The organism is Streptococcus infantis (assembly GCF_047464715.1).
Taxonomy (GTDB): domain Bacteria; phylum Bacillota; class Bacilli; order Lactobacillales; family Streptococcaceae; genus Streptococcus; species Streptococcus infantis_S.
The window spans coordinates 1-57,671 of record NZ_JASHBJ010000006.1; the positions used below are offsets into that span (position 1 = coordinate 1).

53 protein-coding genes and 1 pseudogene (1 of these 54 running past the window's edge) are annotated in these 57,671 nt (G+C 41.4%); 6 read left to right on the plus strand and 48 right to left on the minus strand.

The window, feature by feature from the left end; all coding sequences use genetic code 11:
• The 4 genes from QM419_RS08080 to QM419_RS08095 form a co-directional block, all read right to left on the minus strand.
• Positions 1–1,277 (minus strand): Ig-like domain-containing protein (locus tag QM419_RS08080; protein ID WP_414278433.1); only part of this gene is annotated, 1,277 nt, incomplete at its 3' end.
• Between the two features lie 194 nt (positions 1,278–1,471).
• Positions 1,472–2,752 (minus strand): histidine--tRNA ligase, encoded by a 1,281-nt coding sequence (gene hisS / locus QM419_RS08085; protein WP_414272784.1) that lies wholly within the window; start codon positions 2,750–2,752, stop codon positions 1,472–1,474.
• Between the two features lie 80 nt (positions 2,753–2,832).
• On the minus strand, positions 2,833–4,080 hold the full coding sequence (locus QM419_RS08090; RefSeq protein ID WP_414278434.1) for a transporter: 1,248 nt from the start codon (positions 4,078–4,080) through the stop codon (positions 2,833–2,835).
• A gap of 184 nt (positions 4,081–4,264) precedes the next feature.
• Positions 4,265–5,116 (minus strand): Rgg/GadR/MutR family transcriptional regulator, encoded by an 852-nt coding sequence (locus QM419_RS08095; RefSeq protein WP_414278435.1) that lies wholly within the window; start codon positions 5,114–5,116, stop codon positions 4,265–4,267.
• 131 nt (positions 5,117–5,247) lie between these two features.
• Between QM419_RS08095 and QM419_RS08100 the strand changes: the two genes are divergently transcribed.
• Entirely contained in the window at positions 5,248–5,817 is a 570-nt protein-coding gene (locus QM419_RS08100) for an MptD family putative ECF transporter S component (RefSeq protein WP_414278436.1), read from the plus strand.
• A gap of 30 nt (positions 5,818–5,847) precedes the next feature.
• Here QM419_RS08100 and QM419_RS08105 read toward each other — a convergent pair whose 3' ends face one another.
• The 13 genes from QM419_RS08105 to QM419_RS08165 form a co-directional block, all read right to left on the minus strand.
• Positions 5,848–6,540, minus strand: coding sequence for a methionine ABC transporter permease (locus tag QM419_RS08105; protein ID WP_414278437.1), 693 nt, complete (start codon positions 6,538–6,540; stop codon positions 5,848–5,850).
• 1 nt (position 6,541) lies between these two features.
• The gene (locus tag QM419_RS08110) at positions 6,542–7,603 is read right to left on the minus strand and encodes a methionine ABC transporter ATP-binding protein (protein WP_223339651.1); all 1,062 of its coding nucleotides are present in this window, start codon (positions 7,601–7,603) and stop codon (positions 6,542–6,544) included.
• A complete protein-coding gene (locus tag QM419_RS08115) occupies positions 7,596–8,969 on the minus strand; it encodes a M20 family metallopeptidase (RefSeq protein ID WP_414278438.1) in 1,374 nt (457 codons plus the stop codon). The genes QM419_RS08110 and QM419_RS08115 overlap by 8 nt, the downstream gene beginning before the upstream one ends.
• A 122-nt stretch (positions 8,970–9,091) precedes the next feature.
• Positions 9,092–9,946 carry a MetQ/NlpA family ABC transporter substrate-binding protein gene (locus tag QM419_RS08120; RefSeq protein ID WP_016466399.1) on the minus strand — a complete coding sequence of 285 codons (855 nt, stop codon included), beginning with the start codon at positions 9,944–9,946 and terminating at the stop codon, positions 9,092–9,094.
• Between the two features lie 186 nt (positions 9,947–10,132).
• Positions 10,133–12,499 (minus strand): hypothetical protein, encoded by a 2,367-nt coding sequence (locus tag QM419_RS08125; protein ID WP_414278439.1) that lies wholly within the window; start codon positions 12,497–12,499, stop codon positions 10,133–10,135.
• Between the two features lie 137 nt (positions 12,500–12,636).
• On the minus strand, positions 12,637–13,479 hold the full coding sequence (locus QM419_RS08130) for an amino acid ABC transporter substrate-binding protein (RefSeq protein ID WP_414278440.1): 843 nt from the start codon (positions 13,477–13,479) through the stop codon (positions 12,637–12,639).
• A gap of 102 nt (positions 13,480–13,581) precedes the next feature.
• Entirely contained in the window at positions 13,582–13,905 is a 324-nt protein-coding gene (locus QM419_RS08135; protein ID WP_414278441.1) for an AzlD domain-containing protein, read from the minus strand.
• Positions 13,895–14,590 (minus strand): AzlC family ABC transporter permease, encoded by a 696-nt coding sequence (locus tag QM419_RS08140; RefSeq protein WP_414278442.1) that lies wholly within the window; start codon positions 14,588–14,590, stop codon positions 13,895–13,897. The genes QM419_RS08135 and QM419_RS08140 overlap by 11 nt, the downstream gene beginning before the upstream one ends.
• 140 nt (positions 14,591–14,730) lie before the next feature.
• A complete protein-coding gene (locus QM419_RS08145; protein WP_414278443.1) occupies positions 14,731–15,339 on the minus strand; it encodes a hypothetical protein in 609 nt (202 codons plus the stop codon).
• A gap of 66 nt (positions 15,340–15,405) precedes the next feature.
• Positions 15,406–16,416 (minus strand): tRNA (adenosine(37)-N6)-threonylcarbamoyltransferase complex transferase subunit TsaD, encoded by a 1,011-nt coding sequence (tsaD, locus tag QM419_RS08150; RefSeq protein ID WP_414278444.1) that lies wholly within the window; start codon positions 16,414–16,416, stop codon positions 15,406–15,408.
• Positions 16,406–16,843 (minus strand): ribosomal protein S18-alanine N-acetyltransferase, encoded by a 438-nt coding sequence (gene rimI, locus QM419_RS08155; RefSeq protein ID WP_414278445.1) that lies wholly within the window; start codon positions 16,841–16,843, stop codon positions 16,406–16,408. Before rimI ends, tsaD begins: the two co-directional genes overlap by 11 nt.
• Entirely contained in the window at positions 16,840–17,523 is a 684-nt protein-coding gene (tsaB, locus tag QM419_RS08160; protein ID WP_414259841.1) for a tRNA (adenosine(37)-N6)-threonylcarbamoyltransferase complex dimerization subunit type 1 TsaB, read from the minus strand. The genes rimI and tsaB overlap by 4 nt, the downstream gene beginning before the upstream one ends.
• 110 nt (positions 17,524–17,633) lie before the next feature.
• Complete coding sequence (locus tag QM419_RS08165; RefSeq protein WP_414259842.1) at positions 17,634–17,840, minus strand: hypothetical protein; 207 nt, start codon at positions 17,838–17,840, stop codon at positions 17,634–17,636.
• Between the two features lie 272 nt (positions 17,841–18,112).
• Here QM419_RS08165 and QM419_RS08170 point away from each other — a divergent pair, with 272 nt between their 5' ends.
• Positions 18,113–18,346 carry a DNA-dependent RNA polymerase subunit epsilon gene (locus QM419_RS08170; RefSeq protein WP_049496700.1) on the plus strand — a complete coding sequence of 78 codons (234 nt, stop codon included), beginning with the start codon at positions 18,113–18,115 and terminating at the stop codon, positions 18,344–18,346.
• 1 nt (position 18,347) lies between these two features.
• Positions 18,348–20,027: a ribonuclease J1 gene (gene rnjA, locus QM419_RS08175; RefSeq protein WP_004250408.1), complete on the plus strand. Its 1,680-nt coding sequence runs from the start codon at positions 18,348–18,350 to the stop codon at positions 20,025–20,027.
• Positions 20,028–20,071: 44 nt separating this feature from the next.
• Here rnjA and QM419_RS08180 read toward each other — a convergent pair whose 3' ends face one another.
• From QM419_RS08180 to QM419_RS08210, 7 genes are all read right to left on the minus strand, one after another.
• A complete protein-coding gene (locus tag QM419_RS08180) occupies positions 20,072–21,109 on the minus strand; it encodes an aldose epimerase family protein (protein ID WP_414278446.1) in 1,038 nt (345 codons plus the stop codon).
• A gap of 13 nt (positions 21,110–21,122) precedes the next feature.
• On the minus strand, positions 21,123–22,286 hold the full coding sequence (locus tag QM419_RS08185) for an SIS domain-containing protein (protein ID WP_414278447.1): 1,164 nt from the start codon (positions 22,284–22,286) through the stop codon (positions 21,123–21,125).
• Positions 22,287–22,385: 99 nt separating this feature from the next.
• The gene (locus QM419_RS08190; RefSeq protein WP_006149628.1) at positions 22,386–22,790 is read right to left on the minus strand and encodes a PTS sugar transporter subunit IIA; all 405 of its coding nucleotides are present in this window, start codon (positions 22,788–22,790) and stop codon (positions 22,386–22,388) included.
• Between the two features lie 3 nt (positions 22,791–22,793).
• Positions 22,794–23,615, minus strand: a complete 822-nt coding sequence (locus tag QM419_RS08195) for a PTS system mannose/fructose/sorbose family transporter subunit IID (protein ID WP_263394237.1) — start codon at positions 23,613–23,615, stop codon at positions 22,794–22,796.
• The gene (locus tag QM419_RS08200) at positions 23,602–24,507 is read right to left on the minus strand and encodes a PTS mannose/fructose/sorbose/N-acetylgalactosamine transporter subunit IIC (RefSeq protein WP_016466413.1); all 906 of its coding nucleotides are present in this window, start codon (positions 24,505–24,507) and stop codon (positions 23,602–23,604) included. The genes QM419_RS08195 and QM419_RS08200 overlap by 14 nt, the downstream gene beginning before the upstream one ends.
• 26 nt (positions 24,508–24,533) lie before the next feature.
• Positions 24,534–25,010 (minus strand): PTS sugar transporter subunit IIB, encoded by a 477-nt coding sequence (locus QM419_RS08205; protein ID WP_414278448.1) that lies wholly within the window; start codon positions 25,008–25,010, stop codon positions 24,534–24,536.
• Positions 25,007–26,794: a glycoside hydrolase family 35 protein gene (locus QM419_RS08210; protein ID WP_414278449.1), complete on the minus strand. Its 1,788-nt coding sequence runs from the start codon at positions 26,792–26,794 to the stop codon at positions 25,007–25,009. The genes QM419_RS08205 and QM419_RS08210 overlap by 4 nt, the downstream gene beginning before the upstream one ends.
• Positions 26,795–27,115: 321 nt before the next feature.
• Here QM419_RS08210 and QM419_RS08215 point away from each other — a divergent pair, with 321 nt between their 5' ends.
• Positions 27,116–27,832, plus strand: coding sequence for a GntR family transcriptional regulator (locus QM419_RS08215; protein WP_414259846.1), 717 nt, complete (start codon positions 27,116–27,118; stop codon positions 27,830–27,832).
• Between the two features lie 270 nt (positions 27,833–28,102).
• Positions 28,103–32,020: an LPXTG-anchored beta-N-acetylhexosaminidase StrH gene (strH, locus tag QM419_RS08220; protein WP_414278450.1), complete on the plus strand. Its 3,918-nt coding sequence runs from the start codon at positions 28,103–28,105 to the stop codon at positions 32,018–32,020.
• A 44-nt stretch (positions 32,021–32,064) separates the two neighbouring features.
• On the opposite strand, the gene purB is transcribed toward strH, so the two are convergent.
• The 18 genes and pseudogenes from purB to QM419_RS08310 form a co-directional block, all read right to left on the minus strand.
• Complete coding sequence (gene purB / locus QM419_RS08225; protein ID WP_414278451.1) at positions 32,065–33,363, minus strand: adenylosuccinate lyase; 1,299 nt, start codon at positions 33,361–33,363, stop codon at positions 32,065–32,067.
• A 207-nt stretch (positions 33,364–33,570) separates the two neighbouring features.
• Positions 33,571–34,182, minus strand: coding sequence for a DUF6037 family protein (locus QM419_RS08230; RefSeq protein WP_414278452.1), 612 nt, complete (start codon positions 34,180–34,182; stop codon positions 33,571–33,573).
• A 76-nt stretch (positions 34,183–34,258) separates the two neighbouring features.
• Complete coding sequence (locus QM419_RS08235; protein WP_414278453.1) at positions 34,259–34,399, minus strand: hypothetical protein; 141 nt, start codon at positions 34,397–34,399, stop codon at positions 34,259–34,261.
• Positions 34,392–35,429 carry a hypothetical protein gene (locus QM419_RS08240; protein ID WP_414278454.1) on the minus strand — a complete coding sequence of 346 codons (1,038 nt, stop codon included), beginning with the start codon at positions 35,427–35,429 and terminating at the stop codon, positions 34,392–34,394. The genes QM419_RS08235 and QM419_RS08240 overlap by 8 nt, the downstream gene beginning before the upstream one ends.
• A gap of 398 nt (positions 35,430–35,827) precedes the next feature.
• On the minus strand, positions 35,828–36,919 hold the full coding sequence (gene purK, locus QM419_RS08245; protein WP_414278455.1) for a 5-(carboxyamino)imidazole ribonucleotide synthase: 1,092 nt from the start codon (positions 36,917–36,919) through the stop codon (positions 35,828–35,830).
• A complete protein-coding gene (purE, locus tag QM419_RS08250; protein ID WP_414278456.1) occupies positions 36,906–37,397 on the minus strand; it encodes a 5-(carboxyamino)imidazole ribonucleotide mutase in 492 nt (163 codons plus the stop codon). The genes purK and purE overlap by 14 nt, the downstream gene beginning before the upstream one ends.
• 31 nt (positions 37,398–37,428) lie before the next feature.
• A pseudogene (locus tag QM419_RS08255) lies at positions 37,429–37,509 on the minus strand (phosphoribosylaminoimidazole carboxylase); the annotation flags it as partial.
• Between the two features lie 125 nt (positions 37,510–37,634).
• The gene (gene purD, locus QM419_RS08260; protein WP_414278457.1) at positions 37,635–38,897 is read right to left on the minus strand and encodes a phosphoribosylamine--glycine ligase; all 1,263 of its coding nucleotides are present in this window, start codon (positions 38,895–38,897) and stop codon (positions 37,635–37,637) included.
• 121 nt (positions 38,898–39,018) lie between these two features.
• Positions 39,019–40,566, minus strand: a complete 1,548-nt coding sequence (gene purH, locus QM419_RS08265) for a bifunctional phosphoribosylaminoimidazolecarboxamide formyltransferase/IMP cyclohydrolase (protein WP_414278458.1) — start codon at positions 40,564–40,566, stop codon at positions 39,019–39,021.
• A gap of 75 nt (positions 40,567–40,641) precedes the next feature.
• Positions 40,642–41,196: a phosphoribosylglycinamide formyltransferase gene (gene purN / locus QM419_RS08270; RefSeq protein WP_414278459.1), complete on the minus strand. Its 555-nt coding sequence runs from the start codon at positions 41,194–41,196 to the stop codon at positions 40,642–40,644.
• Positions 41,196–42,218 (minus strand): phosphoribosylformylglycinamidine cyclo-ligase, encoded by a 1,023-nt coding sequence (gene purM, locus QM419_RS08275; protein ID WP_045762506.1) that lies wholly within the window; start codon positions 42,216–42,218, stop codon positions 41,196–41,198. Before purM ends, purN begins: the two co-directional genes overlap by 1 nt.
• Before the next feature lie 36 nt (positions 42,219–42,254).
• Positions 42,255–43,697, minus strand: coding sequence for an amidophosphoribosyltransferase (gene purF / locus QM419_RS08280; RefSeq protein WP_045613307.1), 1,443 nt, complete (start codon positions 43,695–43,697; stop codon positions 42,255–42,257).
• A gap of 169 nt (positions 43,698–43,866) precedes the next feature.
• Positions 43,867–47,592 carry a phosphoribosylformylglycinamidine synthase gene (locus QM419_RS08285; RefSeq protein WP_414278460.1) on the minus strand — a complete coding sequence of 1,242 codons (3,726 nt, stop codon included), beginning with the start codon at positions 47,590–47,592 and terminating at the stop codon, positions 43,867–43,869.
• 55 nt (positions 47,593–47,647) lie between these two features.
• Positions 47,648–48,355 carry a phosphoribosylaminoimidazolesuccinocarboxamide synthase gene (purC, locus tag QM419_RS08290; RefSeq protein WP_414254189.1) on the minus strand — a complete coding sequence of 236 codons (708 nt, stop codon included), beginning with the start codon at positions 48,353–48,355 and terminating at the stop codon, positions 47,648–47,650.
• Positions 48,356–48,554: 199 nt separating this feature from the next.
• The gene (locus tag QM419_RS08295; protein ID WP_414275270.1) at positions 48,555–48,791 is read right to left on the minus strand and encodes an acyl carrier protein; all 237 of its coding nucleotides are present in this window, start codon (positions 48,789–48,791) and stop codon (positions 48,555–48,557) included.
• 10 nt (positions 48,792–48,801) lie between these two features.
• Positions 48,802–49,794, minus strand: coding sequence for a phosphate acyltransferase PlsX (plsX, locus tag QM419_RS08300; protein WP_414278461.1), 993 nt, complete (start codon positions 49,792–49,794; stop codon positions 48,802–48,804).
• Positions 49,791–50,561 carry a DNA repair protein RecO gene (gene recO / locus QM419_RS08305; RefSeq protein WP_414259862.1) on the minus strand — a complete coding sequence of 257 codons (771 nt, stop codon included), beginning with the start codon at positions 50,559–50,561 and terminating at the stop codon, positions 49,791–49,793. Before recO ends, plsX begins: the two co-directional genes overlap by 4 nt.
• Positions 50,558–51,727, minus strand: coding sequence for a pyridoxal phosphate-dependent aminotransferase (locus tag QM419_RS08310; RefSeq protein WP_414278462.1), 1,170 nt, complete (start codon positions 51,725–51,727; stop codon positions 50,558–50,560). The genes recO and QM419_RS08310 overlap by 4 nt, the downstream gene beginning before the upstream one ends.
• Before the next feature lie 154 nt (positions 51,728–51,881).
• Here QM419_RS08310 and QM419_RS08315 point away from each other — a divergent pair, with 154 nt between their 5' ends.
• The gene (locus QM419_RS08315) at positions 51,882–52,892 is read left to right on the plus strand and encodes a YeiH family protein (RefSeq protein WP_414278463.1); all 1,011 of its coding nucleotides are present in this window, start codon (positions 51,882–51,884) and stop codon (positions 52,890–52,892) included.
• Positions 52,893–53,026: 134 nt separating this feature from the next.
• Here the strand turns inward: QM419_RS08315 and QM419_RS08320 are convergent, their stop codons facing one another.
• From QM419_RS08320 to QM419_RS08345, 6 genes are all read right to left on the minus strand, one after another.
• Positions 53,027–53,464, minus strand: a complete 438-nt coding sequence (locus QM419_RS08320) for a CoA-binding protein (RefSeq protein ID WP_414254195.1) — start codon at positions 53,462–53,464, stop codon at positions 53,027–53,029.
• Positions 53,465–53,580: 116 nt separating this feature from the next.
• On the minus strand, positions 53,581–54,549 hold the full coding sequence (locus QM419_RS08325; RefSeq protein ID WP_373076121.1) for a ribose-phosphate diphosphokinase: 969 nt from the start codon (positions 54,547–54,549) through the stop codon (positions 53,581–53,583).
• Positions 54,550–54,764: 215 nt separating this feature from the next.
• A complete protein-coding gene (locus tag QM419_RS08330; protein ID WP_414259866.1) occupies positions 54,765–55,259 on the minus strand; it encodes a beta-class carbonic anhydrase in 495 nt (164 codons plus the stop codon).
• Between the two features lie 162 nt (positions 55,260–55,421).
• On the minus strand, positions 55,422–56,117 hold the full coding sequence (locus tag QM419_RS08335) for a TIGR00266 family protein (RefSeq protein ID WP_235083599.1): 696 nt from the start codon (positions 56,115–56,117) through the stop codon (positions 55,422–55,424).
• Between the two features lie 70 nt (positions 56,118–56,187).
• Positions 56,188–57,552, minus strand: a complete 1,365-nt coding sequence (gene radA / locus QM419_RS08340) for a DNA repair protein RadA (protein WP_414259875.1) — start codon at positions 57,550–57,552, stop codon at positions 56,188–56,190.
• A 40-nt stretch (positions 57,553–57,592) separates the two neighbouring features.
• On the minus strand, positions 57,593–57,671 hold the end of the coding sequence (locus QM419_RS08345; protein ID WP_414254198.1) for a hypothetical protein. The gene runs 413 nt beyond the window's last position; only the last 79 of its 492 coding nucleotides appear in the window; the start codon falls outside the window, past its right edge; it ends in the stop codon at positions 57,593–57,595.

Here is a 57,671-nt window from a genome sequence, read left to right on the forward strand (position 1 = left end):
GTAGTTGTAGAAGTTGTCGCTGGACCTTCTGTCGTTGTAGTTGTAGAAGTTGTCGCCGGTTCTTCTGTTGTTGTAGTTGTAGAAGTTGTCGCTGGACCTTCTGTCGTTGTAGTTGTAGAAGTTGTCGTTGGACCTTCTGTCGTTGTAGTTGTAGAAGTTGTCGTTGGTTCTTCTGTCGTTGTAGTTGTAGAAGTTGTCGTTGGTTCTTCTGTCGTTGTAGTTGTAGAAGTTGTCGTTGTGGTTGTTGTGGTCGTAGTTGTAGTTGTAGTAGTCTTATCTCCACTACCCTCACCTGAACCTGTTTCTAAACGGGTCAAGGCCTTAATTGGAGTACGCTTTTCGAAGTTGCTTGCTGTCCATTCCAAAACATTGGCAACTTGAGTATCTTTTGGAAGTTCCGAAGTCAACTCTGTTGTGTACTCAATGTACATCGCCCAATTCCAGTTGTCACCAAAGTTAATGGTGAATCCTGTGATTTTACCATCCGCATTTCGAGTGAATTCAGCTTTTTTGCTAAAGTTATCGATTGGTTCCAATTTAAGAAGTGCTGCTTCATTTGGAATTTTTTCTGGTTGAGTCGCATAACGAACTGCACGGAAAGAGCTTTCTACCAATACTTGTCCACTATCGCTAAAGTCATCCTTGATGACCATGTTGTTCAATTTATCCTGAACAGCGTTCAAAACAACACGCCACTTGATGCGGTTAGGATTTTCTGAATCTTGGTAACCATATTTCATTTCATAGTCACCAGCTTCACCGTCTGTTTTATTGTAATTGAGGGTATATTTTTCTGTCCCGAATTGGAAAGTATAGTTACCTGATTCTGGTAAGTTGGTTACGTTTGGACGAACAGAATATTTCAAAGACATTACCTTATCCTTGTAATTCTTAGAGAAATAATCTGTAAAAGTAATCGTTACTTTTTGAGTGCTTGGATCTGTCACAGCATTCCCAATTACTTCACCACTGCTATGGGTAATTGGAAATTCTAGCTTGGTGATCAAGCCCAATTCTTTAGGAAGGTCAAGTACCAGTACATCGCCTTCGTTAATTTGTTGAGTATCAGGGAAAGAAATGGTATTGGTTGCTTCCAAAACTTTACCTGTTCCGATTTGAGTGTCCGATGTCAATGGTTGACCATCAACAGTGATTGATGTTTTATTGGTATAGTCTGTAACATCAGCTGCAAATACTGTTGTCAGTACCGTCAAAGATAACACGATTATACCCAAAAATGCAAACACGCGCATCGTGTTCTTTTTAAAATAATTCATGGTTGACTCCTTTTGATTAATCAAATATATCATAGCATTTTTTGAATTCGTTTACAAGCTATTTATTATAATATTCCACTTTTCCTTCCAAAAATGTTCAGTTTTCCCAACTTTTTATATAAAAATAGTCTTCAATGGTCGGATTTTTTATTAAATAAAAACCAGGAATAAAACCCTGGTTCATTACTTTACTATTAAGAGCCTAATTTTTCAAAGACTTCTGAGAAATTTTTACTAATAGCTTCAAGAGAAACTTCTACTTCTTCTCGAGTTTGGTTGTTCTTGACCTGCACTTGACCGCTTTCGACTTCACTCTCTCCTAGAGTGATAAGTGTCTTAGCTCTAAAGATATCAGCCGACTTAAACTGAGCTTTGAGTTTGCGGTTAAGGTAATCTCGTTCTGCCTTGAAACCTTGTTGACGAAGAGCTTGTACCAACTCTAAAGCCTTGATATTTGCTCCTTCACCAAGGACAGCAATATAAACATCTAGGGCGTTTTCGATAGGTAGGGCCACACCTTGCTTTTCAAGAACTAAAAGGAGACGTTCTACACCAAGTCCAAACCCAAAACCAGCAGTCTCAGGACCACCAAAGTAAGCAATCAAGCCATCATAGCGACCACCTGCGCAGACTGTTAATTCATTACCCTCGATTTCAGTGATAAACTCAAAAATCGTGTGGTTGTAGTAGTCCAAACCACGCACCATGTTGGTATCGATGATATAGTCTACTCCAAGATTTTCCAGCATCTGACGCACAGCATCAAAGTGGGCTTGGCTTTCTTCGTCAAGGTAATCCAAGATAGATGGTGCATTCTCCACAGCTGCCTTGTCTTCTTTTTCCTTAGAGTCCAAGACACGAAGAGGATTTTCTTCCAAACGACGTTGACTATCCTTAGACAAGCTATCTTTCATAGGTGTCAAGTAGTCAATCAAGGCTTGACGGTAGGCTGCACGACTTTCAGGATTTCCAAGAGTATTTAGATGCAGTTTGACACCCTGAACACCGATTGCTTTCAAGAAGTGGGCTGCCATAGCGATCGTTTCCACATCAGTAGCTGGATTGCTAGAGCCAAAACACTCCACACCAATCTGGTGGAATTGACGCAAGCGACCTGCTTGTGGACGCTCATAGCGGAACATTGGACCCATGTAGTAGAACTTACTTGGCTTTTGCACTTCTGGTGCGAAGAGTTTATTTTCCACATAAGAACGAACGACTGGAGCAGTTCCTTCTGGACGGAGGGTAATATGACGGTCTCCCTTGTCGTAAAAATCGTACATTTCCTTGGTTACGATATCAGTTGTGTCTCCAACAGAACGACTGATGACTTCGTAGTGCTCAAAAATAGGGGTACGTACTTCTGCGTAGTTGTAGCGTTTGAAGATTTCACGCGCAAAGCCTTCAACGTACTGCCACTTGGCAGACTCAGCAGGTAAGATATCCTGCGTTCCTTTTGGTTTTTGTAATTTCATAGGGAATCCTCTTTCTAACTTAATAGTCCTATTTTACCATAAATGAAAGGATTGGGACAGTCTGAAAAGAAGACGAACACCTAAATTTCATTTTTGAGATTGAGACTTGTCAGAAGAATAGCTATCAGAGAAAGACCTACGAAAAGTATCCAAGTCAACTGTATATCCCATACCGCCACCAGTGAAAAACAGGCCGTCCCCACTGGTATAGATAGAGTAAACAACAAACCTAAAAAATTACTGGTACGAGAGAGAACCTCTGGAGCAAGATTTTTCATGAGCAAAGCACTAATTTTAGGGGAAATTTTACCAGAGATATACATGGTAAAAAAGACGAAAAGCATCCCAAGCAAGACTTGGTTTAACAAATTAGATAGACCAACTAGACTAGCTCCTAATGTAACCCACATCATCAATTTAGGCAAAGATTGCTTCCCAAAATAGTCATTTCCCGTAAGACTACTGATGATAACTGCTAATAAGGTAATCAATTGTAAGATAAACAATGCATCCTTGTAGGAAAAATTCAGTAAGGAATGATTTAAAAGGAAGATGTTATAGATACCACCTAAGGCACCACCCAAAGCATTGATAAGCAAGATAGCAAAGAGCATAAAACCAAAGTTTTTCTGTCCACTTTGAAGAAAAACAAGACGTAAATTTCGGTAAATTGTTAGGAACTGCTCTTTGATAGAAAGCTTCTCATTTTTCAGTGATTTACTGTCAACAAGTGGAGTTGATAAGCTTAATTCAGCCCTTCCTAAAAAGAGAATGAGAGCTGACACTAGGAAAAATATGGCATTGATTCCTGCTACGAGCGAAAAGTTCTGCGTCGATACCCCTAATAGCCAAACACCGAAAGCTTGGCCACCAATAGCAGAAATATAGGTAATAAACTGAGAAAAGGAATAGGCCTCCATCAGATCTGACTCTGCTACTTTTTCTTTAACGAGAGGCATTCGCAAGCCCCCAGCAAAATCACTGGCTACATCACTAATGACATTGATGAGGCAAAGGGTCGAAAAGGCAAAGAAACTAGCTTGCTGAACAACTAGGGCTACCAGAAAAAATAAAATTGCCTGAAATAAACCGACATAGGTCATCCATTTGACCTTGTCCCTCGTGTAATCAGCCCGAATTCCCACAAAAACCGTAAAAAGGGCCGGAAGCATAATCACAACATTCGCCACGGCAACGGCAACAGAAGCCTCTGGTAAAGTCGAGGCATAGACCACAAATACTAAATTAAAAATCGAAGCTCCAAAGGCATTGAAAAATCGTGATAAACTCAAGATTCGATAAGCTTGATTTCTTAGTAATAGTTTCATATAGATTCCTTTCTCACATACTACTTTTATGGTAGTTCTAGTATAGCATCAAGAATCCTTTGAGAAAATTTTTTTGAATATATGCAACAAACTAAACTCATAACGAAAACGATAGAACTTGCTAATACTAATAAGTATCTTCACAGTCCTATCGTTTCAATTTAATTTATCCAGTTGCAAATATTTAACACTCTATGGCGCTTCTATAATAATCTGCAGATTTGCTACAACCAATCATCTCGAAAATACGGACAGCATCCTCCATTTTTCTCTGCCCATCCTCCACTCTTCCTTGTTTACTATCAAGCAAACCTTCTGCCCATAGGTAGACTATTCGAAAATAGGTTTCATTTTCTTCAAAGAAGTTCTTTTCAATTTGTTTTTTGAAATAGAGGGCGTTGGTAAAATCATCAGCTTCAATACAGGTCATAAAGCCATTGAGGAGCAAGGTGTGCATCATGTTTCGATTTTTCCCAACTCCTTGCAAAAAATCTGACTTCCGCAACATTTCCCGAGTATACTTTGTCAAAAGCTGGACTGATAAAAGAGGAGAGCAGGAAGAAAAGAACGAAAGTTCATAGAGTCCCCAAATTTCAACAGAAAATAGATAATCATGTAGAACTCTTTCTTCCTCAGAGGTCAATGTAATCGTCTCATCAATAGCTTTCATATAGGATTTTATCAAAATAGCATTGAGAATATGTTCTTGTTTATCCTTTGAAAAAGGGATTTTTTGGTATTCTCTCTGATAGAGGGTATGCAAAGATGTTAAATCTTTTGGGTTTACAGCTTTAAACAGTTGATTTCTGAATTCAGAATTAGCATCGTGGTGAAAGTCTCTCGCTAAAAATAAGAGTTCTTCTACGTTAGCATGGATATTCTCTAAAGCAGCAAATAACTTTTGAGCAGATATTTCACTCTGACCATTTTCAAAACGCGACAATAAGGATGCTGAAAAGCGTCCACCTGTTGCTTTTCTCAAGGAAATTTTTCTTGATTCTCGTAGCTCTTTAAAAACTTTTCCTAAATTCTTCATCCTCTTACCACTCATCTTTTATTTTTTCCTATTTTACCACATTTCCTAATAAATACTAGTTCCAAACTAGCATTTACAATCTGCCACAGGCATGATACAATGAATACCATCAGATATACGAAGGAGAATTTATGAAAAAGAATATCTTGACGACCCTTGTAGCTGCCCTTGTTTACTTTCTCTGTATCGGAGTGGGAGTTTTACTAGGAAGCCTTGTCGACCACACTGGAAATATGTTTTACGCCCCTGCTTTTGCTGCCCTAGTGGGTGGTAGCGTCTATATGATCCTTTTAGCAAAAGTACCTCGTTTCGGAGCAATTACAACGATTGGGCTTGTGATTTCTCTCTTTTTCCTCGGGAGCAAGCATGGTGCTGGAGCCTTTCTCCCAGGAATTATCTGTGGTCTTGGAGCAGACGGCATCGCTCACCTAGGTCACTACAAAGACAAGGTCAAGAACCTTCTTTCCTTCCTAGTTTTTGCTTTTGGTACTACTGGTCCCATCCTACTCATGTGGTTGACCCCTCAAGCCTATATCGCAACTCTAGTCGCTCGTGGAAAATCTCAGGACTATATCGATCGCATCATGGTTGCACCGAATCCTGCTAATATCCTCCTCTTTATCACAAGTGTTCTCATCGGCGCTTTACTTGGTGCCCTGATTGGACAAGCACTTTGTAAGAAGTTGACACATAAAAGTTAGATAATAAAAAAGAGCTAGAAGGCTCTTTTTTTATTTATGACTTAATTTCTTGGTCAAGAAGTCTCCCAAGAATTGAATTGTAAAGATAATCAAGATAATGATGAGCGTCGCAAGGACTGTCACATCATGATTGAAACGGTTAAATCCATAAGCGATAGCTACGTTACCGATACCACCTGCTCCGACCGCTCCCGCCATAGCTGTTTCACCGACTAGTGAGATCAAGGTCACAGTTGTCACACGGATCAAGTCTGGTAGACCTTCTGATAGGTAAACCCCTACGATGTCCCAGAATGTAGCTCCACTGGCTTGAGCTGCCTCGATAACACCTCCGTCAAGCTCTGCCAATACCACCTGTACTTGACGGGCAAAAAAGGCAAAGACTGCAAAAGATAGGGGTACAATAGCCGCATTTGGTCCAATACTTGTTCCTACGATTAGATGAGAGAAGGGTGACAAGACAGCCAAGAGAATGATAAATGGCACCGCACGGAAGATAGAGGTAATCTTGTCCAAAATCCAGAAAACAACTTTATTTTCCAAGACACCACCTGGAGCTGTCAGGACAAGGAAAAGCCCTGCAACCAACCCTAAGAAACCTCCGATGATAAAGGAAAGAACCGTCATATAAAGGGTCAAGTAGATTGCTGTTCCCCAGCCAGCTTGACCAGACCAACCCATCTTGTAGACGTTTGGTAAATATGTTTGAATCAAGTCTGCCATCTCACTGTCCTCCCTTCAATACTTTTAGTTGCACACCAGCCTGACGGATAGCATCTTGAGCGCTTGCCAAGGCTTCTTTTTCCCCTGACAAGACAACCACAAGCTCACCCACAGGAGTGCCGTCAAGAATTTCAATGTTTCCATAGAGAATATTGGCTGTTACTTGGTAGTGCTTATACAATTCATTCAGAAGTGGTTCATCTGTAGAAGCGCCTGCATACTTGAGTTGTACCAAAATGCTATTTTCAGATAAGTGCTCCACGATTTCTTGTTTCTCAATCTTGACCATAGCTTCATCGATACCTGTCGCCGTTGAGATAAAGTCCTGGGTCAATGGTTGCTTAGGATCTGAGAAGATTTCAAGAACGCTACCCTCTTCAATCAGACGACCATCCTGCATCACTGCTACACGGTTAGCAATGTCTTTGACAATCTGCATCTCGTGTGTAATCAGGACAATGGTCAAACCTAGTTTACGGTTCAATTCTTGCAAGAGTGACAAGATTTGTTTCGTTGTCTTTGGATCAAGAGCTGAAGTTGACTCGTCTGAAATCAAGATTTTTGGATCATTGGCCAAGGCACGCGCAATAGCCACACGTTGTTTTTGACCTCCAGATAGTTGTGAAGGATAGTTTTCGGCACGATCTGCAAGACCAACCAAATCCAACAACTTAGCTACTTTAGCCTTCTTTTCTTCCTTGCTGAGCCCAGAGTGTTTGAGGGCAAAGGCTACGTTTTCCTCTGCTGTTTTCTGGCTCATTAGGTTAAAGTGTTGGAAAATCATCCCGATATCTTGACGTTTATGGCGTAATTGCTCAGCAGTTAAGGTAACCTTGCCATCAAAAATTACATCATTATCTACAGTAATTCGACCTGCAGATGGTTTTTGCAAGAGGTTAATAACACGAACTAGGGTTGATTTCCCTGCTCCAGAATATCCAACGATTCCGTAGATATCCCCTTCTTGGATGTGAATGGTCACATCCTTGACCGCTGTGATGGTTCTTTTCTTTTGGTGAAAAGTCACATCGATCTGATCTAATTTGATAATATCTCTACTCATAGCTTCTAATCAGCTCCTCTACTAATTCAATATGGGTGTAATAATCGGTGATTCGCACATTTTCATCTCCACCATGGTCTCGGCTATTAGCATTTCCTAGACCAAAGGCAACCATAGGTACTTCTAAGGCATCGAATACCGTATGCATAGGACCCGTCCCAGCCGTTGTTGGTAAGACAGATACGCCCTGTGGATAGAATTTCTTGGCCAGCTCAATAACATTGAGAATAGATGGTGCACTCATATCGCTTCGATAACTCATCTCACCCAAGGTATAGTACAATTCTACCTTATCAAAACCGTTTTTGTCTAGTTGTTTCCGGATTTTCTCCAAAACATCATGTGGTTCTAAGCCAGGAACCAAACGAACTTCTAGTTTAGCGCTAGCTTCTGCTGGCAGAATTGTTTTAACTCCTTGACCTTGATAGCCTGACTGAATTCCTTCGATATTGAGTGCTGGTTCAAAGAAGAACCGTTTGAGAAAGGCTGTACGTTCCTCTTGTAAAAGTGGTAATTCTAAACCATAAATCTGGCTAATTTCCTCTGGATTGCGTTGAGCATAGGTTTCAACCAAGGCTAACTCACGTTCATTAGGCTCCTGCACATCATCATACAAACCCTCCACCAAGATACGACCATCGGCATCACGAAGGCTAGTCAAGGCTTGAATGAGATACCAAGGGGCTGACTCCACAATACCGCCATAGCTAGAGTGAATATCCACATCGGCACTCTTAACCTTGGCATCAAAGGTTACAATCCCCTTGTTCCCACCAGAGATTTCTAACTGTTCCAAGGCATTCTTTGTCCCTTGTTCCCAGACCAATAAATCTGCACCACGAAGTTTGTCCGCATGTTTTTCTAAATATTTATCCAAGTCCATAGAGGCAGATTCCTCTGCCCCTTCCATGATGAAGCTGATATTGACTGGAAGATCATCGTGATCTTGCATGTATTTTCTCAGCGCACTGAGTCGAGCAGTGATATGCCCCTTGTCATCATCAACCCCGCGTCCATACATAATGCCATCACGCACAGAGAGTGTAAAAGGATCCTCTGTCCAAACTTGATCACCATCTGCTGGTACTGTGTCATAATGGTTGTAGAAAATGATAGTCTTGGCATCTGGACGTGAACTTTTGAAATTCGCCATGACAAAAGGTGCTGTATAGCTCTCGTCAATCTCGACCTCTGCACCTACGCGCTTGAAGATTTCGCCTAGATAACGAGCCACCTCTTTCAGGCCAACTTGTTGGGCAAAGACTGATTTTTTAGAAATCAAGGTCCGCAAAACTTCAAAGTAATGCTGCGCTACATGATCCTTTTCAAACTTTTCAATTTGTTCTTCTTGGCTAGGAAAAACCATTTTCTCTCTACCTTTCTACTAGGACTTGTACCTTTGGAATCAATACAAGTGGATGTTCCTTTTCTTTAGTCTCTATATAAAAGCAAGAGGTGGAAAAAATCTCTCCCACCTCCCTGTGTTTATTACCAAACTGGTTGATCCAAGCCGTCTGAAGTTTCTTCGATGACCTTTTTCACTTCGTCAGTGTGGTAAGCTGCGATAATTTTCTTGATTGCATCAGCTTTAGGTGATGATTCCCAATCTTTTTTCGCAACGATGATGTTGTACCATTGTTTTGAGTTTTCGTCAGCTTGCTCTTTAAAGAGTGCTTTCTTGTAGTCCAATTTTGCTTCTGTAACAAAAGTGTTGTTTACAACTGCTGCATCAACTGAAGTCAATGAACGAGCTGTTTGGCTAGCGTCCAACTCAGTGATTTTCAAGTTCTTTGGATTTTCTTTGATGTTTGCGATGGTAGCAAGTTCAGTTCCTGAAACATCCAATTTAATCAAACCTGCTGATTGAAGAAGGTAAAGGGCACGGCTTTCGTTAGTAGCATCGTTTGGAATTGCAATTTCACCGTTATTTGGGATTTCTTCCACTTTAGTATACTTGTTTTCTTCACCGTTTTTACCTGAGTAAAGGCGGATTGGTGAGATATAAGTATCTGCAATCGCTACAAGGTCTTTACCGTTTTCTTTGTTCCAGTTGTTCAAGAAGTTGTAGTGTTGGAAAGCGTTCAAGTCTACTTCACCATCAGCAGTTGCTTTGTTTGGTTGTGAGTAGTCTGTAAACTCTGTGAATTCCAATTTAATTCCGTCTTTTTCAACCAATTCTTGGACTTTATCCCAACGCGCTTCTTCTGAACCGCTACGGTTAACAGTTGCAATTTTAACTGTAGTTGTATTGTCCGCTTTCTTGTCTGAATTTCCGCAAGCTGCAAGTGTAAGGCCTGCTACTGTAGCGATCGCTGCTACGCTTAACCATTTTTTGATTTTCATGATTCTTTCTCCTTTAAAAATAATACCGTAATAGTATCTCATACTTTATTTGATTTAGCAAATTGTTATTAGATAGGCAGACATATAGTTTGAAACTATACCTATTAAGCTACCATTTGGCCTATCCTCACATCTATCATTCTACATAAAAAGCCATCTAGCTGATTACTAGATAGCTCTTAAAAATTATTTACCTTGTCTTCTGCGTCGTGTTGCAATACCAGCTAAACCGAGGCTCGCTAGTAAACCGTAAACTCCAAACAGAGTCGTTTGTCCATCTAAGCTTGAGTTTGTTCCTGTATTTGGCAATGCTTTAGTAGAAGATTTGTCAGCAAGTTTATTAGCTTTGACACTTTGAGGTTTATCAGCTGGTTGCGCAAGTGTACGAAGATCAAATTCTGGAAGTTGATCTTGAACTGGAGCATTTTTTGGTAGACCGATAATAATTCCGTCTTTTTCACCAACTCTTAGCATATTTTCAGCTTCAAGTACATCTAATAAAGCTTGTAGTTTCGCTTTAGCTTCCGCTAGGGCTGCTTGAGCCAATTTCAATTCAGCCTCTGCTTGATCACTAACTTTCTGTGCATTTGCTTTATCAGTTTCTGCTTGCTTCAAGGTTGTTTCCAAGTCTGATGCTTGACCTTTCAAGGCTTTTGCTTTATCGCGTTTTTCTTCTGCATTTTTAATAGCTGCAGCCAATTCTGCTACCTTGGCTTGCAAGGCTTTTAGATTTTGACTTGCTTTAGTTGCTTCTTGTGATTTCGTAGCAACTAATTCAGATTTCGCTTGTGCATCAGCAGTCAAGGTTGCCAAATCAGATTTCGCTTGTTCCAAGTCTTTTTTAACTTGTTCACGAGAACTTGATAAATTATTGGCTTGTTTATTTAATTTATTCAAAGCTACTAACAAGTCAGCTTTTTTATTTTCAGCAGCTACTTTTTTAACATCTTTATCAGCTTTTTCTGCTTGCAATGATGCAAGTTCAGCCTTAATGTCAGCAGATTTGTCAATAACTGTTTTTTCAACGTATACAAAGTGATGCTCAGGCAAGAACTTCATACGTTTGCCATAGAAGGTTGGATGCAATTTATCAACTTCATTAAAGGCATGGAAATTAGAACTGTATTCCTCCACAGTTTCAGGTGAATAGGCATTACTTGTATATGTATAATAAATGTTATTAGGATTTTTTCCTTCAATCGTTCCTTGGGCAACTCCTACTTTCCCTCCAACAGGTGTAAGAAGGGCTCTGCGGTGTCCGTAGTCGATTCCTTTTATGTTATTAAAGTCTGCGTACCAAGCTAAAAGGGATTCATAAGCAAACTGTTTATAACTCATAATCTTATCGTAATTATAAATCGTTTGACCATTTTTAACTTCCACAAAGTTTGGTCCACCATCGGATCCAGGAATTAGATATTTCATTCCAATATTTTCTACACGAACATCTTCTCCATCTGGGTGTGAGAACTTGGTATCATGGCTTAAAACTCCAGTGGTAGCCATTTCATTTGAACGTTCTTCTGCATGTTTGATGTAGGCTTCATCTAGAGCTAAATCTTGTGTAACACCATTAGCGCGACGGAGTTCATTTGCTACTTCAATGAAAGCTTCTGTCAATTTGCGATTATCCACAACAAACTTAAAGGTTGGTCTAGCTTTATATTTATGGTTGACTTCATCATATGGGTTTGCATTATAATCAGCCAGCGCCTTAGTGAAGCGTTTCATTTCGTCAGTTGCTTCCACTTCAACTTCACGAACACCTTGGAAGGCAACATTTTCCATCAAAGGATTACCTGAGGCGTCTTTAGGACGATATTGTTTGTTATAGTCATAACCATCCTCAGATGCTGGAGCTTTACGGCCTTGTTCTTCTGGATTCAAGACTTTTTTCAAAACTGTTGGTTTGTAATTGTCAAGTTCCTTTTGTTTATCTGCTATCTTATTCGCTACTTCACTTGCTGCCTTAGTTTGTTCTTGAATAGACTGATCGGCTTTTTTAACCTCGTTTTCTGCATTAAAGATTTGATTTTTAAGACTTTCATCAGTCATGCCATCGAGTTCAGCTTGTTTAGCTTTTACCTCTGCCGCTTTAGCATCACGCTTTTCATTGGCAGATTGGCTAGCTTCTTTAGCTGCAGTTTCTGCAGATTTAGATGCTGTTGCTGTAGATTCAGCATTTGCCAAAGCTTTGTCAGCTTCTGTTTTTTCAGCACTCTTCTCAGATGCTACTTTTGATTCCTCTTCGATGATAGCATCAGCATTTTTAGCAATATTAATAGCTTCTTTGGTGTCAGCAACCTTTTTATCAGCCTTGGCTAAGTCCTTTTTAGCCTCCGCTTCTTTTGAAGCTTTTTCATCTACAGACGCTTGAGCTTTCTTAACTTCTTTTTGCGCATCTGTAATCTGTTTTTCAGATGATGACTGTGCAACAGCTCTTTCCTTGCCATCTACTGGCTTTTCATTAGCTTGAACCTCATGATTCATTGCACCCGCTGCTAACAAAGCCGCAGCTAATGTAAATGAGGATAGAAACTTTTTATGTTTCATAACAATCTCCTTTAAATGTATTATTTAATATTATAAACCATTCCGACGGCCTTTGTCAAAGAATATGAGGTAGTCCAGCCGCTTTTTTGAATGTGCTTACATAAAAATACCCCTGTCACTAACAGAGGTAATTTTTACTATTTAATGTCAGCTTCTGCTGGAAGATATGAACCACCAAAGAATTGTTGAGATAATTTTTCAAGAGTTCCGTCTTTGTATAGTTCTTGGATGCGTTTGTCAACAAATGATTTCAACTCATCTTGACCTTTTGCAAGAAGTGGGTAAACGTAAGGTTGTTGGTCGCTTGGGAGTTCGATAACTTTCAAATTATCTAAACCTTGGTTTTTGATAACTGTTTCTACACCGATCTTGTCAAAAATCTTGTAGTCGAATTGTCCGTCGCTCAAACGTCCCATAATTTGTTGGAAGTCAGCTTTTGTATAGTTAAGGACAGTTGGGTTATCTGTGTGTTGTTTGTTGTATTCTTCCAATTGTTTAGCGGATGTTGTTCCTTGAACGACTTCAGTAGATTTTCCACCGATATCATCGAGAGATTTGATGCTGTTGTCATCTTTCTTAACTACAAGAACGTTAGGGTTTTTAGCAGTTGGTGCTGCATAAAGATATTTTTCTGCACGTTCTTTAGTGTAGCTGATGTTGTTAACCGCCATTTGGTATCGATCTGCGTCAAGACCTGCAAAGACACCTGACCATTCTGTCTTTTCAAACTTGACATCATATTTGTCAGAGTCTTTAAAGATAGCACGAACAACTTCGATTTCGTAACCAGTCAACTCACCATTTTCTTCATAATTAAATGGTTTTGGTGAAGCGTTGGTTGCAACGATAATTTCTTTCTTACCAGATGTTGCTTCACTAGTTGCAGCATCTTTCTTTTCACCACCTGAGCAAGCTGCTAATACACCTGCGGCAATAAGTCCTAGGGCAGCAAGTGATGAATATTTAACGATTTTTTTCATGATAATTCCTCCAAAATAAAATACAGTCTAATCTTAACAGAAAAAATGAGATTGCGCCATTATATGATTTCTATATTTGTGATAGGTTTTCTTTATGGCTGATTAAAAGACCAAACGTAGGACTGCTATCAAAAACACCCCAAAGAGAACTGTCCCCACCAGATTGCGGTAACGAAAGGCCACAAAGGCTGTTGGGAAAACTGCTAGAAAGTCTAACCACTTTATCTGTGGGAAGCTTCCAATTTTTCCTGTCACTACACTTGAAAGAATCAAGGCGAAGATAATAGAAACTGGGAGAAATTTCAAAAAGCGTTCGACAATGGGCGGCAACCCCTTGTACTTAGCAAGGATGAAAGGAATCATTCTCGGAATCCAAGTCACCAAGCCAGAAAAGACGATTGCCATTAAAATATACTTACCGACCATCCAAAATCACCCCCATGGTACAACCTAGCAAGGTCGCAAACAGGACAGCTAGCGACTGAGATACTACTGTCAAGAGTACAAAAAAGGAAACAGTAACAACTCCAAGAATGATGAAGAGATTGCGTAAGGAAATCCGTTTTTGCATAATCTGAAACTGGGAAGTGAAAATCCCGATAAACATTCCCACTAGGGCAAAATCTAGACCAAAAACTTCCGGATTTGGCAAAAGGCCACCAAGGGTTGTCCCAACTACTGTCCCAACAAACCAGGCTACATAGCTATTAAGATTGTTCCCATGCATCCACATAGGGTTGACCTTATCCGTATGAACCAACTCTCCCATCAAGACCCCGTAAGTCTCATCGGTCAAGAGACTGGACATTCCGATATTATGCCATAAGCTCGTATGACGGAAATAGGTCGACGCATGCAAACTCAGCAAGAAGAGACGCAGATTAATCAAAAAGACCGTCATAGCAATGGCTGCCACAGGTGCTTGAACTGCTATCAAGGCTATCATGGCAAACTGGGCGCTCCCAGCATAGACAAAGAGGCTCATCAAGCCCATCTCTACAGGGGTTACATAAGGGGAACCGATAATGCCACAAGCAAGACCAATGCTGATATAACCTAAAGCCGTCGGTACAGCTGCTTGTACACCCTCCCAAAATCCTTTTTCTTTCATAAACCTCCTCACTATTCATTACTTCATCAACTACTTTCCAGACAGTCACAGCAAAAATTATTATAACACATTCAAAGAGGAGAAAACAGTCTGGAATTTGAAACTAATAGCAAGTATCAGCCCCTGAACAGTATGGTTCATTATGGATACATGAGAAATTGATCAATTCGAATTCTATACTTATAGCCTTCATTTTTTTCAGTATATTCATCTTCTATCGGGTAGACATCAACCCAGAGTTCTCTCCTTTGGCCTTGCAATTTGACTTTATAGCGATAGCCATCATCGTATAATCCTACTGTCTCGGTAGTTACGGATTTGATAGTCGGAAGAGCTTCAATTTCTTTTTTTATAGTCTGGGATAAATTGTAGAGCGCTACTTGTTGCTCCATTTTTGAAGCTACAGGAATATGAACTGTCACTTCTTCCAAGCGATGTGATTTTGAAAATGTGAAATCCGCTCGACCTTTATAACCATTCAATGCAATATTTTCGTAATGATAGAAAAGCCGGCCTGTTTTATAGAAATAAGGATCCCTTGCATGCCAAGTGTCCCGAAAGGCGGTTTCCGTTTCTTCTATCACTTCATCAGCTTCTCCAAACACTTTTTCAAGAGATTTGAGGGGCATATTGAATGACAGTGACTCAAATAGAATCAATTGTATCTTTGGAATATGCTGGCAAGCTGACATACAGAGCAATAAAGCTCCAAGAGCAAGCACAACACTCATTGTTTTTTTAAATCTCATATTTCTACTATACTAAAAAACTCAGGCATTTGTCCAAGATAAAAGAGTTAACCTTAGGCTAACTCTCTATTCCATGGTATCAAAAGCCAGGCTAGGTTTGGCATTTAGCTCCAAGCCTGCAAAATTTTCTTTGTTCCACTCGCTAACGCTAGCATAGGCAATCATTCCCGCATTGTCTCCGCAAAGTCGTAGAGGTGGAATGATAACCTTGACATCGGTAATTTCTGATGCTAGGCGTTCCCTGAGGCCTTTGTTAGCTGCGACACCACCAGCTACGACTAGGGTTTTAACAGGATATTTCTCCAGGGCTTTCTTGGTTTTTGCCATGAGAATATCCATGACTGCTGCTTGGAAGGAAGCAGATAGGTCTTCCTTGGACAAGCTTTCTCCCTTTTGCTCGGCATTGTGGTGAAGATTGATAAAGGCAGATTTCAAACCTGAGAATGAAAACTCCAGATTGTCCTCCTTAATCATGGCTCGAGGGAAATCATAAACATCCTGACCTTGATGAGCTAACTCGTCAATCTCCCGACCTGCTGGATAGGTCAAGCCCATGACACGTCCAACCTTGTCATAGGCTTCACCAACTGCATCATCACGAGTTTCACCAACAATCTTATAATCACCAGCTTCAGAAACATAGACCAACTCTGTGTGTCCACCGCTGACTAAAAGAGCTAACAAAGGAAATTCCAAAGGTTCGACACTTTGAGCTGCCATGAGGTGGCCAGCCATGTGATTCACAGGAATCAAAGGAAGTCCATGAGCCCAAGCAAATGCCTTAGCAGCTGACAAACCAACAAGTAAGGCTCCGACCAATCCTGGTCCATACGTAACAGCAACAGCTGTCACGTCCTCTTCGGTAATCCCTGCCTCTGCCAGAGCTTCCTCGATACAAGCTGTGATGACTTCAACATGGTGGCGGCTAGCCACTTCTGGCACCACACCACCAAAACGTTTATGACTCTCAATTTGACTAGCAATGACATTGGACAAGAGCTCATCGTCGTTTTTCAGGACGGCGACACTGGTCTCATCACAGGATGTCTCAAATGCTAAAATATATCTATCCTTCATCTATTTCTCTCTTCATAATAATGGCATCCTCAACTGGATTATGGTAGTAGGCCTTTCTCTCAGCGATGACCGCCATTTTTTCTTTCTTGTAAAATGCTTGCGCTCGTTGATTAGACTTTCTGACTTCGAGGAAAATCTCCTTGTCTGTTTGCAATGTCGCAAACAAGGCTGAAGCTACCCCCTGTCCTTGATAGGCTTTCTTGACAGCGATTTGCAGGACTTCTGCTTCAAAAAGATTCTCCTGAATTGCTAGAAAAGCTATCACTTCTTCCCCATCATAAGCTAGAGCATACCAAGTCTGGTCTTGAGACAGGTCTGCTTGGATTTGTTCCAACGTCCAAGGACTGACGGGATAAACATCCGTCATCACTTCGTAGATAGCTTGTGCCACATCAGGCTGCTGTTGGATTCGTTTGATTTCTATCATAGGCGTTTAATGTAAGACTCGTCAGACTCGGCGTGATTCTTAAGCCAATTTTCCTCAGCTTCTACACGCTTGAGGTAATTTGGCACAAAGTCATGCAAAGAGTCTGCTTCCTTATCCCAAGCCCAAAGAGCTAGATTCGCTACATTTGGTAAGGTTTCTTGATAGTTAGCCTGTGGTAATTGCTCTTGAATCTGCTCGACAAAGGGACCCACTTCACCGACAAAGGTTACCTGGTCAGCATCCTTGACTTGCTCAAGGACTTCCGCAAAGGACAGATGCGCTTCTGGAAAGACAGGTTGAGCATGTTCATAAAAACCTGCATAAACATTGTTACGACGTGCGTCCATCAAGGGAACAACCAGACCTTGCTGCTGGCTCGGTACCAGAGCTAGAAGGCTCGATATCCCAACCAACTCAATGTTTAGGGTATGAGCCAAGGTCTTGGCAGTGGCTACTGCGATTCGCAAACCTGTATAGCTACCAGGCCCCTCTGCCACGACGATTCGATCCAAATCTTTGGGTGTCAAATCTAGATTGGTCATCAAAAAATCGATGGCAGGCATGAGGGTAATACTGTGATTCTTCTTAATATTAATCGTCGTCTCAGCAAGAAGCTGCTTGTCCTCTAAAATAGCTAGAGACAGAGCCTTACTGGACGTATCAAAAGCTAATACTTTCATAACACATTCCTATCTTTTTGTCTGTTTACTATTATACTACAAAAGCCGCCACATGGGAATTTTCTTTGTTTTGAAACAAAATTGTCCTGCCAAACAGACAGGACAAGCACTTAAGTATTCAAACCAAAGTAAAATACGAACCAGACCACATAGGTCACCAGGAGAAGGAAAAACGAATAAAGGGTCACGAAGCCAATCTTCCAAATGAGTTTGGCTTTCCGATACTCTAGCCGAGTATACAAAACATTTCCTCCGTAAACACAGGCAACGAATACCGCAAAGGCCAGAAGACGAATAATAATGGCTAGTTGAAACATATCCTGCCCTCCTTCATAAGGAAAAACCTCTTTTCTAACTTTATTATAGCACTTGCATCTTATGTCTTCAAATACTTATACAAGGTCAAATGAAACGCATTTCAAGCTCCTTACTTTCATGTTTCCTGCTTTTACTAATTCCCCTTTTTATGTTATAATTGAGATAATTGTAACGAATCAAGGTCAATACAGGCAGAAAATGAAATAGAAACAAACAGCTTCAAGCTGGTAATTTTTTGAATACAGCTGACCTGAAAACAGAAAGGAAACACATGATTTACAAAGTTTTTTATCAAGAAACAAAAGACCGTAGCCCACGTCGTGAAACAACACGCTCACTTTACTTAGACATTGATGCTAACTCAGAACTTGAGGGACGTATCATTGCCCGTGAACTTGTTGAAAAAAACCGTCCAGAATTCAACGTTGAATATATCGAGCTCTTGTCAGACAAATTGCTAGACTACGAAAAAGAAACTGGCGCATTCGAAATTACGGAGTTCTAATATGGCCTATACTCTTAAACCAGAAGAAGTGGGCGTTTTTGCCATTGGTGGTCTAGGAGAAATCGGTAAAAATACATACGGAATCGAATACCAAGACGAAATTATCATCGTTGATGCAGGGATTAAATTTCCCGAGGATGATCTTCTTGGTATCGACTACGTTATCCCTGATTACTCTTATATTGTCGAAAATATCGACCGCGTCAAGGCTCTCTTGATTACACACGGACACGAGGACCATATCGGTGGGATTCCGTTCTTGCTCAAGCAAGCAAATATCCCTATCTATGCAGGTCCACTAGCCCTTGCTTTGATCCGTGGAAAACTCGAAGAGCATGGACTTTTGCGCAATGCTACACTTCACGAAATCAACCACAACACTGAGTTGACCTTTAAAAATCTTAAAGCAACTTTCTTTAGAACTACTCACTCTATCCCAGAACCTTTGGGTATCGTCATCCATACACCTCAAGGGAAAATCGTCTGTACGGGTGACTTCAAGTTTGACTTTACACCAGTTGGTGAACCTGCAGACTTGCACCGTATGGCAGCCCTAGGTGAAGACGGAGTGCTTTGCTTACTCTCTGACTCGACAAATGCTGAAGTGCCAACCTTTACAAACTCTGAGAAGGTTGTCGGCCAGTCTATCATGAAGATTATCCAAGGTATCGAAGGACGTATCATCTTTGCATCCTTTGCCTCAAATATCTTCCGTCTCCAGCAAGCGACTGATGCTGCTGTTAAAACAGGTCGTAAGATTGCTGTCTTCGGGCGCTCTATGGAGAAAGCCATTGTCAATGGGATTGAACTTGGTTACATCAAGGCTCCTAAGGGAACCTTTATCGAGCCAAATGAAATCAAAGACTACCCTGCGGGTGAAATTCTTATCCTCTGTACGGGTAGCCAGGGTGAACCTATGGCGGCTCTCTCTCGTATCGCTAACGGAACCCACCGTCAGGTGCAACTCCAGCCTGGTGATACGGTTATCTTCTCATCTAGCCCAATTCCAGGAAACACCACTAGCGTCAACAAATTGATTAATATCATTTCTGAAGCTGGTGTTGAAGTTATCCATGGTAAGATTAACAACATCCATACATCTGGACACGGTGGTCAGCAAGAGCAAAAACTTATGCTCCGCCTCATCAAACCAAAATACTTCATGCCTGTTCACGGTGAATACCGCATGCAAAAAGTCCACGCTGGACTTGCCGTAGATACTGGAGTTGAGAAGGACAATATCTTTATCATGAGCAACGGTGATGTCCTTGCCCTTACTGCAAACTCTGCTCGTATCGCAGGTCACTTCAATGCCCAAGACATCTACGTCGATGGAAATCGGATCGGTGAAATCGGAGCAGCAGTCCTAAAAGACCGCCGAGACCTATCCGAAGATGGTGTTGTACTTGCTGTCGCAACGGTAGACTTTGAGTCTCAAATGATTATTTCTGGACCAGATATCCTTAGTCGTGGTTTCGTCTACATGCGCGAATCTGGCGACTTGATTCGTCAAAGTCAACGCATCCTTTTCAATGCTATTCGTATCGCTTTGAAAAACAAGGATGCTAGCGTCCAATCAGTCAACGGTGCTATCGTAAACGCCATTCGACCATTCCTTTACGAAAATACTGAACGTGAACCAATCATCATTCCGATGATTCTCACGCCAGATGAAGAATAATAATAAAAAATTCTCTGAAATCCTATGACTTCAGAGAATTTTTATTATTTAACAACGATTTCGTAACGAGTTTTGCTTGTGAAAATTTCACCTGCTTTGAGGATGACTTGATCTTTCAGGTCACTATGAATAGCATCTGGCAAAGCCTGTGCTTCAAGAGCAATCCCATTATGTTGAATCATTGGTTGACCAGCGATAATGACACTCTCATCCACAAAGTTAGCTGTGTAGACTACAAAGCAAGGTGCTTCTGTCTTGAAGAGCAGGAAGCGACCTGATCCTTGGTCATAGAGGAAACCAGCATTATCATGTCCTGCAGGAAGAGCAAATGGATGGTCCAATCCAGATACGAGTTGAATCTGTTCATCTTCGTCTGCAAAGATATCTTTCAACAAGGCACCATTGTAAATATGTTTGATCACATCACGATTAGCATCTGGAGTTTTAGCTGGAACACCATCAGGAGCAATTGGATAGATACCCTCAGTGTTCAATTGGAAAACATGGCGGTCAACCGTCTGAGTGAAATCCCCAGACAAGTTAAAGTAACTATGGTTGGTCGGATTGACCAAGGTATCCTGGTCCGTCGTCACCTTATAGCTAACTTCGTAAGCACCATTTTCTTCCAAGTGGTAGCTGATCCAGATTTTAAGATTCCCAGGGAAACCTCCTGTACCGTCTGTTCTTTCTGTGTAAAGAGTCAAACCATGGTCGCTCACCTCGACTAGCTCAAACAAACTAGAATCCCAACCTGTTGAGCCACTGTGGTTACAGTTGCTTGCGTTATTGACTTCGAGTTCATAGGTTTTTCCATTAAGCTCAAATGTCGCACCTGCGATACGACCTGCAACTGGACCTACACTCGCTCCATGTTTAGGACTGTTGCCTACATAGCTGTCAAAATCATCAAAGCCTAGGATAACATTGGCAAAATTACCAGCCTTATCAGGAGTTACATAGCCTAGAATCGTTGCACCATAGGTCATGATTTCTAGTTGGTAACCTGCTTCTGTTTCAAAGCGATAAGCGACAACATCCTTGTCATCAACTTTCCCAAATACACGTTCTGTGTATGCTTTCATCCTTCTCTCCTTATTATTTAAATTCGTGAATAATGACACCTTGAACGACGCGGTTTACTGTACCTGTAGGTGATGGTGTATCTGGTCTATTGCCAACTTTAAGTGAAGTCAAAAGAGCAAACAACTGTCCGTAAACAATATAAGGGAATACACGGTAAACGTCATTCAAAACTCCGCCACAGCCAAGTGCTACTTCCTTAACATTTTCAAGTCCAAAGACTTGATCACTCAAGAGAACAACGCGACGAGCGATTTGGTCCCCTGCAACTTCACGAACCAAGTCTAAGTCATACTTACGAGTATAGTCTGTTGTAGTACCAAAAACTAAAACTACAGTATCTTCATTGATAAGAGATTTTGGACCATGACGGAAGCCAACTGGGCTTTCATACATTGTCGCAACCTGACCAGCAGTCAATTCCAAAATTTTCAGTTGTGCCTCATGAGCAAGCCCGAAGAATGGACCTGTACCTAAGTAAATTACTCGATTAAAGTCTAGGTCAACCAATTCTTTCACATCTGCCACATTGTCAAGAACTTTACGAGCAAGACTAGAAAGCACTTCAAAACGTTCAGCTTTAACAGCAAATTCAGTTGGATCGAAGACCAAAAGTGCTGTCAACATCATTGAAGTAAAGCTTGATGTCATTGCAAATCCTGCATCATTCGAAGCTGCTGGTTGCAAGAGCAAGAGGTTGCGATCATCACCGTGGGCTTGAAGTGCTAATTTCCCTTCAGCCGCACATGTGATTGTTACTTGATAAAGCTCATCAACTAAAGCTTTTGCCAAGTCAACTGTTGCTACACTCTCAGGTGAGTTTCCACTACGTGCAAATGATACCAAAACAGTCGCCACGTCTTTTTTCAAATAAGTTTGTGGGTTTGCAACGATATCTGTTGTCGCAATAGCATTGAAATTCCATTTACGTTCGTCATAGACTTCCTTGAAGTATGGAACTAAGGTGTCGCCTACATAAGCTGAAGTTCCAGCACCAGTCAGGATAACCTTGATGTAGTCATGTTTAGCTGCAATCCCTTGCAAGAATGCGGCAATTTCATCACGGCGGGCTTGATAGGATTCAAAAGCTTCCTTCCAAACATCTGGTTGTTGGTAAATTTCGCGTGTGGTGATCTCTGCTCCCAACTCAAGCAAATCTTCTTTTGTATAATCTAGCATTGAAAACCTCTAATCTAATATTGTTTCATGATTGAAAACATGGGAATGGGAGTCGCTCCCATTCCCATGTATATTTTTTATAAGATGGTTTTTGACATCTTATTCATCTTCATCGTCATCGAAGCTAGCCAATAAATCATTAACTTTCACAATGCTTTCTGAAGCACGACTCTTATAGTCCGCATCAATGCCTGTTAGGCTTGCATTGATAAATTCAATAACCATTGGAAGGTTCATTCCTGCATAAAGTTCAATGTCACGACCTTCCATAATCAGACGGCTCACCACGTTACATGGTGTTCCACCAAGAAGATCTGCAAAGACTAGGAAATCATCCAATCCTTCAATAGCAGCTTCAAATTTTGCAGTAAATTCTTCTGGTCCATCTTCTGGAAGAAGAGCCACCGCATGAATGTTGTCTTGTGGTCCCATAATCATTTCTGTGCTACCTTTAAGTTCTTCACAAAAACGACCGTGACTCACTAAAATCAATGATTTAGTCATAAATTATGCGCCCATTCCAAGTGCAAATTTACCAAGAGCAGAAAGAGCCAAGGCAAGCACGATAATGATACCGATAGCTTTTGTAGAGTTCATGCCTTTCTTACCAAGCAACCAGAAGATGAATGCAGTGAAGATTGCTGGAAGCAAACGTGGGAAGATTGAGTTCAAGATGTCTTGGAAGTCAATCATCTTTTCACCGATTGGCAATTTGTATGAAATTTCAAAGTTGATCATTGTTGCTACAAGAGCACCCATCATGAATACACCAAGTACAGATGCAGCTTCAATCAAAGCTGTCAAAGTACTTTGCATGTTGTTGATAAGGTTAACCCCTTCTTTGTATGCAAATTCCAACTGTTTCCAACGGAAGATGTCATACGCTACTGCAACTGCGATCCAAAGGAAGATACCCCAAGGTTGACCAGCGATAGCCATTGTTGCAGCGATAGATCCCATGATAGCAGGTACAAGTGAACCAAAGATTGTATCTCCAAGAGGAGCGAATGGTCCCATCAAACCTGTCTTGATACCGTTAACCGCGTCTTTTGAGGCAACGCCATCTTTTTCTTCCATGGCAAGGTCAAAACCAGCGATGATTGTGTGGAAGAATGGTGAAGTGTTGAAGAATTGAGTATGAACTTTCATCATTTCTTTCAACTCAGGAGTTCCATCTCCATACATTTTACGCAATTGTGGCAAGATCATGTAAAGGTAACCTGATGCTTGCATACGTTCGTAGTTCCATCCCAATTGGAAAGTGAACAAGCTACGTTTGTTAATTTGATTAAAATCTTCTTTTGTTAATTTGTAATTAGAATTCGTCATCTTCAATTTCCCCACTTTCTGATGGTGTAGAAGGTGCTGCTACAGCAACTTTTTGGCTGTTCTTGAAGTGAACAACTGCAAGGAAGATACCCACGATAGAGATACCGATCATAGACAATCCTTTGAAGTTGTTAACAAAGCCAATTTTTTCAGCAACTTCAGCAGGAAGAGTGCCAATGATTCCAGCAACTGCTCCACCAAGACTTGTTACGTTTGAGTAAAGTACAGTCAACATAGCTGTCAAACCGAATCCCATAGCAAGGTAGTGAAGGTTACGTTTAACTGGAAGGTAACGAAGCAAGATAGCGAATCCAAGACCTGGAAGCATACGACCTGCAAGAGTCAAACCGTCTGCAACCCATTGGTATTCTTTAACAAGGTTTACAACACCTTGTACGAATTCTCCACCGAAAGCAAGGGCGAAGAATACTGGAAGGGCACGAGATAGAGCCCAAGGAACTGCACCAAGAAGATAGTTACGTTCGATTCCTTTATAGTCAAAGCGTTCGATCGCAGCATCAATACGGTGAGCGAAGAATGTTGTAGTCATACGACCAAGTACGTCGAAGTAAGTCAAAAGTGCTGCTACTGGTACAGCGATTGTAGTGATCGCAAGGTCTGTTTCGATTCCTTGTGAAACTGAGAAAGCAGTCGCAAGAACCGCACCAGAAGTTGCGTCGATACGAGAAGCACCACCGAAGGTACCTACCCCAAGTACGAACAACTGCAAGCTACCACCGATAAACAAACCAGTTGTCAAATCTCCCATGACTAAACCAGTAATGAAACCAGCGAATACAGGCGAACCTGCAGAAGAAACGATCGTCAACTCATCACAGATTTGATAAGCTGAGTACAAAGTGAGAAGTAAAATTTGCCACCATTGTATCATAACAATGACCTCCTAAAAATTTTTTCCTATTTTAATAAGCTCAAAAAGTCTGAAACTGGATCATTTGGAACCATTTGAGCAGTAAGTTTAACACCTTTTTCCGCCAATTTGCGGAAATCTTCCACGTCTTTATCAACTACGTTGATAGAACGAGTGATAGCACGTGTTTCTGGTGTTTGCGACATATTGCCGACATTGAGAGTTTCAAGCGGAACACCTGCTTCTACCAAACCAAGAAAACGGTCTGGTTTACGAGCCACGATAAAGAGACGTTGGCTATCATATTTACCAGCAAGGATATTCGCTGCTGCTTTATCAACTGGTAAAATACTAAGTTTTACACCTGGTGGTGTTGCAAGTTTCAAGCCGCTTTTTTCAACGTCGTTGTTCACAACTTCATTGTCAACGACCATGATACGTGAAACATTAAGTTTAGCAGACCAAAGGTTTGCGACTTGTCCGTGAATTAAGCGCCCATCGATACGGCATCCTACAATTGTCATAAGTTTTCCCCCTTTATGTGTTTTAGTGTAGGTTTACGAGTTAAATGTATGTGTTCTTTATACTCCCCTTCTGTTTCAAAGATAATGATGCGGTTAGCACCTTCCTTGAGATAGCTATGCGGAATATAAAGCGATAGGGTCGGACCAACGTTCCAGAAGCGTCCTAGATGATGACCATTGACAAAGGCAATCCCTTTACCAAACTCAGATAAGTCTAAGTAGGTATCCTTTGGCGCCTCAACTTCAAAGTCATAAGCGTAAAAGGCAGGTTGCCCTTCTGTCCATCCCTTAGAGAAATCAATCTTCTCGGGATTATCAAGTGGAAGCGGATATTGCTTCCAGTTGAGCAAGAAATGCAAATCTTTACAAACACCTGTGCGAATCCCTTTTCGCTGTGTATCTGCTAAGAATTTGTGTCCATAGTTGACACGCCCCATATTTTCAATAAGGATGTCAAATCTAGAGAGCGTTTTCTTTTTACCTTGATAAAAGATATCTTCACCGATTTCTGTTTGGTACTGTGTTGCCACCCATTTACCATCGATAAAGAGTTGAGCTCTATCGCGTCCGTCAATGATTCGAATGCGTTCTTCATCCGCATCCCAACTTGCTTCCGTACGATAGAGTAGGTAGCCGTAACCTTGTCCCAGCTCTTCCATTTTCTTAGGGTAGAGACTTTCAATCGGACTTGTCAGGCTATCCAAGGTTTCGAAAAGAGAAACTTTCTCGACCAGTGGAATGTTTTCAACTTCCATACTCTCTTTGTAAAGCGGTTCAGATTGCGGATACTCAGGATAGTAAGTCGCCATCATTTCTTTCACTGCAAAATATTTAGCAGTTGGGTTTCCAGCTTCATCAAGAAGAGCGTCATAATCATAAGATGTTACTTGTGGTAAATCAATGGTTCCTCGAGCTGAACAACCATTCATAAAACCAAAGTTCGTTCCACCGTGGAACATGTAAAGGTTAATAGAGCCTTGCTCTAAAACCTCGTGGACAGCTTCTGCTAATTCCTCAGGTTCACGCTTGATGATTGGTTCTTTCCATCGATTAAACCAGCCATCCCAGAATTCCATACACATGAGTGGCCATTTCTTGCCGTGCTCATCAAAGAATTCTTGCATCTGTGAGAAATTATAAGTAGCCTTGGAACCAAAGTTCCCTGTCACAAAGAGATCATCCTCAATTAAGGTTCCAGCCTTAAGAGTTGCTCGCCATGGTCCATCTGATGTGAAAAGCGGACAAGTAACTGCTCGTTCTTCCATCAAACGTCGAATTTCCCTCAAGTAGGTCTTGTCCTCGCCATAGGATCCGTACTCATTTTCTACTTGCATCATGAGAATGTTCCCACCGTTTTCCAATAATCTCGGAACTAGACGTGGAAGCAACTGATTATAGTAGCGACCAACCATGTCAATGAAAGCCGGGTCAGATGACCGAATTCTCATATCCTTGGTCAAGAGCCATGCTGGTAAACCACCGAATTCCCACTCTGCACAGATAAATGGAGAAGGACGTACAATTGCATATAAGCCCAAATCTTGTGCAGTTTGAAGAAATCTCTCTAAATCAAGAGCACCTTCAAAATTAAAGTGTCCTTCAACAGGTTCATGCATGTTCCAAGCGACGTAAGTCTCAACTGTATTGAAGCCTAATGCTTTGAGGTTGTACAATGAATGATGCCAATCTTCCGCAGGAACTCTAAAATAATGAATGGCCCCAGACAAAATCTTGAATGGTTTCCCATCCAGATAGAAATCATCTTTAATTTCAAATCTTGCCATTCTTCCTCCCCTAAAAGCGAAAAGTTTGCGCTTTCATTTATTGTTATATCAACTATAAACCAATCGGGGAATAATGTCAATAGTTTTTGAAATTTTCTTTAAAATTTTTCTATTTTTTTACTGAATCTTTTCTAAAAATCTCCACAAATCCCATAAAATCAGCATTCTGAATAACTAACTAAAACAAGGAGCAAAACACGAATTATTTATATGTATTCTAATTTCTTATCCTGATATTTTAATTTTTTTTAGTGCTATTCAGCTATTTTTAAGAATTTATGTTAAAATGATAAATGGAGAAGGAAAAAATGAGGTGAAAATATGGCAATTCCAAAGTATCAATACATTAAAGATGAATTGAAAAATAAGATCATTTCTGGCCAATTCGCTAGTGGAGACAAGTTCTACACTGAAGCAGAATTGATTTCCATGTATGATGTTAGTTCAATCACAGTAGTCCGTGCCTTGAATGACCTTGCTAAAGACGGATATATCGTCCGCCAACAAGGAAAGGGAACTTTCGTGGCTCGTGCACGTAAACATAAACTCGTTGAATTTTCTGATGTAGAAATCTTCGAAACAAAAGATGATAAAGTAACTGTTCTTTCTATCGAACGCGGGAACGATCTTAAATACTTAGAAAAACTCGGCCTACGTGGCGATCAGTTCTATTACAAGATCGAACGTATTCGTGAAACAAATGGCGTTATCTATATCTATCACAGTTCATATATTCCTGAACAATACATCAATGCCAACTATCCAAATCTTGAGTACTATAGTTCTATCTATAATCGTTTCAAATTGGACTACCACATTCACATGAATGACGAGCATTTTGAAGAAATTAACGAAATTGTATTTCCAACTCCAAAACATGCCGCTTCTATCCTAGGAATCGACACTAAATTCCCAACTGTTTTCCAAACGAAGACAACTCAGCTTGAAGCAACTGGTCAAGTTTTGGAATACATCGAAACTTATAAACGTTCTGATTTCTACAAAATTAAATTCATCTCTCGTAACAGTGATCACTAATTTTAAAAAACCTGAGGCAACTGTCTCAGGGTTTTTATATACCCATTATATCACCGCCTCTCTTTTCAGAGAATAGCATTTCAAGCAATTCTATAATTAGTAACCTTTTTTACTAAAAAATAGTCAAAGCCAGAAAAATATATCTTAATTTATAAATTATTCTATTTTTTATAGTAATTTCCTCAAAAACTTGACTTTATTTTAGTTAGAACATACAATAGAGTTAGTATGTGAAAACGCTATCAAAAACATAAAAGGGGAGGTTTTTTAATGAAACCAGAAAATAAACAGCGCTTCTCTATTCGTAAATATGCAATCGGAGCAGCTTCTGTATTGATCGGCTTTGCCTTTCAGGCTCAAGCTGTTGCTGCTGACGGAGTCGTACCTGCTCCAACAGAAAATCAGCCTGCTGTCCAAACCACTGGAGAAGTCACTCCACCAACGAGTGAAGAAAAACTCGAGACTGCTCCAACAACAGAAAATGCTACTCCAACCGCTCCGGCAACAACTATTGAAGCTCCAAAAGTTGAAGTTGCTCCTGCACCTGTCGTAGAAAAAACTGTTGCAACCAAAGAAACTCCAACAAAACCAGAAGTAACTGAAGAAGCTAAGCAGTCAGAACCAGAAAAGGTAGAAAACAAAGAAGTTGCTAAGGTCGAAGCACCCGCAGTCGCTACAGAACGAGCAGCTCAAGTAAATGAAAAACTGGCTAAAAAGAAAATCGTCTCAATTGATGCTGGACGTAAATACTTCTCTCCAGACCAACTGAAAGAAATCATCGACAAGGCAAAACACTACGGCTACACTGACCTTCATCTCCTCGTTGGAAATGACGGCTTGCGCTTTATGCTTGATGATATGTCCCTAACTGTAGGAGACAAAACTTACGCAAGTGACGATGTCAAACATGCTGTTGAAAATGGAACCAATGCCTATTACAACGATCCAAACGGTAATCATTTAACCGAAAGTGAAATGACCGACTTGATTAGTTATGCTAAGGATAAAGGAATTGGACTTATCCCAACAGTCAATAGCCCAGGTCATATGGATGCTATCCTCAACGCCATGAAAGAACTTGGCATTGAAAAACCTAACTTCAACTACTTTGGTAAAGAATCTGCACGTACTGTTGACCTTGATAATGAAAAAGCAGTTGCCTTCACAAAAGCTTTGATTGATAAATACGCTGCTTACTTTGCTGGCAAGTCTGAAATCTTCAACATCGGTTTGGATGAGTATGCTAATGACGCTACTGATGCCAAAGGATGGAGTGTGCTTCAAGCCTATAAATGGTATCCAGAAGATGGCTTCCCAGATAAGGGTTATGATAAATTCATCGCCTATGCTAACGATCTAGCTCGTATCGTCAAGTCTCACGGTCTGAAACCAATGGCCTTTAATGATGGTATCTACTATAATAGTGACACTACTTTTGGCACCTTTGACAAAGATATCATCGTCTCTATGTGGACTGGTGGCTGGGGCGGTTACGATGTTGCTTCTTCTAAATTACTAGTTGAAAAAGGACATGAAATCCTCAATACTAATGATGCTTGGTACTATGTCCTCGGTCGTAATGCTGACGGACAAGGTTGGTATAACCTGGACCAAGGTTTGAACGGTATTAAGAGCACACCGATTACTTCTGTTCCAAAAACTGAAGGTGCGGATATTCCTATTATCGGTGGTATGGTAGCTGCTTGGGCCGATACTCCATCTGCACGCTACTCTCCATCTCGTCTCTTCAAGCTTATGCGTCAATTCGCAAACTCAAATGCTGAATATTTCGCTGCCGACTACGAGTCTGCTGAACAAGCTCTTAAAGAAGTTCCAACAGACCTTAGTCGCTATACAGCCGAAAGCGTAGCAGCTATTAAAGAAGCTGAAAAGGCTATTCGCTCTCTTGATAGCAACCTTAGTCGCGCTGAACAAGATAGCATTGACCAAGCGATTGCAAAACTCCAAGAAGCCGTTAGCAACTTGACCTTCACTCCAGAAGCTCAAAAAGAAGAAGATGCTAAACGTGAAGTTGAAAAAGTTGCTAAAGATAAAGTCATTTCTATCGATGCTGGCCGTAAATACTTTACTTTAGATCAACTCAAACGTATCGTAGATAAGGCTAGCGAACTTGGTTACTCTGACATTCATCTCCTCCTTGGAAATGACGGACTTCGCTTCCTTTTGGATGACATGACGATCACCGCAAACGGCAAGACCTATGCAAGCGACGATGTAAAAAATGCCATCATTGAAGGAACAAAAGCTTACTACGATGATCCAAATGGAACTACTCTGAGCCAAGCTGAAATTACTGAACTTATCCAGTATGCTAAAGATAAGGGTCTCGGGCTCATCCCTGCTATCAACAGCCCAGGTCACATGGATGCTATGCTTGTCGCTATGGAAAAATTAGGCATCGCAAACCCTCAAGCTAATTTTGATAAAGTTTCAAAAACAACCATGGACCTTGAAAACGAAGAAGCAATGAACTTTACAAAAGCCCTTATTGGCAAGTACATGGACTTCTTTGCAGGTAAGACTAAGATCTTTAACTATGGTACAGATGAGTATGCCAATGATGCTACCAATGCTCAAGGTTGGTACTACCTCAAGTGGTATGGCCTCTATGGTAAATTTGCTGAGTACTCAAATAGTCTAGCTGCTATGGCTAAAGAAAAAGGCTTACAGCCAATGGCCTTTAACGATGGCTTCTACTACGATGATAATGACGATGTTGAGTTTGATAAAGATGTCATCATCTCTTACTGGTCTAAAGGCTGGTGGGGTTACAACCTTGCATCTCCTCAATATCTAGCAAGTAAGGGTTACAAAATCCTTAACACTAACGGAGACTGGTACTATGTTCTAGGCAATCATAAAAATGACGAAGCCTACCCTCTATCAAAAGCAATTGAAAATACTGAAAAAGTACCATTCAAGCAACTAGCTTCAACCAAGTATCCGGAAGTCGATCTTCCAACAACTGGTAGTATGCTAGCCATCTGGGCGGACAAACCTCAAGCTGAGTACAAGGAAGAAGAAATCTTTGAACTGATGACTGCCTTTGCAGACCACAACAAAGACTACTTCCGTGCTGACTACAAGGCTCTACGTGAGGAACTTGCTAAAATCCCTGAAAACTTAGAAGGATATAGCACAGAAAGCCTCGATGCTCTCAAGGCTGCAAAAGATGCTCTGAACTACAATCTCAACCGTAGTAAACAAGCTGAATTAGATACGCTTGTAGCCAACCTTAAAGCTGCAAGACTTGGCCTCAAACCAGCTGCAACTCACTCAGGAAGTCTTGACGAAAATGAAGTTGCTGCCAACGTTGAAAATCGACCAGAGCTTATCACAAGAACGGAAGAAATTCCATTTGAGACTGTCAAGAAGGAAAATCCTAACCTTCCAGCAGGACAAGAAAAAGTTGTCACTGAAGGTGCCAAAGGCGAACGTACAATCTACGTCTCAGTTACTACTGAAAATGGTAAAGAAACCGAAACAGTTCTTGAAGAAAAAGTCACAAAAGAAGCTGTCAACCAAGTTGTTGAAGTTGGAACTCCTGTCACTCATGTCGGAGACGAAGAAGGAGTTGCTCCTGTGGCAGATGCAAAACCACGTGTTGTCATCGAGGACGAAGAAATTCCGTTTACAACTATCACTCGTGAAACTGATGCCTTACCTAAGGGAGAAACTCGTGTAGTAACCGAAGGCGTTAAGGGACGTCTTAGTCATTTCTATTCTGTATCTACTGCTGCTGACGGAAGCGAAGTTAAAACATTGGTTACAAGTGTTGTCGCTCAAGAACCAGTTACTCAAATCATCGAAATCGGAACTCCTGTAACGCATGTGGGAGATGAAAAAGGACTAGCTCCTGTAGCGGAAGAAAAACCAGCACTAGAGATTCCAAATATACCGGCTCCTATTGTAGAAGAAAAACCGAAATTAGAGATTCCAAATGTGCCAGCTCCTGTTGCAGAAGAAAAACCAAAATTAGAAATTCCAAATGAACTTGCTCCAGCAACTGTTCCTGCTGAGGAAAACAAAGCACTTCCTCAAGGTACAGCTCCTGTAGCAAAAGAAAATAAACTTCCTGAAACAGGAAGCCAAGGTTCAGAATGGTTGATTGCTACAGGTCTCATGGCTGCTCTCACAGCATATGGGCTTAGCAAGAAAAAAGATTAAGTACAAACAAAAAGCGAGATATAATCTCGCTTTTTGTTTTATAATTAGTCACCCAAACCGATGCGTTCGAAGATGTCATCCACTCGTTTAGTGTAGTAAGTTGGGTTGAAGATTTCGTCGATTTCTTCTTGAGTGAGACGTGAAGTTACTTCTGGATCTGCTTCAAGAAGTGGTTTGAAGTCTACTTGGTTGTCCCATGATTGGGCAGTCTTTGGTTGAACAAGGTCGTAAGCTTGCTCACGCGTCATACCTTTTTCAATCAAAGCAAGCATGGCACGTTGGCTGAAGATCAAACCAAATGTAGAGTTCATGTTGCGGATCATGTTTTCCGGGAAGACTGTCAAGTTCTTAACGATGTTTCCAAAACGGTTAAGCATGTAGTCGATCAAGATGGTTGTGTCTGGTGCAATGATGCGCTCGGCTGATGAGTGAGAGATATCACGTTCGTGCCAAAGGGCTACGTTTTCATAAGCTGTTACCATGTGACCACGGATCACACGCGCAAGACCTGTCATGTTTTCAGAACCGATAGGGTTACGTTTGTGAGGCATGGCTGAAGATCCTTTTTGACCTTTAGCAAAGAACTCTTCCACTTCGCGTTGTTCTGATTTTTGCAAACCACGAATCTCTGTCGCCATCCGCTCGATAGAAGTTGCGATGCTCGCAAGAACTGCAAAATACTCAGCATGAAGGTCACGAGGAAGGACCTGTGTAGAGATTTCTTGGGCACGGATACCAAGTTTGTCGCAGACGTATTTTTCAACGAATGGCGGGATGTTGGCAAAGTTACCCACCGCACCAGAAATCTTACCAGCTTCTACGCCAGCTGCTGCATGCTCGAAACGCTCGATGTTACGTTTCATTTCGCTGTACCAAGTTGCCAACTTAAGACCAAAAGTTGTAGGTTCAGCGTGCACACCATGAGTACGACCCATCATGATGGTGAACTTGTGTTCTTTGGCTTTGTCAGCGATGATGTTAAGGAAGTTTTCAAGATCCTTGCGGATGATATCGTTGGCTTGTTTGTAGAGGTAACCGTAGGCAGTATCGACTACGTCAGTAGAAGTCAAACCATAGTGGACCCACTTGCGTTCTTCACCAAGCGTCTCAGAAACCGCACGAGTGAAAGCCACCACATCGTGACGAGTCTCCTGCTCAATCTCCAAAATACGGTCGATGTCAAAGTCCGCCTTCTCGCGAATCAAAGCCACATCTTCCTTAGGGATTTCCCCCAATTCAGCCCATGCCTCGTCAGCCAAGATTTCCACCTCAAGCCAAGCACGGTATTTATTTTCTTCACTCCAAATGTTCGCCATTTCGGGGCGGCTATATCTTTCAATCATATTTTATTTTCCTTTCTTCTGATGTTTCACTTAAGCGAGACGAATGTCAGCAACTTCCTTCGAAATCTCATGACTAAATCTTGAGCCTAAAGTCTCAAGATAACTTTCTAAATGTTGAATAATTAGGTAATCATAGTTATTTGCAAAAATATAATTGTTGTTTTCTATTATATTTATCACAAATTACCAGTCAATACAAAACTATGTCTATTTAATCTCACCAAATTTTCTTAAAATTTCAGAATCATTATTTTCTTTATTGATATCATCACTATAGCAGAAACTGATACTAGTGTCAGTTTCAAAATATCTAAACAAATTTGGTCGCAACAATTTGGTTTTATCTGAATTAAACTCACTTCGTTGTCCCCCGTTTGAATTTCTTTTTACACCATAACAATAAATTTTATTCGGATTCTCTGCGTCACTCTTACTTAGAGAACTTACTAAAGCTACTTGTTCATTATCCGTTCTTTGTTCAGGAACTTTTTTTGGTACTGAATCACCTAATTGATTTGTGAATTGCTTTAGTATATCACCTAAATTATCACCATACTCAATTCCAAAAAATTCTCTTAAAATTCTAGCTTCTACGAACAATCTTTGATTATTTGCCTCAACTTGTAACTCATGGACTAAATTATCAGCTTCTATAAAATGTAGCTTCACTGATGCGTACTTTTCAATCCTTTGCTCCCTACCAACAAATCGCTTTACAAGGACGATATACTCTACTCTTTTATAGATAAAGATAAAACTACAGATAGTCCATTGCTTTGCCACCATATCATTTTTTAAGTCTTTGAGATTTTCTAACATGATAAGATTATTCTCCTACCTTTCAATTTAAAATGTAGTCTTTTATCCAAATCTAATTCTATATATGACAGTAATTCTATTTTTTTCTGCCGTCAATAAATGCAACTACTGAAACAACTGCAGTAAGTACTGTTGCCGTTTTCCCTGCATTTTCCTTTACAAATTTAACAGGCTTATTTATAATTTTCCCAATCTTATGTGCTTGGTTTCTATCCATTTTCTACTCCCTTTAATAATTCCTGACCTGAAAATTCAATTGTAATAATATCATCATCTGACAATTCAGTTGCTCCAATTTTTCCAATAAAATCAATCGGCTCAATACACCATTTTAACCGCCTTTGCTCCTCAATACTTATGTCCTGCAATTCTACCAATTTTGAGACATACTCATGGTTATCGTGTATTAAGGTCTTGATAGGTGCATAAACAGTGTCAATTAATCCATTGTTTCCTGTCACTGTGTATATTTTAGCTAGTAAATCACTTGCCTTTACAATATATGAGAATTGGTCATTTAATTCTGCAAAGCTATCTGAGACGCTCTCATTAAAATTGTTATCCAAAGCTGATTTTAATAACAATATAAAATTATTTTGGGGGATGGATAAATTTTTAGCCACAACTCCTTCAAATTCTTTTATAATAGATGCTTGCCCTTCGTTTAACTGATTAATCGCATTCAATAACAGATGCTCTTTTTGAGGATTTTCATCGCTCATTAATAAAGCTTGCTCTATTGTACTTTCTGCACCCAATATTTTGGACCGCCTATCATCTTTTTGACCTTGTTTAATATCTAAAGAAATCTGTTTTACTTCTGACAGTAATAACTCCAGTTCATCTACTTTTTGAGCTTCAACCAACCGATTTACATTTGTCATGACATTTTGTAAAGCTTCAGGATTGTCTAATACAATTTTTTCCAGTCTAGCCAATGAAACAATATCGTTATTAGTCCCTTTTGATACAAAATTTGGTAATAAAGACTCCATATCAGCCGTTTTTTGAAAATTAATATCTCCACTATTAAATTTGTTTAGCTGTTCTTGAGTAAATTTAACAACATATATTTCTTTAGGATCAATATTCTGTTTCACTTCATTATAGGAGTTAATGATCGTTGTAAAATAATTCCCAACTTTTTCAAACATCTTACTTTTATTTCGAGAAAATCTAATATCAAGTTGATTACTATTTTTCTCTTCCTCAATGAGTTTATCGTTCTTTAAAGCTAACTCTCTCATTTTGCAGCTCCTACCTTATCCCCTCAAAACCTCGTATGTCTCATTACTAAACAAGTTCACACACCCATTTTGTGGTTGTGTTTTTTCTTGTTTGTCATACACTTGCAAATAAACAATTGAGATTTCTTATAATTCCCTACCAAGTATCATTACAATTTCTACAATAAAATGCTTTTCTATCCCTCATTTTATGACAACATGGACATTCCACTAAGTCATCCTCACCTGTTGCATAAAGTGTTCGGTGCGCACACTTTGAGCAGTAGAATGTATCACCTTCATCCCACAATCTATTACTATCAGTATTACCACAGTTTGCACATTTCATAGTACTCTACCTCAATTCATTAATATTCCTAAAAACTCCACTTTTCGACACAATAGGTAAGATTCATAAATTAAAAATCAATCCCTTTCCCAAACTCAGCCACATTGTCAGGCACATCACTAAACAAAGTCACATGTCCCATTTTGCGGTTGTGCTTTGCTTCTAGTTTACCATATAAGTGGAGGTGAGCGCTTGGATTTTCTGTCACATATGTTTCAGCGACCTCGACGTGTTGGCCGAGGACATTGAGCATGACAGCTGGCGCATGAAGGTTGATTGCTGGGAGTGGCGCTCCTAGAACACCGAGAATATGGGTATCAAACTGTGAGAAGTCACAGGCTTCAATCGAGTAGTGCCCTGAGTTATGTGGACGTGGGGCAATTTCGTTGACAATAATATCATCAGCCGTCGCAAACATTTCTACACAAAGCGTTCCAGACAGCTTGAGTTGTTCAGCGATTCGCACGGCCATTTCTTTTGCTTTTTCAGCCAAACTATCAGAAATGCGAGCAGGCACAATGGTTTTAGACAGGATATTGTTGCGGTGGATATTTTCCTGAACTGGGAAAACCGTCACATCCTTGCCATTTCCTGACACGATGACAGAAATCTCAAGGTCAAAGTTGACAAATTCTTCCAAGACACAGTCTGCTGAATCAGCTAGTGCATAGGCTTCTTCCAAGTCTGCTTCCGAACGAATGACCTTCTGACCATGGCCATCGTAACCACCGGTCGCCGTCTTGAGGACATAGTTTTTCGATAGGTCGATATCTGCCAAGTCTTGACTTGAGGTCACAACCTTGTAAGGTGCAACGGTGACTTTGGCCTTGTTTGAGAGAAAGTCCTTTTCAAAAATGCGATTTTGAGAAATGCGGAGCAAGTCCGTTCCTTGGGGGAGTTGCTCATCATTGATAACAGCATCAAGACCATCGGCGTCCACATTTTCAAATTCATAAGTGAGAACATCACATCGGTCTGCCAACTGACGAAGGGCGTTCACATCGTTATAGGGAGCCACGATGATTTCCGCTACGCGAGAGGCCGGACAATCCGCTACAGGATCCAGCGCGATAACCTTGTGACCCATATAGATAGCAGAAATGGCCATCATCTGACCAAGCTGACCGCCACCAATAATTCCGATTGTTTTAGATGAGCTCATTTGTAGACTCCTCTGCGATTTTTCCTTGCTCTTCTGCGAAATCTGCCAAAGCTGTTGCGATAGCCTGATCCTCTACTGAGAGGAGACGGAGGGCAAAGAGGGCCGCGTTAGTCGCACCTGCTTCACCGATCGCCATGGTTGCGACAGGCACCCCACCTGGCATCTGAACGATAGAGTAGAGAGAATCCACACCGCTAAGGGCACGTGATTTGACAGGTACCCCGATGACTGGAAGTGTAGTCTTGGCTGCTACCATCCCTGGCAAGTGGGCTGCGCCACCCGCACCTGCAATAATGACCTTGATACCGCGACTCCGTGCTTCCTCGGCATGTTTGAACATGAGGTCTGGTGTACGGTGGGCAGAGACAACTTTCTTTTCGTAGGCTACACCGAAGCGATCGAGAACTTCGGCGGTTTTTAGCATGGTTGCCCAGTCGGATTTTGATCCCATGATAATGGAAATTACTGGTTTAGTCATAATTTTCCTTTTCTTTCCTTTCTTTTTTCAATCACCTTAAGTTGTGAGGGACGGCAGCAGCCACCAAAGGTGTCTCATGCCTAAATCGGAAGCCCAAGGTCTTCCGATTTCCCTAAACGATTGGCTTTTTTAGCCAATCGTTTTTTCACAACAGTGGTGATTGTCGCTCATTAGCTCGCTAATGCTCGCAAATTAAGCGACCATTATCGGGTTTGGCGACTGCGTCGCTTTTAAAATTTATTTATTCGCCTTGCTACCGATATCCGTACGATAAAAGAGGCCTTCTGTGTTTTGTTTGTTGAGTTCGTTGTAGATAATATTTTGGCCGTCTTTGACGGTGTCTGCTGTTGTGACAAGCATGTAAACACGTCCTCCGTTTGAGAGGAGATCTTGGCCATTTTCAGCGAATTTAGCACCAGCATAGTAAGTGATGATGTCGCCATCTGTCTTGGCTGGTAACTTGACACCCTTCTCATAAGCGAGTGGGTAGCCGTTTGATGCTACAACCACACCCAGTGTCACACCCTTGTCCGTCCAAGTAATGGCTGGCTCTTTGCCATCCAAAATGTCAGTGATATTTTGCGCAAAGTCAGTTGTCAAACGAGGCAAGATGATTTGCGTTTCAGGATCACCGAAGCGTGAGTTGAACTCGATGACTTTCGGTCCATCAGCTGTCAAGATAAGCCCCGCGTAAAGGACACCTAGGTACGGACGGCCTTCTTTAATCATGCCTTCAAGAACTGGCTTGACAATAGTGTCAACCGCCGTGTCAACCACACTCTGTGGCAAGTGAGGAACTGGCGCATAGGCACCCATCCCACCAGTGTTAGGGCCCTTGTCCCCATCATAAGCACGTTTGTGGTCCTGAGCCGTTGGCATTATGTAGAACTTGTCCCCATTGACAAAGGCAAAGAGAGAAAACTCTTCCCCGTCAAGGAATTCCTCGATGACCACACGCGCACCTGAATCACCGAATTTATTATCCAAAAGCAGCTCGTGAGCAGCTTCGACAGCTTGTTCAACTGTCTCCGCAACGACGACACCTTTCCCAAGGGCCAATCCGTCTGCCTTGACGACGATTGGAGCGCCTTTCTCTTCGATATAAGCCTTGGCTTCCTCAAAATCTGAAAAGGTTCCATAGGCTGCTGTCGGAACGTCGTATTTGACCATGATTTCCTTAGCAAAATCCTTAGACCACTCAAGCTCAGCCGCAGCTTTAGTCGGACCAAAAGCCTTGAGACCAGCTTTATTAAAATCATCCACGATACCAGCCGCAAGGGCATCATCTGGCCCGATAAAGGACCAAGCTATATCGTTGGCTCTTGCAAACTCAATTAATTTAGAATGTTCGGAAATAGAGATATCTACCAATTCCAGACCATCCAGAGTCATCCCGTCATTCCCAGGAGCTACAAAGACTTTTTCAACGTCTTTTGACTCAAGCAACTTCTTAGCAATGGCATGTTCACGACCGCCCGAGCCGACAACTAACAGCTTCATCTTTCAACCTCTTTTGCGAATTATTTACTAATATTATACCATAAACGTTCGTTTTAATCTTGTTTCATTTCGCTTTTGAAGTAAAAAAAGGAAAGAAACTGTTTTCTTCCCTTTTATTTTCTTAATGTCTAAAATGTCTCACGCCTGTGAAGACCATAGTCAAGCCGTATTTATCAGCAGCTTCGATAGACTCTTGGTCACGGACTGATCCTCCAGGCTGGATGATGGCCTTAATACCTGCTTTGGCGATTTCTTCCACGTTATCCGCAAATGGGAAAAAGGCATCGGAAGCAAGCACAGCGCCGTCAAGACGGTCTTTGGCTTGGTCAATCGCAATACGTACGGAAGCCACACGGTTGGTTTGACCAGGGCCAACGCCAAGTGTCATGTGGTCGTTAGTCACGATGATACCATTTGATTTGACGTACTTGATAGCCTTCCAAGCGAATTCAAGAGCAGTCGCTTCTGTCTCAGTTGGTTGGCGTTTGGTAACCACTTGCCAGTCAGCTGGACTTTCTTTAACAACGTCTTGGTTTTGAACGAGAAGACCACCAACAACACCTGTGTATTCTGCTTCTGCTTCGCTAGCGTCTTGAGCATCAAATGGCAAGGCTAGGATGCGCAAGTTTTTCTTCTTAGTTGTCAAGATTTCAAGCGCTTCGTCAGAATAGCTTGGTGCAATGATGATTTCAAGGAAAACACCGTGCATTTTTTGTGCTGTCGCAGCATCTACTTCACGGTTGAGAACGACAATACCACCAAAGATAGACACTGGGTCAGACTCATAAGCGTAGTCCCAAGCAGTTTCTATGTCGTCAGCTTGACCGATACCACATGGGTTCATGTGTTTGAGAGCCACAACAGTTGGACGATCTTTGAAGTCACGGATGATACGGATAGCAGCATCAGCGTCACGGATATTGTTGAAGGACAATTCTTTACCGTTGAGCTGTTTGGCTGATGCAATGGAGTAAGCCGTTGGTAAACCTTTTTGATAGAAGTCTGCGTCTTGTTGAGGGTTTTCACCGTAACGCATTGGTTGCTTAAGGTCATAAGTCAAAGTAAGTTTTTCAGGTTTTGTTTCACCCACTTGAGCTGTGAAGTATTCTGCGATCAAGGCATCATAGGCTGCTGTGTGACGGAATACTTTTGCTGCCAAACGTTGGCGAGTCTCATAAGAGGTTTCGCCGTTGGCTACCAATTCGTCAAGCACAACAGCATAGTCAGCAGGATCTACCACAACTGTTACGCTAGCGTGGTTTTTCGCTGCTGAACGAAGCATGGATGGTCCACCGATATCAATGTTCTCCACCGCGTCAGCGTAAGTCACATCTGGTTTAAGAATCGTTTCCTTGAATGGGTAAAGGTTGACCACAACAAGGTCGATTAATTCAATCTTGTTGTCCTTAGCAGCCTCTAGGTGACTATCGAGGTCACGACGAGCAAGAAGACCACCGTGGATATTTGGGTGGAGAGTCTTCACACGACCGTCCATCATTTCTGGGAAACCAGTCACATCATCGATGGCAATGGTCTCCACCCCAGCATTGTCAAGGGCAACCTTGGTCCCACCTGTCGAGATGATATCCCAACCAAGTTTTTTGAGTTCTTGGGCAAATTCAACAATGCCCGCTTTGTCTGAGACTGAAATAAGTGCTCGTTTAGTCATTTTCTTTCTTTTCCTTTTTTAAAAAAGTTCTTTCTCTGCTACAGTCGAAAATTTTCTTTCAGCTCTAGCACTTCCTTATTTGCGTGCAACTCCCAAACTATCCAAGACTTCTGGATAGAGCTTGTACTCTGTTTCGTGGATGCGAGTCTCGAAAGTATCAAGGGTATCCCCTTCAAGGCGGGGCACTCGGACTTGTTTGATGACCTTCCCAGTATCAACACCAGAATCCACCCAATGGATAGTCACACCGCTCTCAGCAACGCCTGCATTCCAAGCATCCTCAATGCCATGAGCACCTGGAAATTCAGGGAGATAAGCCGGGTGAATATTGATGATACGACCTTCATAAGCTGCTAACAAGGCTGGCCCGACGATTTTCATGTAGCCTGCGAGACAAACGAGGTCAATCTGGTGTTCATCCAAGAGTTCGACGATGGCTCCTTCATAGTCTGCCTTGTTTTCAAACTCCTTGAGTTCAAAAGCGTAGGATAATACCCCAAGATTCTTTGCACGCTCAAGTACATAGGCATCCCGATGATCTGAAAAGACAAATTCTACTGGAAATTGTTCTGCAATCACCTGAAAGTTTGAGCCGTTACCAGAGGCAAAAACAGCAAGCCTTTTAGTCATTATTTAATCACCACACTTGCATCTGTCTTCTTGACAATCCGACCAATTTCATAAACAGGTTCGTCAAGAAGTTCTTTGACACGTTCCACATTTTCTGGTTTGACCGCAAGCATGAGACCAATTCCCATGTTGAAGATTTCAAACATTTCTTCGTGTTTGATTTGGCCATATTTTTCAAGAGCTTTGAAAATTGGAAGAACTGGCACTTTGCTTTCGTCAATTTCAGCAGCCAAGTCATCCGCGAACATACGTGGTACATTTTCGATGAAACCACCACCTGTGATGTGGGCAATTCCGTTGACCAATTCTTCTTTGATGAGTGGCAAAGCTGCTTTGACGTAGATACGAGTTGGTTCCAAAAGAACGTCTTTAAGTTTCTTCCCTTCCAATTCTGGGAGAACTTCCTCACCTGTGTAATCTGCAAAGACACGACGAACAAGTGAGTAACCATTTGAGTGGATACCGCTTGAAGCAAGTCCAAGAATCACATCCCCTTCAGCTACTTTTGAACCGTCAATGATTTGAGATTTTTCTGCAACACCGACAGCAAACCCAGCCAAATCATAGTCATCTTCACCATACATACCAGGCATTTCAGCTGTTTCGCCACCGATAAGGGCTGCACCAGCCTGCACACAACCTTCTGCAACACCAGCAACGACTTGCTCTAATTTAGCTGGTTCATTTTTACCAGTTGCGATATAGTCAAGGAAGTAAAGGGGCTCCGCACCTGCAGCGATGATATCGTTAACACACATGGCCACACAGTCTTGACCGATGGTATCGTGTTTGTCGTACTTGATAGCAAGCATGAGTTTAGTACCGACACCATCTGTACCTGAAATCAAAACAGGCTCTTTGACACCTGTTTTTGAAAGGTCGAACATACCACCGAAGCCACCGAGAGCTCCCATAACACCTGCACGCTCCGTACGTGCCACGTGTTTTTTGATACGTTCAACAACTTCATAACCCGCTTCAACGTCCACACCAGACTGCGCATAAGCATTTTTATTTGTCATTTGTTTATTCCTTTTCCTTTCCTTCAATGGGGAATTTTATTTGTAAAAACTCGTTTTTTCTTCCAAACTTCTACGATATTCTTCTTCATAGTCATAGAGAGGAGTTGGATATTTCCCATCAAAGTAAGCCACACAGAGACCGCCATTTGGCGCATCTGTTTCAATCCCAATAGAGTCAATCAAGCCATCAATCGAAAGATAAGTCAGGCTATCCGCACCAATGATTTGGCAAGTTTCCTCAACGGTATGATTGGCCGCAATCAACTCCTGACGTGTCTGGATATCAATCCCGTAGAAACATGGATAGGCAAGAGCAGGACTCCCAATGGCAACGTGCACTTCTGACGCTCCTGCTTCTTTCAAAAGTTGGACAATACGACGAGATGTTGTTCCTCGCACAATCGAGTCATCAATCATGACCACACGTTTGCCTTTCACGACACCAGAAACGGCAGACAATTTCATTCGAACCCCTTGCTCACGCAATTCTTGAGTTGGTTGGATAAATGTCCGTTGCGTATATTGGTTCTTGATAAGACCCATTTCATTTGGCAACCCTGATTCTTCCGCAAAGCCCATCGCTGCGCTGAGTGAGGAATTTGGCACACCAACTACGATATCGGCTTCATGCTTGAACTCACGTGCCAATTGAGCTCCCATTCTCTTACGAGCCGTATGGACATTGACACCATGGATATTCGAGTCAGGACGGGCAAAGTAGATATACTCCATGGAACAGATTGCCAACTGAGTATCGTTTGTATAGCTGTCATACTGGATGCCATTATCATCAATAATGACAATCTCGCCTGGTTTCACGTCACGAATCCACTCAGCACCAATGACTTCAAAGGCACAGGTTTCAGAGGAAACGACAACTGCTCCATTCGCCATTTTCCCGATTGACAGAGGACGGAAACCATTTGGATCAAGCGCTGCAATTAACTTATCTTCAAACATCAAGAGATAAGCGAAACCACCTTTGACAAGACTGAGTGCTTCCTTGATTTTGCCCATCAGGTTTGGATTGTGGCTACGACGAATCAAGTGAGCCAAGATTTCTGAATCAGAGGTTGAACTGAAGATTGCCCCTCTTTGTTCCAATTCTTGCTTGAGAGATTCTGCATTGGTCAGATTCCCATTGTGAGCCAAACCAAACTGCATATCGTGAAAACGGAAGAGGAAAGGTTGGATATTGTCTACAGAAGCTTCTCCCGCAGTCGCATAACGCACGTGTCCAATAGCTCCAGTTCCTGTCAATTTATCCAAATTAGCAGGATTTTTGAAGACTTCTGATAAAAGCCCCATATCTCGATGACGCTTCAATTGTCCATGATCATTGGAGAGGATCCCTGCCCCCTCCTGACCACGGTGCTGAAGACTATGGAGTCCAAAATAGGTCAATTTGGCAGCGTCTGGGTGGCCCCAGATACCAAAAACACCACATTCTTCATTAAGAGATTTTACTTCGTATGTCATTTTATATACCTAATTTTTATTTGTGTATCATTCCTTTAGTAGTACTACAACGGAATGATACGGTAGAAGCTCGTTTCACTCACAACAACAAATCATTTACAATTATCGCAAGTTACATCTACTTGATTTTACATTTACTGATAGTTATCTATTAGAAAATCTGCAAATCTTATTTCCCAGTAAAGTATTGCACCGCTGACGCAAAGAGATGTTGATCTTTATTTCCTGGAATATTTTGGAAGAGACCGTCTTCGAAACGTTCTGAGTGACCCATCTTACCAATAATTTGACCGTTCTTGCTGGTAATACCTTCGATCGCATTAACAGAACCATTTGGATTGTATTTAGAATCCATGCTTGGTTTACCATCAAAGTCAACATATTGGGTAAAGATTTGACCATTGTCACGAAGCTCTGCAAATTCCTCAGCTGTCACGACAAACTTCCCTTCACCGTGCGATACTGGGATGGCATGGATGTCACTAACTTCTACTCCGGCAAGCCATGGTGAGTTGGTGTTGGCAATACGTGTCTCAACCATCTTGGCCACGTGTTGGTTAGCATCATTGTAGAAGAGGGTTGGACTGGTGCTACTTGCATCTTCAAAGTTACCGTATGGAAGAAGACCTGATTTAACAAGGGCTTGGAATCCGTTACAGATACCGATAATCAAACCACCACCTTCGATGAAGCTATCAATAGCTGCACGTACTTTTTCATTGAGCAAGATGTTGACGATGAATTTAGCTGATCCATCTGGTTCATCCGCTGCTGAGAAACCACCTGCAAAGAAGATAATGTTAGCTTTTTCGATATTGTCAACCATAGTGTCAACAGACTTGACAATAGCCTCTTCATTAAGTGTTACAAATGGTACCAAGTTGACTTTTGCACCTTCTTTTTCAAAGGCTTTAGCTGAATCGTACTCAGAGTTAGTACCTGGGAATACTGGGATGTAAACCACTGGTGTCTCAACTGTTTCTTTAGCTTTGATAACTGCATCTGATGTTACAGCAGGCACTTCTTCCAACTCAGTTGCTTGTGCAAATTCCGTTGGGTAAACTTCTTCCAATTTACCTTGGAAGGCACTGTCAAGTTTGTGTCCATCAAGCGTTACATCGTTGACAGTAAGTGTAAAGTCAGCTGCTGTTTGTCCAATCTTGGCAACACCTGAAATCTCTTCCGGAGATGTGAAGACGAATCCACCCAGTTGAGCTGTCAAGGCAGTCTTAAGATTTTCAAGGGCTACAGTGGCACCAATATGGTTACCAAAACTTGCAAGTGCAAGTGCTTCAAGGACACCTCCATATTTGACAGCCGATGCTGCTGTCACTTTGTGGGTTGCTTGAATAGCTTCAAACTGAGCAAAGTTAGACTTGATAAGATCAAAATCAATTTCTTGGGCCAAAGCTTGACCCGGGATGTAATAGATGTTTTCACCAGCAGCTTTAAATTCTGGAGAAAGGACCTTACGACTATCTGCAGTTGTGACACCAAAAGCAACCAAGGTTGGTGGTACTGTCAATTCTTCAAAGGTACCAGACATAGAGTCTTTACCACCGATAGATGGTAAACCAAGTTGAATCTGGGCTTCGATTGATCCAAGGAGAGCAGCTACTGGTTGACCAAAACGCTCTGCTTGTTTATCCATACGCTCGAAGTATTCTTGATAAGAGAAACGAGCCTTAGACCAGTTTGCACCAGCAGCAACCAAACGAGCTGTTGCTTCGATGACTGCATAAGCAGCGCCATGATATGGAGACCATTCTGCTACATAAGGGTTGAATCCTTGCGCCATAACAGAAGCAGTTGTTGTCACGCCATGTTGGACTGGCAATTTCTGTACAGAAGCTTCCGTTGGTGTGATTTGATAGCGACCACCAAGTGGGTGATTGACTGTTGAACGTCCAACTGAGCTATCAAAGATGGTTTGTAACCCTTTTTGACTGGCATGGTTCAGGTCAGCCAAGACTTCAAGAGTATCCGCTTCAAGGGTTTCAGCAGATGTTTGACGTTCTTCTGGAAGCTTGACATCCTTGTCAACAACCTTAGCATCTACAACCACACGTACACCGTTTGTATCAAGGAAACGACGTTCCAAATCAACGATGGTTTCACCATTCCAGTGCATGACAAGATTTGGTTTTTCAGTCACTGTCGCTACGACAACAGCATCAATATTTTCTTTATTACATGCTGCAACAAAGGCATCTACATCTTCTGGACGAACCACTACGGCCATCCGTTCTTGAGATTCAGAGATGGCAATTTCTGTGCCGTTCAAGCCTTGGTATTTCAATGGCACTTTGTCCAGGTCAATTTCAAGACCATCTGCCAATTCACCGATAGCTACACAGACACCACCAGCACCAAAGTCATTTGATTTCTTGATCAGACGTGTCACGTCCCCATTACGGAAAAGACGTTGAATCTTACGTTCTTCAATGGCATTTCCTTTTTGAACCTCAGCGCCTGCTGTTTCAACAGATTCAACCGTTTGAACTTTAGAAGAACCTGTCGCACCACCAACACCGTCACGTCCAGTTTTACCACCGAGCAAGATAATCACATCACCTGCTTCAGGTTTTTCACGGACCACATTTTCCTTAGGAGCTGCACCAACAACTGCACCTAGCTCCATACGCTTAGCAATGAAACCTGGGTGGAAGTATTCACGAACATAAGTTGTTGCAAGACCAATTTGGTTACCGTAAGAAGAATAACCGTGAGCCGCTGTTTTAGAAATCACTTGTTGTGGCAATTTACCAGCGCGAGTTTCTGAAATTGGAGCTGTAATATCACCAGCACCTGAGATACGCATGGCTTGGTAAACGTAGGAACGCCCTGACAATGGGTCACGAATGGCACCACCGATACAAGTAGCCGCTCCACCAAATGGTTCAATTTCCGTTGGGTGGTTGTGAGTTTCGTTCTTGAACATGAGAAGCCATGGTTCTTTCACACCATTGACATCCACTTCAATTTCAACTGAGCAGGCATTGATTTCATCAGACACTTCCATGTCATCCAAACGACCATTAGCACGCTCATAACGGCCAAAAATAGTGGCCATATCCATCAAGGTTTGAGGTTTTTCTGTACGTCCCAACTCATCACGCATGGCAATATACTTGTCATAAGTCGCCTGCAATTGTTTTTCAAATTTAGATGCTGAGAAGTCGATATTTTTTAACTCAGTCTCAAAAGTTGTGTGACGGCAATGGTCAGACCAGTAAGTATCCAAAACCTTAAGCTCAGTCTCAGTTGGCACACGACCAATAGACTTGAAGTAATCTTGAATGAAGAGAAGGTCGTCCACTTCCATGGCCAATCCTTGCTCTGCCTTATACTGTGCAAAATCTTCTGCTGTATAAGTTTCAAAGAAATCCAAAGTTGGAATAGTTTTGTCGGACTCAGAGAAATCCTGTTTCGCAATACCAACAGTGATATCTTTGAAACGAGAATCCACTGGGTTCAAGAGATAGTTTTTGACAGCTTCCAACTCATTCGCATCGATATCCTTGTTAACCAAGTACAATTGTGCTGTGTTCACCGTTACATCATTTGAACTACCCAACAACAGCAAAGCTTCTTGTGAAGATGCCGCGCGTTGGTCGAACTGTCCCGGCAAGCTTTCAATAGCAAAGAAAGCATAATTAGCAAGATCTGCCTGCACAGTCGCTTCGTCTAAGACATAATCTGTCACTTGCTCAGAGAAGATATGTTTTTCTGCACGTGCAAACAAGTCCTCTGCCAAATCAAAGACATCATAAACCTGAACAATACGAAGATCATTCAAAGTTTTCAACTGAAGATTATGCTGTAATTCTTTTACTAAAGAGTCAGATTTGACACGAAAATCAGCTTTTTTCTCAACGAAAATACGTTTATCCATTTTAGTTCCTTTATCTATTTCTACTTAAAGATTGTAGTGACGACCAAGTAAAACTTTACTTCAAGCCCTGCAATTTTTCTAAAACGACCTTGTAAACATCTGTCAAGCTACCAAGATCACGACGGAAGACATCCTTGTCCATATGGTGCCCTTCAGCATCCCAAAGGCGGCAGTTGTCTGGTGAGAATTCATCTGCCAAGATAATCTTGCCATCCTTATCAAAACCAAATTCCAATTTGAAGTCAATCAAACGAAGACCAATTTGTGCAAACCAATCTTTCAACAATTCATTGATACGACGCGTTTCTTCCTTGATATAAGCAATTTGCTCATCATTGGCAATATCCAAGAACTTGACATGCTCATCATTGATAAATGGATCATCCAACTCATCATTTTTGTAGTAAAATTCAACGATTGGAGTTTTCAAGTCCAAACCTTCTTCAACACCGAAACGTTTTGAGAAAGAACCCGCAGTCACATTACGAAGAACAACTTCCAAAGGAATGATGGTAACCTTCTTGTTCAATTGTTCGGTATCAGAGATACGTTCGATAAAGTGAGTAGCCACACCCGCAGCATTCAATTTTTCAAAAATAAGAGACGAAATCTGATTATTGAGCACACCTTTGCCTTCGATGGTCTCTTTACGAGCACCATTCAGCATGGTAGCCTGGTCCTTATAAACGGACCTAATTACATGTTCGTCTTCTGTAGTATAGATATCTTTAGCTTTTCCCGTATAAATAAGTTTAATGGACATTTTATCATTCGCCTTTCGTATTACTTGGCCTCATTCTAACACAAAAAAAAGCAGAAATCAAATGTTTTACGAACGTAAACGTATTCTTCGTTCTAAAACGTTTAGAAAAAAATCAAATCAGACTATTTAGATAACCAGACCATAATCATTCAAACTCCACACAATCAAAAAAGCAACATGGCCAGCATGTTGCTTTTTCTTATATTCTATTTTTAATGATTGCTAATACGTCTGCGACACTTTGGAGATGATCGATTTCTTCATCACTAATTTCGATTCCAAATTCATCCTCAACTGTTAGAATAAATTCCATCAAATCTACTGAATCAGCATCCAAATCATCCTTTAAGCTCAAGTTTTCGGTTACGACAAAGTCTTCTCCTTGACGCTCTTGAATGATGGTTACGATACGGTCAAAAATTTGTTGATCTGTCATATTATTCTCCTTATTCCTCTGAAAATTCACGCGCAGTTTGGGCAACTACATCTGTCTCGAGCATGGTACGAATCTGGCGTATTGTGCTATAGACAGCTTTGGCATCACTTGAACCATGAGTCTTAACTACTGGCGCCTTAACACCAAACAAGACCGCACCTCCAACATCTGAATAGTTGAGCTGTTTTTTCAAACCTCTGAGGTTATCCTTAAGAAGGAAAGCACCTAGCTTGGCTCTAAGACCGCCACCTACAATAGCATTTTTGAGCAAGCCCATGATACCCATAGCAGTCCCTTCAATAGCTTTGAGCACAGCGTTTCCCGTGAAACCATCTGTTACGACTACATCAGCAACACCATCCATCAAATCACGTGCTTCCACGTTCCCGATGAAATTCAAACTCTCGTCAGCCACTAATAGGTCATAAGCTTCCTTGCGGAGTGGATCTCCCTTGCTACTCTCTGTCCCGTTATTAAGCAAACCTACACGAGGTTTTTCAATACCACGAACATTTCTAGCATAGAAGGAGCCTAGGACTGCATATTGATGAAGGTGATGGGCGGTATTTTCTGCATTGGCACCAAGGTCAAGCATGTCAAAACCTTTTCCATCAATAGTTGGCAAGGTTGACATAAGACCTGGTCGATCAATATTTTTGATACGACCAACGATGAAGAATCCCGCTGCCAACAAGGCACCTGTATTTCCTGCAGAAAGAACTGCATCTGCCTCTCCATCTTTGACAGCCTTAGCTGCCAATACCATGCTGGCATTTTTCTTCTTGCGGATGGCTTTTGTAGGCTCATCGTCTGAGTCAATTTTCTCATCCGTATGGATAATGCTGATCCGGTCTGTAGCTGTTAGATATTGCTTGATTTTACTTTCATCTCCGTAAAGTTGGACTTCAATATCTGAAAAGTCAGCTAGTGCTTGATTAACACCCTCTACAATAGCTTGTGGTGCGTAATCGCCACCCATTGCATCTACTGCGATTTTTTTCATTTGTCTTCCTCTTTCAGTAATTGTCCCCAGTCGGCTAGGGAATCAATAAATTTCTTTGATTTTAGGTGAATTCCAACATACTCTTCGTAAATCTGGTCCATAAACTTGCGCAATTCTTCCTTGATTTCTGACTTCAGAGAAATAGTCTCTAGAGTGTCAAAATCAATGGCTTGAAATTGATTGAGCAGATAAGGAATATTGGGATTTAAATGACATCGTTTCTCATCTTCATGGTAATGATTGGGACAAAGACAACCCCCGTATTTAAAGGAGAAGTCAAAGGCTTGCCCCACACGATGACAAAAGGTACACTCATTAAAGTTGAGACTGATTCCAAAACGTGTCATTATTTGAATTTCAAAAATATTGGTCAAAACTTGATAATCCAGACCCTCTTCCATCAGCTCTAAAGTCTTTTGCAAAAAAGCAAATAGGGGAGCATCTTCTTGATTATCCTGCAAACTCGCATCTGCCAAGGCCGCAACGTAGGTCGCATAAGCCATAACAAAGAGGTCACTATTGATTTTCGGAAAAGTCTTCACCTCATGATAATCTTCTATATAACTAAGTCCATCGTCATTGACTTTTAGGAGAAAATGGGCCAAGACTAAAGGCTGAATAACCGGAGCTAGTTTGGATTGACCAGCATGCTTCACAAAAAACATGCGCTTGCCTGCCTGTTCTGTAAAGATTTTAACAAGCTTATCATCCTCTCGAAAGTTTCGGTTGTAAAGTACTAAACCCTGACTCGTAATCGATTGAATCATGCTTCTCTCATGTACTCCTCAAGTCGTTTCATAGCTTCTCTGATGGTTTCCATGCTAGCTGCATAAGATAGGCGAACATAGCCCTCTCCATACTGACCAAAGGCAGCACCAGGGATAAAGGCAACAGCCTTCTTGTAAGCAAAATCCTTCAGAAAAGCAAAGGAATCTTGATTGTAACCTGCAGGAATCTTAGCAAAGATATAGAAAGCCCCATCTGGTTTAATAATCTCAAAACCAAGGTCAGTCATCTTCTCAATAATGTAGTCCCGACGTTGGATATATTCCTTCTTCATTGGTTCCGCATCGTTCTTACCAGCTGTTAAGGCTTCTACCGCAGCATGTTGTGCCATAGTGTTTGCAGCAGTAACCAAATACTGATGACTCTTGATGAGTTGAGCCGTAAAGTTTGCTGGTGCAAAGATAAAACCTAAACGCCAACCTGTCATAGCATGGGATTTAGAAAGACCGTTAATGATAATAGCCTGATCTCTCAACATAGTTCCCAAAGATACATGATTTTCTCCTGTATAGGTCAATTCTGAGTAGACCTCATCACAGACGACGAAAATATCATACTTGCGTAAAACATCTGCCAAAGCTTCTAATTGCTCGCGACTATAAGTAATTCCTGTCGGATTGGCTGGATAGTTGAGAATGACAGCCTTAAGCTTGTCACCTTGCTCTAGAATGGCCTTCTCCAGCATTTCAGGAGTCAAGACAAAGCCATTTTCAGTCGTATCAATCTCGACAATCTCTGCTCCGACCAGATTGGCAATTGGCTCATACCCAGGATAGGCAGGGGCTGGCAAAAGAACTTTGTCCCCCTCTTCTAGGATAGCTGTTAGGGTAGCTGACAAAGCCTCTGTCGCACCAATTGTGACCAAGATTTCATTTTCTGGATTGTAGTCCAGCTGATATTTCTCTTTTACAAAATCACTCGCCGCCTGACGCAATGTCAACAAACCACTCATCCCTGTATAGTAGGATTGATCTTGGTCAATGGCTCGCTTTGCAGCCTCCTTGACATGATCTGGTGTTGTAAAATCCGGTTCTCCCAAGGTCAATCGCAGGACACCAGGAATCTCTGAAATAGCCTGGTCAAACTGACGAATCAAGGAAACTTGTATCTTATCTAATTGTTTATTAAAGCGTTTGGTTAAGTCCATAGATATCCTCCTTAATCAAAGAACATATGTCTATTATACTACAAAAGCTCTCTGACCGCAAAAATCCATTTAGTCATAGCTTGCTTCCAACTTTCTATTTTACTTTTCTGATAGACAAGCTTATAATAAGAAGTGCTTATTTTCGGAGGTTTTTATGTCATTTCTATCAAAAAATTGGACAGGACTGTTAGCCTGTCTTAGCATTTCTATCATCTCTTGGGTTTTAGGAGGCTTTCTGCCTGTTGTGGGAGCTCCTGTTTTCGCCATTTTTATTGGAATGATCCTCCACCCCTTTCTCACTCCCTATAAACAACTGGATGCCGGTTTAACTTATAGCTCCAAAAAATTGCTTCAGTATGCTGTTATCTTGCTTGGGTTTGGACTCAATATCACTCAAGTTTTTGCAGTAGGAAAATCTTCCCTCCCTGTCATTCTATCCACCATTTCTATAGCCTTGATTGTTGCCTATCTCTTCCAGCGCTTTTTTGACCTAGATACAAAGCTAGCTACCTTGATTGGTGTAGGCTCTTCTATCTGTGGTGGTTCTGCCATCGCAGCGACTGCCCCCGTTATTCACGCCAAGGAAAAAGAAGTCGCCCAAGCCATTTCTGTTATCTTTTTCTTCAATGTCTTGGCAGCTCTTATCTTTCCAACTCTAGGTTCTTGGCTCCATCTTTCTAACGAAGGTTTTGCTCTCTTTGCGGGTACTGCGGTCAACGATACTTCCTCTGTGACAGCTACTGCTAGTGCCTGGGATAGTCTTTACCATACCAACACTCTTGAGTCTGCCACTATTGTCAAACTGACACGCACCCTAGCTATTATCCCTATTACCCTCTTCATCTCCTACCGGCAAAGCCGTCAACAAGGTAACAACCAAGGAGTGAAGCTTAAAAAAATCTTCCCCGTTTTCATCCTCTACTTTATCCTAGCTTCTCTGCTAACCACCGTCCTTACTTCTTTTGGTGTCAGCAATAACTTCTTTGCTCCTCTCAAGCAACTCTCCAAATTTCTCATCATCATGGCTATGAGTGCTATTGGTCTCAAAACCAATCTCATTGCTATGATCAAATCCAGTGGAAAATCCATTCTTCTTGGAGCCCTTTGCTGGATTGCCATCATCCTGACTAGTCTTGGTATGCAAACGCTCATCGGTATTTTCTAATACTCTTCGAAAATCAAATTCAAACCACGTCAACGTCGCCTTGCCGTACTCAAGTACAGCCTGCGGCTAGTTTCCTAGTTTGCTCTTTGATTTTCATTGAGTATAACACAAAAGGTAGCCCGCAAGCTACCTTTTTATTGTTCAAGTATTAAGCGTGTATGTTCTCTCTTAATACAACGGTTCATCACGATATCATCGCAACCTCCAGCACGCAAGATTTCTTCCGCTTCTAGACTTTCAAGTCCTAGTTGCGCCCAGAAAATCTTAGCATCTGCCTTGAGGAAATCACGCGCTACATCAGGTAGAAATTCACTGCGACGATAGACATTGACGATATCTACAGGAAAAGGAATCTCAGCTAGACTAGCATAAGCCTTTTCTCCCAAAATCTCGTCACCTGCAGCTTTAGGGTTAACTGGAATGATTTTATAGCCACGAGCCTGCATTTCTTTAGTCACTCGATTGCTAGTTGTTTCCTCACGATCGGATAAGCCTACTACAGCTAGAGTTTTACTGGTTGCTAGATACTGACGGACCACACCATCACTTGGATTAATAAATTCTTGAGTCATAAAACCCTCCTTTTCATCAGTATAGCATATTTTGAAAAGGCTTGCAGTTTTTGGCTACAAAAAATTTCCTAGCAAGAGAAAATTAGGCTAGGAAATTCGTTTATTCAAGTGAAAGTTTAGATTTTTTTCTCGATACTAAATAATGGAGAAAGAGGACGTTTTTCATGGATACGTACAATCGCATCTCCTAGGAGATGAGCGATAGAAATTTGTTCAATCTTATCAATCAAACGTTCTTCTGGAAGATAGATAGTATCCAAAACAACTAATTTTTTAATGGCTGATTTTTGGATGTTCTCCATAGCTGGCCCTGAAAGAACTGGGTGTGTACAGCTTGCGTAAACTTCAACAGCTCCAGCTTCAGCAAGTGCATCTGCCGCGTGACAAATGGTTCCGGCTGTATCAATCATATCGTCAATCAAGATACAAGTTTTACCTTCAACCTTACCAATGATGTTCATCACTTCACTAGTATTCATCTTGTCTACGCTACGACGTTTATCAATAATCGCAATCGGAGTTTTCAAGAATTCTGCTAATTTACGAGCACGAGTGACACCACCATGGTCTGGACTGACAACAACATAGTCAGAACCAACCATACCACGACGCTCAAAATAGTCCGCAATCAAAGGAGCACCCATCAAGTGATCAACAGGAATATCAAAGAATCCTTGAATCTGCGCAGCGTGCAAATCAATTGTCAACAAACGATCTACTCCAGCTACTTCAAGCATATTTGCAACGAGTTTTGCAGTGATTGGTTCACGCGCTCTAGCTTTTCTATCCTGACGTGCATAACCATAGTAAGGCATCACAACGTTGACAGATTCTGCACTAGCACGTTTCAAAGCATCAACCATAATCAAAATCTCTAGTAGATTGTCATTTACAGGTGAGCTAGTTGATTGTAAGATAAAGACATGTTTCCCACGGATAGATTCTTCGATGTTAACTTGAATTTCTCCATCTGAAAATTGACGAACAGTCGATTTTCCCAACTCTATCCCAATCTCTTGCGCCACACGCTCTGCCAATTCTCTATTTGAAGAAAGGGCAAACAGCTTTAAATCAGAAAAAGACATGATTTCCTCCAGTATTTATGTATCACTTGTGTTTTTTCACAATATTTTCCATCTACCATTGTAGCGCTTTTTTCTTGATTTTTCAATAAAAAATAAGACAAGAGTAGACATTTATACCCTTATCTTATGCTATTTTATATTAGTGATATTAAGGCAAAAATTTATCTATCTTATCATCCTACTTCATGCTACTCTAGAAGCTTTTCAATAGAAAGTTAGTATATCTCTCTCATACTACCTGTATCTACATCATAAACAGCTCCTGAAATTATGACATCATCTGGAATTAATGGACATTCTCGCAACAACTTCATATCCTCTCGGACACTCTCATCGATGTCTTGAAACGGTAAAAAATCCTGCCCAGATACATCAACTCCCAATTCACATTTCAAGCGCTCTTGAAAATCCTCGTTATTGAAGGTTTGAGCCCCGCAGTCTGTATGGTGAAGAACTACAATCTCTCTTGTCCCCATTTGTTGTTGGGAAATTACAAGTGAACGAATCATATCCTCGGTCACTCGACCACCAGCATTCCGTAAAATATGGGCATCTCCCAGAGCTAACCCCAGAGCTGGCGCAACGTGTAGACGCGAATCCATACAAGTTACGATTGCAACCTTGGTCTTGGGTTTAATGGATAAGTGCAAATCTCCATGTAGTTCTACATAAGCTTGATTGGCTTTTAAAAAATTTTCAAAATAGGACATGACAACTCACTTTCTAGTCTGCCAGATAATTTGAACACCAAATTATTTATCTCCTATCTTACCATCTTTTCTTTGTCTTGTCAGCTGTCAACTTTCATATAAAAAAACTGGGACAGATACATCCAGCGTCTAGCTTGGGTTTCTGTCCTAGTTTTTTAAATATTATGAACCTTTTTGGATATACTTATTAAGAGAACCTGCAAAGCTTTGAAGATTGAGACTTTGTACATAGACCTCACCAGTCCCTCGGAAGGTATTCACCACTCCTTCACCCGTACCGATAGATTGCCAGAAGCCATTTTCTAGGTGAATATCATAGTCCAAAGACTGGCTCCAAGCCACCACATGAGCATTATCAATCGTTACTTCTTGGTTTTGCAGTTCAATTTTTTTAATCGAACCAAAGGCATTGGCCAAAAGAGTTCCCTGACCTTGAGTAGTCATCACGAAAAGACCACCTTGCCCTCCGAACAGAGCTTTCCCAATAGACTGGCGCTCCATTGTATAGAAAGCTGTACCATCAAGAGCTAGAAAGGCTCCATCATTCAATCGATATTGCTTTTCACCTAGCTCAAGAGCAATCACTTGACCAGGAGTATCTGGTGCTAAAGCAAGGTTTCCGTTGTCAGACTCTGCAACAGCTTGAGTGATAAAGGTACTTTCACCAGAAACCATTGAACGCCCTACAGCTTTGACAAAACGGCCTAAACCAGATCCGCTAGCATTGAGCTGGGTATTGAGACTTACATTGGGTGTATGGTAGACCATGCTACCTCGCTGGATATAGACGGTTTCTCCTTGATTGAGTGACAACTCTACCAAAGGAAATTGCATTTGACTGTCCATAGAAAATTTCATCAGAAATTCCTCCTTGTTTTAATAATTGTTAGCAATAAAATAATTAGTAATCTAAACCTGAGTAAAACGATTAGGAGAAAACTTTTTTCAAGACTTCTCCGATAGTCGTCACTCCAATCACCTGAATTTCCTTAGGTGGCTTGATTCCAGTTAAAGAATTCTTTGGTACATAGATTTTTGTAAATCCAAGTTTAGCAGCTTCATTGATCCGTTGTTCGATACGATTCACGCGTCGAATCTCTCCCGTCAAACCAAGTTCTCCTACAAAACATTCCTGAGGATTGGTTGGTTTATCCTTGTAACTTGATGCAATAGCAACTGCTACCGCAAGGTCAATGGCAGGCTCATCCAATTTGACGCCACCTGCAGATTTGAGGTAGGCATCCTGATTTTGGAGGAGCAAACCTGCCCGTTTCTCCAAAACAGCCATAATCAGACTAGCACGATTGAAATCAAGACCAGTTGTAGTTCGCTTGGCATTCCCAAACATAGTCGGTGTCACCAAGGCCTGCACCTCCGCCAAAATCGGACGTGTCCCTTCCATAGTCACAACGATTGACGAACCAGTTGCCCCATCCAAACGTTCTTCTAGAAAGACCTCGCTTGGATTGAATACCTCTACTAGCCCACCTGACTGCATCTCAAAGATTCCAATCTCATTAGTGGAGCCAAAACGGTTTTTGACCGCTCTCAAGATACGGAAGGTATGGTGTCGTTCCCCTTCAAAGTAAAGCACTGTATCCACCATATGTTCCAACATACGAGGTCCAGCCAAGGTTCCTTCCTTTGTAACATGCCCTACGATAAAGATAGCAATGTTATTGGTCTTAGCCAGCTGCATGAGTTCAGCGGTTACTTCACGTACCTGGGAAACTGACCCCTGCACCCCTGAAATCTCAGGAGACATGATAGTTTGGATAGAGTCGATAATGAGAAAATCTGGCTGGATACGCTCCACCTCTGCTCGCACGCTCTGCATATTAGTCTCAGCATAGAGATAAAACTCACTATCAATATCCCCCAAGCGCTCTGCACGGAGTTTGATCTGTTGAGCAGACTCCTCCCCACTAACATAGAGAACTGTTCCTACTTGAGATAACTGGGTTGATACTTGTAAGAGAAGGGTTGATTTCCCAATCCCTGGATCTCCACCAATGAGGACAAGACTTCCTGGCACCACACCGCCACCAAGCACTCGGTTAAATTCCTCCATCTCAGTCTTAGTTCGATTGACATTAATAGAAGTTACTTCAGCCAATTTCATAGGCTTGGTTTTCTCACCTGTCAAGGAGACACGCGCATTTTTGACTTCTGCGACCTCAACTTCTTCTACAAAAGAAGACCAGGCTCCACAGTTTGGACAGCGTCCTAAATACTTAGGTGAATTATATTCACAATTTTGACACACAAATGTCGCTTTTTTCTTTGCTATAATTCTAATCCTCTCATTTTAAAATCTCTTATTAATTTTTATATTAATGACTATTTCTTTTCAAAACAGTGAGCCCGCCATCATCAGCATGGATATAATACTGACCATCAGGGCTAAATCCA

Coding starts and splice junctions, on each gene's coding strand:
- hisS (WP_414272784.1), bottom strand. CDS start 2,752: ATGAAATTACAAAAACCAAAAGGAACGCAGGATATCTTACCTGCTGAG.
- QM419_RS08090 (WP_414278434.1), bottom strand. CDS start 4,080: ATGAAACTATTACTAAGAAATCAAGCTTATCGAATCTTGAGTTTATCA.
- QM419_RS08095 (WP_414278435.1), bottom strand. CDS start 5,116: ATGAAGAATTTAGGAAAAGTTTTTAAAGAGCTACGAGAATCAAGAAAA.
- QM419_RS08100 (WP_414278436.1), top strand. CDS start 5,248: ATGAAAAAGAATATCTTGACGACCCTTGTAGCTGCCCTTGTTTACTTT.
- QM419_RS08105 (WP_414278437.1), bottom strand. CDS start 6,540: ATGGCAGACTTGATTCAAACATATTTACCAAACGTCTACAAGATGGGT.
- QM419_RS08110 (WP_223339651.1), bottom strand. CDS start 7,603: ATGAGTAGAGATATTATCAAATTAGATCAGATCGATGTGACTTTTCAC.
- QM419_RS08115 (WP_414278438.1), bottom strand. CDS start 8,969: ATGGTTTTTCCTAGCCAAGAAGAACAAATTGAAAAGTTTGAAAAGGAT.
- QM419_RS08120 (WP_016466399.1), bottom strand. CDS start 9,946: ATGAAAATCAAAAAATGGTTAAGCGTAGCAGCGATCGCTACAGTAGCA.
- QM419_RS08125 (WP_414278439.1), bottom strand. CDS start 12,499: ATGAAACATAAAAAGTTTCTATCCTCATTTACATTAGCTGCGGCTTTG.
- QM419_RS08130 (WP_414278440.1), bottom strand. CDS start 13,479: ATGAAAAAAATCGTTAAATATTCATCACTTGCTGCCCTAGGACTTATT.
- QM419_RS08135 (WP_414278441.1), bottom strand. CDS start 13,905: ATGGTCGGTAAGTATATTTTAATGGCAATCGTCTTTTCTGGCTTGGTG.
- QM419_RS08140 (WP_414278442.1), bottom strand. CDS start 14,590: ATGAAAGAAAAAGGATTTTGGGAGGGTGTACAAGCAGCTGTACCGACG.
- QM419_RS08145 (WP_414278443.1), bottom strand. CDS start 15,339: ATGAGATTTAAAAAAACAATGAGTGTTGTGCTTGCTCTTGGAGCTTTA.
- tsaD (WP_414278444.1), bottom strand. CDS start 16,416: ATGAAGGATAGATATATTTTAGCATTTGAGACATCCTGTGATGAGACC.
- rimI (WP_414278445.1), bottom strand. CDS start 16,843: ATGATAGAAATCAAACGAATCCAACAGCAGCCTGATGTGGCACAAGCT.
- tsaB (WP_414259841.1), bottom strand. CDS start 17,523: ATGAAAGTATTAGCTTTTGATACGTCCAGTAAGGCTCTGTCTCTAGCT.
- QM419_RS08165 (WP_414259842.1), bottom strand. CDS start 17,840: ATGTTTCAACTAGCCATTATTATTCGTCTTCTGGCCTTTGCGGTATTC.
- QM419_RS08170 (WP_049496700.1), top strand. CDS start 18,113: ATGATTTACAAAGTTTTTTATCAAGAAACAAAAGACCGTAGCCCACGT.
- rnjA (WP_004250408.1), top strand. CDS start 18,348: ATGGCCTATACTCTTAAACCAGAAGAAGTGGGCGTTTTTGCCATTGGT.
- QM419_RS08180 (WP_414278446.1), bottom strand. CDS start 21,109: ATGAAAGCATACACAGAACGTGTATTTGGGAAAGTTGATGACAAGGAT.
- QM419_RS08185 (WP_414278447.1), bottom strand. CDS start 22,286: ATGCTAGATTATACAAAAGAAGATTTGCTTGAGTTGGGAGCAGAGATC.
- QM419_RS08190 (WP_006149628.1), bottom strand. CDS start 22,790: ATGACTAAATCATTGATTTTAGTGAGTCACGGTCGTTTTTGTGAAGAA.
- QM419_RS08195 (WP_263394237.1), bottom strand. CDS start 23,615: ATGACGAATTCTAATTACAAATTAACAAAAGAAGATTTTAATCAAATT.
- QM419_RS08200 (WP_016466413.1), bottom strand. CDS start 24,507: ATGATACAATGGTGGCAAATTTTACTTCTCACTTTGTACTCAGCTTAT.
- QM419_RS08205 (WP_414278448.1), bottom strand. CDS start 25,010: ATGACAATTGTAGGATGCCGTATCGATGGGCGCTTAATTCACGGACAA.
- QM419_RS08210 (WP_414278449.1), bottom strand. CDS start 26,794: ATGGCAAGATTTGAAATTAAAGATGATTTCTATCTGGATGGGAAACCA.
- QM419_RS08215 (WP_414259846.1), top strand. CDS start 27,116: ATGGCAATTCCAAAGTATCAATACATTAAAGATGAATTGAAAAATAAG.
- strH (WP_414278450.1), top strand. CDS start 28,103: ATGAAACCAGAAAATAAACAGCGCTTCTCTATTCGTAAATATGCAATC.
- purB (WP_414278451.1), bottom strand. CDS start 33,363: ATGATTGAAAGATATAGCCGCCCCGAAATGGCGAACATTTGGAGTGAA.
- QM419_RS08230 (WP_414278452.1), bottom strand. CDS start 34,182: ATGTTAGAAAATCTCAAAGACTTAAAAAATGATATGGTGGCAAAGCAA.
- QM419_RS08235 (WP_414278453.1), bottom strand. CDS start 34,399: ATGGATAGAAACCAAGCACATAAGATTGGGAAAATTATAAATAAGCCT.
- QM419_RS08240 (WP_414278454.1), bottom strand. CDS start 35,429: ATGAGAGAGTTAGCTTTAAAGAACGATAAACTCATTGAGGAAGAGAAA.
- purK (WP_414278455.1), bottom strand. CDS start 36,919: ATGAGCTCATCTAAAACAATCGGAATTATTGGTGGCGGTCAGCTTGGT.
- purE (WP_414278456.1), bottom strand. CDS start 37,397: ATGACTAAACCAGTAATTTCCATTATCATGGGATCAAAATCCGACTGG.
- purD (WP_414278457.1), bottom strand. CDS start 38,897: ATGAAGCTGTTAGTTGTCGGCTCGGGCGGTCGTGAACATGCCATTGCT.
- purH (WP_414278458.1), bottom strand. CDS start 40,566: ATGACTAAACGAGCACTTATTTCAGTCTCAGACAAAGCGGGCATTGTT.
- purN (WP_414278459.1), bottom strand. CDS start 41,196: ATGACTAAAAGGCTTGCTGTTTTTGCCTCTGGTAACGGCTCAAACTTT.
- purM (WP_045762506.1), bottom strand. CDS start 42,218: ATGACAAATAAAAATGCTTATGCGCAGTCTGGTGTGGACGTTGAAGCG.
- purF (WP_045613307.1), bottom strand. CDS start 43,697: ATGACATACGAAGTAAAATCTCTTAATGAAGAATGTGGTGTTTTTGGT.
- QM419_RS08285 (WP_414278460.1), bottom strand. CDS start 47,592: ATGGATAAACGTATTTTCGTTGAGAAAAAAGCTGATTTTCGTGTCAAA.
- purC (WP_414254189.1), bottom strand. CDS start 48,355: ATGTCCATTAAACTTATTTATACGGGAAAAGCTAAAGATATCTATACT.
- QM419_RS08295 (WP_414275270.1), bottom strand. CDS start 48,791: ATGACAGATCAACAAATTTTTGACCGTATCGTAACCATCATTCAAGAG.
- plsX (WP_414278461.1), bottom strand. CDS start 49,794: ATGAAAAAAATCGCAGTAGATGCAATGGGTGGCGATTACGCACCACAA.
- recO (WP_414259862.1), bottom strand. CDS start 50,561: ATGATTCAATCGATTACGAGTCAGGGTTTAGTACTTTACAACCGAAAC.
- QM419_RS08310 (WP_414278462.1), bottom strand. CDS start 51,727: ATGGACTTAACCAAACGCTTTAATAAACAATTAGATAAGATACAAGTT.
- QM419_RS08315 (WP_414278463.1), top strand. CDS start 51,882: ATGTCATTTCTATCAAAAAATTGGACAGGACTGTTAGCCTGTCTTAGC.
- QM419_RS08320 (WP_414254195.1), bottom strand. CDS start 53,464: ATGACTCAAGAATTTATTAATCCAAGTGATGGTGTGGTCCGTCAGTAT.
- QM419_RS08325 (WP_373076121.1), bottom strand. CDS start 54,549: ATGTCTTTTTCTGATTTAAAGCTGTTTGCCCTTTCTTCAAATAGAGAA.
- QM419_RS08330 (WP_414259866.1), bottom strand. CDS start 55,259: ATGTCCTATTTTGAAAATTTTTTAAAAGCCAATCAAGCTTATGTAGAA.
- QM419_RS08335 (WP_235083599.1), bottom strand. CDS start 56,117: ATGAAATTTTCTATGGACAGTCAAATGCAATTTCCTTTGGTAGAGTTG.